This window comes from Clostridium sp. (assembly GCF_047777555.1).
In the GTDB taxonomy this organism is placed as follows: Bacteria; Bacillota; Clostridia; order Clostridiales; family Clostridiaceae; genus Clostridium_H.
Genome location: NZ_JBKEEV010000001.1, coordinates 576,712 through 620,000 on the forward strand (window position 1 = coordinate 576,712; position 43,289 = coordinate 620,000).

At 30.5% G+C, this 43,289-nt stretch carries 39 protein-coding genes and 4 pseudogenes (1 of these 43 running past the window's edge); 10 read left to right on the forward strand and 33 right to left on the reverse strand.

Going from position 1 to position 43,289, the window contains the following annotated elements:
* The 9 genes and pseudogenes from ACFWTK_RS02875 to ACFWTK_RS02915 all read right to left on the reverse strand — a co-directional run.
* Nucleotides 1-1,665 carry the 5' portion of a DNA topoisomerase IV subunit A gene (locus tag ACFWTK_RS02875; protein WP_415874625.1) on the reverse strand. Its footprint begins 1,296 nt before the window's first position, so 1,665 of the gene's 2,961 nt are visible here — the first part of the coding sequence; the start codon lies at nucleotides 1,663-1,665; the stop codon falls past the left edge of the window.
* Nucleotides 1,652-3,607 (reverse strand): DNA gyrase/topoisomerase IV subunit B, encoded by a 1,956-nt coding sequence (locus tag ACFWTK_RS02880; protein WP_061857562.1) that lies wholly within the window; start codon nucleotides 3,605-3,607, stop codon nucleotides 1,652-1,654. The genes ACFWTK_RS02875 and ACFWTK_RS02880 overlap by 14 nt, the downstream gene beginning before the upstream one ends.
* A 240-nt stretch (nucleotides 3,608-3,847) precedes the next feature.
* Entirely contained in the window at nucleotides 3,848-4,249 is a 402-nt protein-coding gene (locus tag ACFWTK_RS02885; protein WP_415874626.1) for a hypothetical protein, read from the reverse strand.
* Nucleotides 4,250-4,388: 139 nt separating this feature from the next.
* Nucleotides 4,389-5,305: pseudogene (locus tag ACFWTK_RS02890) on the reverse strand (tetratricopeptide repeat protein); the annotation flags it as partial.
* A gap of 275 nt (nucleotides 5,306-5,580) precedes the next feature.
* Nucleotides 5,581-6,279, reverse strand: coding sequence for a purine-nucleoside phosphorylase (gene deoD / locus ACFWTK_RS02895; RefSeq protein WP_415874627.1), 699 nt, complete (start codon nucleotides 6,277-6,279; stop codon nucleotides 5,581-5,583).
* 177 nt (nucleotides 6,280-6,456) lie between these two features.
* Nucleotides 6,457-7,062 (reverse strand): 30S ribosomal protein S4, encoded by a 606-nt coding sequence (gene rpsD / locus ACFWTK_RS02900; protein ID WP_415874628.1) that lies wholly within the window; start codon nucleotides 7,060-7,062, stop codon nucleotides 6,457-6,459.
* Nucleotides 7,063-7,264: 202 nt separating this feature from the next.
* Nucleotides 7,265-7,822, reverse strand: coding sequence for an NUDIX hydrolase (locus ACFWTK_RS02905; protein ID WP_415874629.1), 558 nt, complete (start codon nucleotides 7,820-7,822; stop codon nucleotides 7,265-7,267).
* A gap of 643 nt (nucleotides 7,823-8,465) precedes the next feature.
* Nucleotides 8,466-9,863: an MATE family efflux transporter gene (locus tag ACFWTK_RS02910; RefSeq protein ID WP_415874630.1), complete on the reverse strand. Its 1,398-nt coding sequence runs from the start codon at nucleotides 9,861-9,863 to the stop codon at nucleotides 8,466-8,468.
* 142 nt (nucleotides 9,864-10,005) lie between these two features.
* On the reverse strand, nucleotides 10,006-12,096 hold the full coding sequence (locus ACFWTK_RS02915; protein WP_415874631.1) for a helix-turn-helix domain-containing protein: 2,091 nt from the start codon (nucleotides 12,094-12,096) through the stop codon (nucleotides 10,006-10,008).
* Nucleotides 12,097-12,280: 184 nt separating this feature from the next.
* On the opposite strand from ACFWTK_RS02915, the gene ACFWTK_RS02920 reads away from it, so the two are divergent.
* The 3 genes from ACFWTK_RS02920 to ACFWTK_RS02930 all read left to right on the forward strand — a co-directional run bounded on the left by ACFWTK_RS02920 (nucleotide 12,281) and on the right by ACFWTK_RS02930 (nucleotide 14,071).
* The gene (locus ACFWTK_RS02920) at nucleotides 12,281-13,174 is read left to right on the forward strand and encodes a DUF2935 domain-containing protein (protein ID WP_415874632.1); all 894 of its coding nucleotides are present in this window, start codon (nucleotides 12,281-12,283) and stop codon (nucleotides 13,172-13,174) included.
* Nucleotides 13,175-13,307: 133 nt separating this feature from the next.
* Nucleotides 13,308-13,454, forward strand: a complete 147-nt coding sequence (locus ACFWTK_RS02925) for a hypothetical protein (RefSeq protein WP_415874633.1) — start codon at nucleotides 13,308-13,310, stop codon at nucleotides 13,452-13,454.
* Nucleotides 13,455-13,636: 182 nt separating this feature from the next.
* Nucleotides 13,637-14,071 (forward strand): Dps family protein, encoded by a 435-nt coding sequence (locus ACFWTK_RS02930; RefSeq protein WP_415874634.1) that lies wholly within the window; start codon nucleotides 13,637-13,639, stop codon nucleotides 14,069-14,071.
* A 101-nt stretch (nucleotides 14,072-14,172) separates the two neighbouring features.
* Here ACFWTK_RS02930 and ACFWTK_RS02935 read toward each other — a convergent pair whose 3' ends face one another.
* A complete protein-coding gene (locus tag ACFWTK_RS02935; protein ID WP_415874635.1) occupies nucleotides 14,173-15,057 on the reverse strand; it encodes a LysR family transcriptional regulator in 885 nt (294 codons plus the stop codon).
* 131 nt (nucleotides 15,058-15,188) lie between these two features.
* Here ACFWTK_RS02935 and ACFWTK_RS02940 point away from each other — a divergent pair, with 131 nt between their 5' ends.
* Entirely contained in the window at nucleotides 15,189-16,379 is a 1,191-nt protein-coding gene (locus tag ACFWTK_RS02940; RefSeq protein WP_415874636.1) for a coenzyme F420-0:L-glutamate ligase, read from the forward strand.
* 209 nt (nucleotides 16,380-16,588) lie between these two features.
* A pseudogene (locus ACFWTK_RS02945) lies at nucleotides 16,589-17,826 on the forward strand (DUF4317 domain-containing protein).
* Between the two features lie 163 nt (nucleotides 17,827-17,989).
* Here the strand turns inward: ACFWTK_RS02945 and ACFWTK_RS02950 are convergent.
* Both ACFWTK_RS02950 and ACFWTK_RS02955 read right to left on the reverse strand, forming a co-directional pair.
* Nucleotides 17,990-19,087 (reverse strand): glycerol dehydrogenase, encoded by a 1,098-nt coding sequence (locus ACFWTK_RS02950; RefSeq protein WP_415874637.1) that lies wholly within the window; start codon nucleotides 19,085-19,087, stop codon nucleotides 17,990-17,992.
* Nucleotides 19,088-19,319: 232 nt separating this feature from the next.
* Nucleotides 19,320-20,693, reverse strand: a complete 1,374-nt coding sequence (locus tag ACFWTK_RS02955; RefSeq protein ID WP_106023997.1) for a transglutaminase domain-containing protein — start codon at nucleotides 20,691-20,693, stop codon at nucleotides 19,320-19,322.
* 159 nt (nucleotides 20,694-20,852) lie between these two features.
* Here ACFWTK_RS02955 and ACFWTK_RS02960 point away from each other — a divergent pair.
* Nucleotides 20,853-22,230, forward strand: a pseudogene (locus ACFWTK_RS02960) (IS1380 family transposase).
* A gap of 194 nt (nucleotides 22,231-22,424) precedes the next feature.
* Here the strand turns inward: ACFWTK_RS02960 and ACFWTK_RS02965 are convergent.
* The 5 genes from ACFWTK_RS02965 to ACFWTK_RS02985 all read right to left on the reverse strand — a co-directional run bounded on the left by ACFWTK_RS02965 (nucleotide 22,425) and on the right by ACFWTK_RS02985 (nucleotide 26,077).
* On the reverse strand, nucleotides 22,425-23,594 hold the full coding sequence (locus ACFWTK_RS02965; RefSeq protein WP_415874638.1) for a glycosyltransferase family 4 protein: 1,170 nt from the start codon (nucleotides 23,592-23,594) through the stop codon (nucleotides 22,425-22,427).
* A 75-nt stretch (nucleotides 23,595-23,669) separates the two neighbouring features.
* Nucleotides 23,670-24,251 (reverse strand): phosphatase PAP2 family protein, encoded by a 582-nt coding sequence (locus ACFWTK_RS02970; protein WP_415874639.1) that lies wholly within the window; start codon nucleotides 24,249-24,251, stop codon nucleotides 23,670-23,672.
* A gap of 13 nt (nucleotides 24,252-24,264) precedes the next feature.
* On the reverse strand, nucleotides 24,265-24,840 hold the full coding sequence (locus tag ACFWTK_RS02975) for a phosphatase PAP2 family protein (protein WP_415874640.1): 576 nt from the start codon (nucleotides 24,838-24,840) through the stop codon (nucleotides 24,265-24,267).
* 21 nt (nucleotides 24,841-24,861) lie between these two features.
* A complete protein-coding gene (locus tag ACFWTK_RS02980) occupies nucleotides 24,862-25,425 on the reverse strand; it encodes a phosphatase PAP2 family protein (RefSeq protein ID WP_415874641.1) in 564 nt (187 codons plus the stop codon).
* Nucleotides 25,397-26,077, reverse strand: a complete 681-nt coding sequence (locus tag ACFWTK_RS02985) for a DedA family protein (protein WP_415874642.1) — start codon at nucleotides 26,075-26,077, stop codon at nucleotides 25,397-25,399. The genes ACFWTK_RS02980 and ACFWTK_RS02985 overlap by 29 nt, the downstream gene beginning before the upstream one ends.
* A 296-nt stretch (nucleotides 26,078-26,373) precedes the next feature.
* On the opposite strand from ACFWTK_RS02985, the gene ACFWTK_RS02990 reads away from it, so the two are divergent.
* The gene (locus tag ACFWTK_RS02990) at nucleotides 26,374-27,237 is read left to right on the forward strand and encodes an EamA family transporter (protein ID WP_415874643.1); all 864 of its coding nucleotides are present in this window, start codon (nucleotides 26,374-26,376) and stop codon (nucleotides 27,235-27,237) included.
* A gap of 145 nt (nucleotides 27,238-27,382) precedes the next feature.
* Here the strand turns inward: ACFWTK_RS02990 and ACFWTK_RS02995 are convergent, their stop codons facing one another.
* The 8 genes from ACFWTK_RS02995 to ACFWTK_RS03030 form a co-directional block, all read right to left on the reverse strand.
* Nucleotides 27,383-28,165, reverse strand: coding sequence for a hypothetical protein (locus tag ACFWTK_RS02995; RefSeq protein ID WP_415874644.1), 783 nt, complete (start codon nucleotides 28,163-28,165; stop codon nucleotides 27,383-27,385).
* A 10-nt stretch (nucleotides 28,166-28,175) separates the two neighbouring features.
* A complete protein-coding gene (locus ACFWTK_RS03000; protein WP_415874645.1) occupies nucleotides 28,176-28,850 on the reverse strand; it encodes a LysE family translocator in 675 nt (224 codons plus the stop codon).
* 2 nt (nucleotides 28,851-28,852) lie between these two features.
* The gene (locus ACFWTK_RS03005) at nucleotides 28,853-30,229 is read right to left on the reverse strand and encodes a sensor histidine kinase (RefSeq protein WP_415874646.1); all 1,377 of its coding nucleotides are present in this window, start codon (nucleotides 30,227-30,229) and stop codon (nucleotides 28,853-28,855) included.
* A gap of 2 nt (nucleotides 30,230-30,231) precedes the next feature.
* Nucleotides 30,232-30,912, reverse strand: coding sequence for a response regulator transcription factor (locus tag ACFWTK_RS03010; RefSeq protein ID WP_415874647.1), 681 nt, complete (start codon nucleotides 30,910-30,912; stop codon nucleotides 30,232-30,234).
* 67 nt (nucleotides 30,913-30,979) lie between these two features.
* The gene (locus tag ACFWTK_RS03015) at nucleotides 30,980-31,381 is read right to left on the reverse strand and encodes a PepSY domain-containing protein (protein ID WP_128213586.1); all 402 of its coding nucleotides are present in this window, start codon (nucleotides 31,379-31,381) and stop codon (nucleotides 30,980-30,982) included.
* A 44-nt stretch (nucleotides 31,382-31,425) separates the two neighbouring features.
* Nucleotides 31,426-31,971 (reverse strand): hypothetical protein, encoded by a 546-nt coding sequence (locus ACFWTK_RS03020; RefSeq protein ID WP_415874648.1) that lies wholly within the window; start codon nucleotides 31,969-31,971, stop codon nucleotides 31,426-31,428.
* 1 nt (nucleotide 31,972) lies between these two features.
* On the reverse strand, nucleotides 31,973-32,731 hold the full coding sequence (locus tag ACFWTK_RS03025) for an ABC transporter permease subunit (protein ID WP_415874649.1): 759 nt from the start codon (nucleotides 32,729-32,731) through the stop codon (nucleotides 31,973-31,975).
* 1 nt (nucleotide 32,732) lies between these two features.
* On the reverse strand, nucleotides 32,733-33,683 hold the full coding sequence (locus ACFWTK_RS03030; RefSeq protein ID WP_415874650.1) for an ABC transporter ATP-binding protein: 951 nt from the start codon (nucleotides 33,681-33,683) through the stop codon (nucleotides 32,733-32,735).
* A 265-nt stretch (nucleotides 33,684-33,948) separates the two neighbouring features.
* Between ACFWTK_RS03030 and ACFWTK_RS03035 the strand changes: the two genes are divergently transcribed.
* Nucleotides 33,949-35,328 (forward strand): IS1380 family transposase, encoded by a 1,380-nt coding sequence (locus ACFWTK_RS03035; RefSeq protein ID WP_415874651.1) that lies wholly within the window; start codon nucleotides 33,949-33,951, stop codon nucleotides 35,326-35,328.
* A 245-nt stretch (nucleotides 35,329-35,573) separates the two neighbouring features.
* Here the strand turns inward: ACFWTK_RS03035 and ACFWTK_RS03040 are convergent, their stop codons facing one another.
* From ACFWTK_RS03040 to ACFWTK_RS03075, 8 genes and pseudogenes are all read right to left on the reverse strand, one after another.
* Entirely contained in the window at nucleotides 35,574-35,798 is a 225-nt protein-coding gene (locus ACFWTK_RS03040; protein WP_242862601.1) for a hypothetical protein, read from the reverse strand.
* Nucleotides 35,799-36,049: 251 nt separating this feature from the next.
* Entirely contained in the window at nucleotides 36,050-36,451 is a 402-nt protein-coding gene (locus ACFWTK_RS03045) for an arsenate reductase ArsC (protein WP_061857589.1), read from the reverse strand.
* A gap of 9 nt (nucleotides 36,452-36,460) precedes the next feature.
* Nucleotides 36,461-37,519, reverse strand: coding sequence for an ACR3 family arsenite efflux transporter (gene arsB / locus ACFWTK_RS03050; RefSeq protein WP_014097260.1), 1,059 nt, complete (start codon nucleotides 37,517-37,519; stop codon nucleotides 36,461-36,463).
* A 6-nt stretch (nucleotides 37,520-37,525) separates the two neighbouring features.
* Complete coding sequence (locus tag ACFWTK_RS03055; protein WP_415874685.1) at nucleotides 37,526-38,044, reverse strand: DUF2703 domain-containing protein; 519 nt, start codon at nucleotides 38,042-38,044, stop codon at nucleotides 37,526-37,528.
* 5 nt (nucleotides 38,045-38,049) lie between these two features.
* Nucleotides 38,050-39,822: an arsenical pump-driving ATPase gene (gene arsA / locus ACFWTK_RS03060; protein ID WP_415874652.1), complete on the reverse strand. Its 1,773-nt coding sequence runs from the start codon at nucleotides 39,820-39,822 to the stop codon at nucleotides 38,050-38,052.
* A gap of 1 nt (nucleotide 39,823) precedes the next feature.
* Complete coding sequence (arsD, locus tag ACFWTK_RS03065) at nucleotides 39,824-40,183, reverse strand: arsenite efflux transporter metallochaperone ArsD (RefSeq protein WP_014097257.1); 360 nt, start codon at nucleotides 40,181-40,183, stop codon at nucleotides 39,824-39,826.
* Nucleotides 40,184-40,196: 13 nt separating this feature from the next.
* Nucleotides 40,197-40,532: an ArsR/SmtB family transcription factor gene (locus ACFWTK_RS03070; protein WP_014097256.1), complete on the reverse strand. Its 336-nt coding sequence runs from the start codon at nucleotides 40,530-40,532 to the stop codon at nucleotides 40,197-40,199.
* A gap of 169 nt (nucleotides 40,533-40,701) precedes the next feature.
* A pseudogene (locus ACFWTK_RS03075) lies at nucleotides 40,702-41,841 on the reverse strand (recombinase family protein); the annotation flags it as partial.
* A 74-nt stretch (nucleotides 41,842-41,915) separates the two neighbouring features.
* Between ACFWTK_RS03075 and ACFWTK_RS03080 the strand changes: the two are divergent.
* On the forward strand, nucleotides 41,916-42,245 hold the full coding sequence (locus tag ACFWTK_RS03080; RefSeq protein ID WP_242976316.1) for a transposase: 330 nt from the start codon (nucleotides 41,916-41,918) through the stop codon (nucleotides 42,243-42,245).
* Nucleotides 42,246-42,298: 53 nt separating this feature from the next.
* Nucleotides 42,299-43,171, forward strand: a complete 873-nt coding sequence (locus tag ACFWTK_RS03085; RefSeq protein ID WP_242976315.1) for an IS3 family transposase — start codon at nucleotides 42,299-42,301, stop codon at nucleotides 43,169-43,171.
* The last annotated feature ends 118 nt before the right edge of the window (nucleotides 43,172-43,289 follow it).

Here is a 43,289-nt window from a genome sequence, read left to right on the forward strand (position 1 = left end):
CCTCTTATAATATTTATCTGATACCCTTTTTGCATATCCATCGTTAGAAATAGTAATCACAATATCTTCGTCTAAAATAATGTCTTCTACTTCAATTTTTGCTTCCTCATCATTATGTATTATCTGGGTTCTTCTATCATCTCCGTATTTTTCTTTTATTTCAATAAGCTCTTTTTTAACTATCTTAAGTAATTCCTTTTCACTTGCTAATATTTTTTCTAGAGCTTTAATTTGTTTTTGTAAAGTTTTATATTCTTTTTCAAGAACTTTAATCTCAAGACCAGATAATTTATAGAGCATAAGCTCTACAATAGCTTCAGCTTGAGGTTCTGTAAAACCAAATTTATTTATTATATTTTGTTCTGAATCCTTTTTTGACTTAGAGGCTCTTATAGTTGCTATTATTTCATCTATTATATCTATAGCCCTTATGAATCCTTCTACAATATGAAATCTATTTTTAGCTATTTCTAATTCTCTTTTAGTTCTTCTAGTTATAATATCCTTCTGATGTTTTATATAGTGCTCTAATATCTTCTTTAAACCCAAAGTTTCTGGTTTACCATTAGCTATAGCTACCATGTTAAAACTTATGTTACATTGAAGTTCTGTTTTTTTGAATAAATATTTTAATACCTTCTCTACAACATCCCTATCTGCACTCTTTTTAAATTCTATAACTGCTCTTATTCCATTTCTATCAGACTCATCTCTAATATCTGTTATAGCCTCTAATGCTTTTGAATGTTTTTTATCAGCAGTCATCTCAGATATAGACTGTAATATCTTTGCCTTATTTTTTCTATATGGAAATTCGCTTATAACTATACCGTATCTATCATTTTCAAGTTTTTCTATACTAGTCTTAGCTCTTAAAGTGACCTTCCCTTCTCCTGTTTCATAGGCAGAAAGTAGTGCTTTTTCTCCTATAATTATTCCACCTGTAGGTAAATCAGGTCCTTTTATATAATTCATAATCTCTTTTGTTGTTATATCACTTTTATCTATACATGCTATAGTAGCATCAATGGTTTCTCGTAAGTTATGAGGCGGTATATTAGTTGCAAGACCTACAGCTATACCAAAAGCTCCATTTACAAGAAGGTTAGGAAATCTAGCAGGAAGCACTTTTGGTTCTAGTTCTGTATCAGAATAATTGTTTACCATATCCACTACATTTTTATCTATGTCTTTTAACATTTCCATAGCTGCATTAGTAAGTCTAGCCTCTGTATAACGCATAGCAGCTGCACTGTCTCCATCTATACTTCCCCAGTTACCATGTCCATCAATAAGTGGTACTCTAGTTGTAAAATCTTGTGCCAAAATAACCATAGCATCATATACAGAAGTATCTCCATGAGGATGGTATTTTCCTAATATATCTCCAACAATTCTAGCAGATTTATAATAAGGCTTATCTGGAGTTGCCTTTAGCTTATACGCTCCATATAAAATTCTTCTATGGACAGGCTTTAGTCCATCCCTTACATCAGGAAGAGCTCTTTCCTTTGCAACTTCCACAGCATATGGAAGATAATTATCCGGCATAACTTCTGATAATGGAGCCTTTATTATATTATTATCTACTGGAATTTCTATGCTTTTTTTTCGCCATATTAATTCAATCCTTTCCGTAGCCTTAAGTACATTAAAATTCTGCATACTTATACATGTAATTTCTCCTAGGCTCTACCACATCTCCCATAAGTAAAGATATCATTTTTTCTGCTTTTGCAGCGTCATCAATAGTTATTTGCTGCAATGTTCTAGTTTCAGGATTTAAGGTAGTCTCCCAAAGTTGATCAGGGTTCATCTCCCCAAGTCCCTTATACCTTTGAATTAATGCTCCTTTACCTATTTCCTTTTTAACAGCCTCTAATTCCTCATCACTGTAGGCATATTTTTTTATTTCTCCTTTTTTGCCATTTTTATATACCTTATATAAAGGTGGAAGTGCCATATATAAATGTCCATTTGTTATAAGTTGTCTCATGTACCTATAGATATATGTAATCCATAGGGTACGAATGTGATACCCATCCACATCTGCGTCACTTAAAATTATTATTTTATTATATTTTAGATCTTCTTCCCTATAATTTTCTAAGACTCCTGTACCTATAGCTGCATTAAAAAGTTTTAGTTCTTCACTAGCTAATACATTTTCCAACTTCTGCTTTTCAGTATTCATAATTTTTCCTTTAGAAGGCATAATGGTTTGAAATCTTCTATCCCTTGCCTGCTTTGCACTTCCTCCAGCAGAATCTCCCTCTACCACTATAAATTCACATAATTCTGGTTTTCTCAAAGTGCACACAGCTATTTTCCCAGCTAAAGGAGCTGTTCCTTTACCTATTTTTTTCTTTTCTGCTTCATTTATTTTCTTTATTTTTTCTCTTCTAGCTGCAGCGTACACTGCATTATTTATTATCTGAGTTGCTATCTCCTTGTTGTCTTCAATCCATTCACTTATTTTTGCATAACTTATTTCATTCATAACGGTATAAGCTTCATTATTACAAAGCTTAGTCTTGGTTTGGCCTTCAAATATAGGATTGCTTATTTTTACTCTTAAAATAGCAGTCATTCCCTCTCTTAAGTCGTCTCCTTCAAATCCTTTATCCTTTTCCTTTATAATATTTAGCTTTTTTGCCCAATCCTTGAATGCTCTTGTCATACCTGTCTTAAAACCGGTCTCATGAGTCCCTGCTTCTGTGGTTGGTATATTGTTTACATAACTCGCTACATTTTCTGTAGTAGAATCTGTAAATTGAATACAAACTTCACCATAAACTCTAATATCTCCGATTTGCCTTTCTCCTTCAAATATTATAGGGTTCTTATGTATAGGTATTTTACTTTCATTTAGATACTCAATGAAATCTAAAAGTCCTCTCTCTGAGTGATACTTCTTTTCTATTACCTCTTCTTTTCTCTCATCCCTTAACATTAAAGTTATACCTTTGTTTTGGAATGCTAATTCTTGAAGTCTCTCATCTATAATGTCGAATTTAAAATCTGTAGTGCTAAAAACCTCTTTGCTAGGTTTAAAAGTTACTTTTGTTCCTGTCTTCTCTGTATGTGCTACTATCTCTAAAGGTGTAACTGGAGTTCCGGGCATTTTCTTTTTTAAATCTTTGTCCTCTGCATATTCAAACCTTTGACGATACACATTACCCTTTTGATAAACTTCAACTTCAAGCCATTCTGACAAAGCGTTTACAACAGCAGCACCTACTCCATGAAGTCCTCCAGATGTTTTATAATTACTGTTATTAAACTTACCTCCTGTATGAAGTTCCGTAAATACCATTTCTACTCCAGACTTTTTCTTTATAGGATGTATACCCGTAGGGATACCTCTTCCATCATCTATTACTGTAACACTTTTATCTTTATTTAAAATTACAATCACTTTACTTCCATATCCGTTGGCTACTTCATCTATAGAATTATCTAATATTTCCCATATGCAATGATGTAATCCCTTTGTACCAGTGGAACCTATATACATTCCTGGTCTTACCCTTACTGGCTCTAACTTTTCTAGGGAGGTTAAATCTGTAACATCATAAGAATTATTTTTTTTGTCATTTAATTGCATAATATTCCTCCATATATAGATTTTCATAAGTAAGCAAATATAGAAACATATGTTCTTATTAATAACTATATTATATTGTATCTTCTTTCCTAACTCATTACAAGGAAATTTTGTTTTTACTCTTTTAAATGATTATTTTGAAACTATAATTTCATTTATACAAACTAACATTTTATTTGATATATCATCATTAAAATAAAGGTATACAATAAATGTATACCTTAAAATTTATATAATATTTTACTCTTCCTTGTCAATATTTTCATTTTTGTGTGTTGGAGGCATTATACTAGCACATAACCTTATGATATACCTTAATGATTCGTCATCTACTTCATTTTGAAAATATAAATCATCTATTGCTTCTCTAAGTAAAACTAAAGCTTTTTCCTCTTTTATATCATTTGTTTCATCTTTATAAACTGCCTCTACGTAGCTAACTATTTTTGATGCAGTTCTTAGTATTTTCTTTACATTTTCTGGAGTAGCTTCCTCATTAGTTAAAAAGTTTAATACTGTATATGTTATTCCATAATAGTCTTCTTTTAGGCTTATTCCTTTATCTTTAAGCAAATATACAAAATAAGTTAATCCAAGAATTAAAAGAATAACTAAAACGTATTGTATAATTATTTCTGTCATGTCTCAGCCCCCCTTTAATAAACACTTATCTACTAATGATATATGATAAATGCTTTTAAAAGGGACATGTTATTTTATTATTTTTATTGATAAAAGTAGACACATATGGCTTTAATATTATATAGGTGTCTACTATTGACTTTATTAACTTTTTATATTCTTCAAGTTTTACTACTTCCTTTAGTTCATCATCTTTTTCTATATATTCTATGAACTTAGGATACAGTCTTATTGCTTCCTCGTAAATCTTCTAAAGCCTTTGATAATTCATTAATTTTTACATAACAACAAGCTCTATTATAGTATAAAAATTCCGCATCTAAATTGTTTTTAATTCCTTCACTTATAATGTCAAATGGCCTTTTTATAATCTCCTTTTTCTATATGAATAACTCCTAAATTTAGATAAGAATAAGGATAATTTGGATTTTCCTCTATAGATGCCTTATAATATTTTATTCCTTCTTCAACTTTTCCCATCTTAACCAGAACAACAGCCTTATTAAAAAGAGCTTTATAATGATAGGGATCAATTTTTAGACTCTCTTCGAACATTTGAAGTGCTAATTCATATCTTCCTAATTCTTCGTATATAGCACCTAGATTATTGTATGCCCAAAAGTCCTTATCATTCATTGATATTACTTTTTTATAATTGTATATGGCTTTATCTTTATCTCCAATCTCGTCATAAGCCCCTGCTAGAAAAAAATAAGCTCTGTTATAATCAGGGTTTATTTCTATAGCCTTTTCATAATATTTTATAGCTTTACGATACTCCTGTTTGTTATCATATGTAATAGCCAATCCATAATAAGCTCTCTCATCTTTAGGGTCTACTTCTAGTATTTCCCTATACTTTTCTTTAGCTCAATCATATTTTTCAAGCTCATCGTATATAAGTGCCATATCTAAAAGTAACTCCGTATCTTTTTTTCCTTCTTTCGTATTGTAAGCCTTATTATAGTATTCCAGAGCTTTGTCTATTTTTCTTTCTCTGTAAAACATCCCACCGATAACTTTAAAGTTATCTATTTTATACTTTTGGTTAAGCATTGTATCACCACCTTTTAAGAAAAATGCACAGCATTTTTCTTATATGGAACATTTATAGAACATTACATATGGGATTTACATTTAGGAAAGCTTCACTCGCAAAGAAGCTCTAATATTTCTAGATTTAAAGCCCGTAAATCTTCTAAACTCGCTGTCGTTCAAAGAATAGAAGGTTCTTATGGTGTTTTAAATACAGAAATAAAGAGCTTCTAAAGATTGTTCAATGCTTTAGTTCAAATTCCATATGTAATGTTGAATATCTTATCTAAATCTTTTTAGGCAAGTTCTAATGCGATTTCCATCATTGTTGTGAAAGTACTTTGTCTTTCTTCTGCTGATGTTTCCTCTCCAGTTACCAAACTGTCGCTTACTGTTAATATTGTAAGTGCATTAACTCCATACTTAGCTGCAAGAGTATATAGGCCTGCTGCTTCCATTTCTATTCCTAGTACTCCATACTTTGCCCATAGCTTCCATGCTTCTAAATCATCATTATAAAACAAATCAGAGCTTAAAACATTTCCTACCTTAGGCTCAATTCCTTTATTTTTAGCAATATCATAAGCCTTTCTTAAGAGTTCAAAACTAGCTATAGGAGAAAAATCCATTCCTTTAAAGCGCATTTTATTAACTGAAGAGTTAGTTGATGCTCCAGATGCTAGTATAATATCCCTTATCTTAACATTTTCTTGTATAGAACCGCAAGTTCCTACTCTTATTAAATTTTTAACCCCATAGCTTTCAATTAGCTCATTAGCATAGATAGATATTGATGGTATACCCATACCTGTACCTTGAACTGAAACCCTCTTTCCTTTATATGAACCTGTATACCCATACATTCCACGAACTTCATTATAACAAATTGGATTTTCTAAGAAAGTCTCTGCTATGAATTTTGCTCTTAATGGGTCTCCTGGCAATAATACTGTTTCTGCTATTTGATCTTCTTTTGCTCCTATATGTACGCTCATATAATCCCTCCATAAAAATATTATCATAATCATGGTATAATGCAAAATATTCCATAATAAATTATTATACCTTATTTTCATTATATACACAAAAGGAAATATTATTAGTTTATAATAATTTATTTTTCTTTATAAAGATTGTCAATAAAAAGAGCACCCTTAGGCGCTCCTTTTCTGCTATTTTGAGTAAAACTCAATTATTAATTGTTCATTTATTTCTATAGGTAACTCTTCTCTTTTAGGCATTCTAACCAATTTTGAAGTAAACTCATCTAAGCTCTTTTCAATATAAGGTAAATTACTTACTTCAGTACCTTGAAAATTGTCTTTAAAAGTTTCTATCTTTCTTGAACTTTCCTTTAAAGCAATTTTATCTCCTACCTTAACAGCATAAGAAGGTATGTTTACTTTCACGCCATTTACAGTAAAGTGTCCATGGCTTACCATTTGTCTTGCTTGACGAATAGAATTAGCAAATCCACTTCTATATACTAAATTATCCAATCTGCACTCTAGAGTTTTCAATAGATATTCTCCTGGAATTTCATTATTTCTCTTAGCTTCTTTCATAGATCTATCTACATACTTTTCAAACTGCTTTTCTAAAATTCCATAGTAAGCCCTTAGTCTTTGCTTTTCTAGTAATTGTACTCCATAATCAGATAATTTTTTGTCTGCTCTGCTTGTACCTTTTTCTGCACGTTTCATTGCTTTAGGATGTCCTATAACATTTAAACCTAATCTTCTAGCAAGCTTAAAACGTGGTCCCATCATTTTTGCCATATTAATCATTAACCTCCGTATAATATATTTGCCGCGGTAAGTTAATCTTTTAACTGTTATATTGTATCACAAATAATTTCAATTGAAAATTATTATCATCATAGTGTAATACATTTTTATTTGAATTTATTCTTTTAATTCTTTATAAAGTGGAGTTTTTCTAAATAAAGCTCTCTTTTTTACTATAAATATAGATTTCTTTTTAATAATCATTCATTTTACGTACTATCTTTTCATATACTTTTTTCATATGCTCTTCATTGCAGCATATGTTTATCTCATCTATAGGAATCCATTTAACCCCACTATTTTCATCAGCTTTAACTATTAGTTCCTCCTTTTCATCTCCTTCAACTAGGTAGGCAACTGACAAGTGTAGATGTGGTGATACATATTCTCCCCTTTTTACATGGCCTATTACTGGCAATACATCTAATGAAAAAATTTTTTCACTTATAGGAATAAGATTTTTTACACATGTCTCTTCCTGAACTTCTCTAAGAGCAACAGCTAATAAATCTTTTTCTCCATCTGCATGTCCGCCTGTCCAAGACCATGAATTATATATGTTATGATATACCATCAAAGCTTTCTCTCTTGTTTTGTTTACCACAAATGCAGAACTTGTTATATGTGCTACCTTACTATCTCTAGTCAAAACATTACAAAACTTATCTATACATTCTACAATTATTTCTTTGTCTTTCTTTTCTTGCTCATTATAAGGATTATAATTTTTTATTGACTCAATCCAATTCATTTTTAATCCACCTTTACTATAAAATTTTTCTTATATTTAACTGTAATCTTAAGCTTTCTAAATCTACTAAATGTAGATTACTTTCTTCCATAATTATATACCAATTCTATTATAGATGGTATATATTCTCAGTAGGCTTCACCTAAAGTTAAAAAGGGATCTTTTAAAATATCCTTTTTAAATATTTCTTGATTATTAATATAAAAACAAAAAGGTCACCAGCAATTTACTTGCTAGCAACCTAAAAATATTTTTCTTATATTTTTAATTATAAATCCGAAATACCGCTGCTCTGATTTTGACACCTATCTCTCCGATAGGTGGGTGCTCTCACAAATGCTTCTTAGTACTTGCCTAAAATTGGTCTTATAGTTCTTATTCACATTTAGATATTGAACTCCCTTTGCTGTAATCGATAGGTGGGTGTCTCACAAATGCTTCTTAGTACTTGCCTAAAATTGGTCTCCACATTTAATATTGAACTCCCTTTGCTGTAATGTAGGTTCAAAATAAGAGCTCCACAAATATTCCAGAAATTTAATTCTGTTCTCAAAATGTTATTTACCTCTTCCGTAAATTATTATATCAAATATTAAGAAAAATGCAATAAAAAACTTCTTAATAAAACAGTTGACAAAACATACTATGCTGTAATTGCTCTTCTTTTTACATTTGCCTTCTCCTCTACTATGTCCTCTACTTGATAGCACTTAATATAGATTAGCGAAATTCCAAAGGATATAATATCAGAAATAGGGTATGAAATCCATGCTCCTAATACTCCAAGTTCTAGCCAGTATACCATAATGTAAACTAGAGGTATGAAAATTATGATTTGTCTAAATATAGAAAGAAGCAGTGATAGTTTTGCCATACCCATAGCTTGATAATAATATATAGTTACATAATATACTCCTATGAATGGAAATACCGAAATCACTATTCTAAATGCTCTTACAGTGTATTTTATTATTTCAGCATCATTCACAAAAATACCAATCATATGTTTTGTAAATATCATAGCAATTGCCCATAGTATTATTGAACTTATAGTAACTGTTTTAATTGAACATTTAACTATTTTATTAACCCTATCATTTCTTCCAGCTCCATAATTATAAGCTGCTATAGGCTGCATAGCAGAACTTATTCCTATTACGGTTACGAATAGAAACATAGAAACTCTAGTTGTAAGCCCTAAAGCAACAATAGCACCATCTCCACCGATTTCTAAAAGGATCTTATTTAAAAATACCGAAACCACTGCATCTGATACTTCAACAATAAAGGTTGAAAAACCAACATATATAATTTCCTTATATATATTCTTATCTATTTCCACTTCAAACTTTAAATCCATTTCTTTTTTAATCTTCAAAAACTTCATTAATGTATATATAAAAGCAACTATTTGTGATATAGCTGTTGCAATTGCAGCTCCGCCAACTCCAAAGTTAAATATCACCACCAATAAATAGTCTATGATAAAATTAAACACTGCACCAATGGATGTGTTAACTAAAATTACCTTAGCTTCTCCAAATGAGGTTAGTATATATGACATTAAAATGCTTAAGCCCTGAAATACTACTCCTAGCAGTATTATGTTTATATAAGTTTTAGCATAAGGAAATATAGTCTCACTAGAGCCCAGCTTCATAATTACATCATAATTAAAGATTAATATGGTTAATATAAAAAATACAATTATGGCTATAAGAACTATAATTGCATTCGGAACTATCTTTCTAACTTTTGAATAATCATTTTCTCCAAGACTCCTTGATATTGCCGTGGATGCTCCTATAGCAACTAACATAGCCAGGGATGAAAATAATCTTTGTACTGGAAAAGCTATGGTCAATGCTCCTAGTCCTTTTGCTCCTACAACTTGCCCTACAAATAAGGAGTCTATCATATTATACATTTCAGTTACTAACATAGAAAGTATAACTGGTATTGCAAATCTAAGTAATAATTTTCCTATATTCTCTTCTAAAAATTCTTTATTCTCTTTAGCCGTACTTTTATCAGTCAACATAATTTCTCACCTCAAAACTTATTCTTCCTATATTCATTATAGGATTTGTAAAAAGGCTTCGCATTCACTGCTTTGCTGAACAAAAAGTACAAATTTGCACAATTTAATAAGTTGTAATTTTATAAAATAGCAAAAAAACACCCTAAAAAAGGTGTTTTTGTACTTTTTGAAGGATAATCAGTACCGCTCCATATCCTTCTATCTTAGATATTATGTTAGAAATTGGTTTCTTTTTTGCAAAACCTAAAGATATTCTTGGTTGAGAAATACTATATAAAACTTTCATCTCTTCATAAGTAAGTCTTCTTGGCCTACCCATGGAAATCCAATTATTAAAGGATGAACCTATTTTTTCTCCAATTTCATATATGGTTATCTTATAATCATGCTGCAAATTTTTTAAAGATAGAGATATTTCTCTTTCCTTTGCACTTTTTTCTACTCTTTTCTTAGTTAAATATTCTGTATCTATAAGCTTATTTAGATCTTCACTGAAGCTATAGAGAAGAATTTGATAGCTATCCTCGCTAGAAGTTACAATATATCCATCACCTTTTTTTATCAACACATCTCCTAGTTTTGATAAAAAGTAATAAGCATAATAAGAAGCCTTTCTAATTCCATGTAAAGTGATCATTCCTTGGGAACCGAAGAATAGCTCATTATTCATCACTGAATTTTCTTCAACAGTATCGTATGCTTTTAAAAACAGCATATCACTTTTTTCATTTATAAAATTATGAATGATAAAGGGTACCATATACGCAGTATCAAAAATAGAATTTACTCTATTGTCATCTTCAAAAGGTTCTTCTATTATATCTTCTAATTCATACTTATTGAATACATCTTGAATGGATTTAATATATTCCTTAGGAAGATTCTTTGCTATTCTAAACTTCCAAGTTCGAACTTCATTGGTACCATATAAGTCAGAAAAATACAATATAAAACTTTCTAGAAGTTTCAAGATCATATCTATTTCATCAAACACCTTATCTAAGATTATTATAGGAATAAGTTGAATATCTACTAAAAATTCCATAAGTTTTTCTACTTCATTCCAATTAAGAAAATCTACATTTTCATTAAAATAAATTTTCATATCTTTATGAAATAAATATTGTACTATTCCATATTTAAATCCTATATTTCTCTGAATATTTTCAACGAAACTCTGCTCTTTATCCTTTAATAGTTCTATAGCGTCTCCAAGATTTATAACTTCTTTCCAATAGCTGTTCAGCTTGCCTAAATTCTCTGATACATCAACCTCAATTTTAATTATCTCCTTTTGATAATTAAATCTATCATAATCTTCAAGATATGGAGCAATATATTCAATGGCCTCATTCATATCTATTTGGGTATATTTTTTAGAAGATTCATATTTTTTCTCTGACAGATAATTTTTCTTTCTATATTGAAGAGGTGTCATTTTATAGTACATTTTAAAATACTTATTATAATAACGGGTATGAGAAAAGCCTACTTCTTCTGAAATTTCGGATATAGTCTTTTCCGTATCTAATAAAAGCTTTACAGATTCATGAACTCTTGTAGAATTCAAAAAATCCTTAAAATTTGTACCTGCCATATTCTTTATTTCATGAGATAGGTAGTAGGAGCTTAAAAACTCCCTTTTAGCTATATCCTGAAGGCTTATTTTATTCATGTAATTATTATATATAAATTTTGATATCCTATGATATCTCTCAAACTGTATTTCATTTTCTTTTAAGTCTTCTTCATCATATATTAAATAATGAAAGTTATTCAATAGATGAAACAGCAGCTTCACCATTTGTTTCTCTATTTCTTCATCATAATCTTCTCCCTGCTGAATAGCCTCGCAGGCAAGGATGGACAAAAACTTTCTAAGGACCTTATACTTTTCTTTTTCTTGTACTCCTTCTCTTGAGGAATCTGTATAAAAGTAAATATCTTTAACATCACTATAATATTTTTCAAAAAAGTCTAAATCCATTTTAAATAAAAGAATTCTATTATCCTTATCTTGAGAATAAATTTTATGAGGTTCATCTGAATTTATTATTTCAATCTCTCTTTCTTTCAGCTCGTAGACTTCAGATTCTATCTGAACAAATACCGTTCCTTTTAAAACAAATATTATTTCAAGACAATTATGCCAATGAAGTGGATAATAACTTATTTCTTGTAAACTGATAGTAAGAGGTAAATTTCCCTGGAAGGATATGTATTCTCTTCTCATAATTCCTCCTTTAGATGCTAAACCACTGTATATTACTACTTATTATATCATATTTTTCTAAACCTAACCTTTTCCTCTTATGTATTACAATTAGCCTATAACTGTAACATATTTTCTAAATTTTAATATTCTATATATTGATGCGATATTTAAAATATCAAGCAAATTTTCAAGGAGGAATAGTGTGTTATCAAGAGAAAATTATATAAGACATTCACTTGAGATAAATCTTTTCTTTTTAAGATTAGTAAAAGAGCATGCTATTTTAGCAGCAGCTTCTTTACCTCCTAGAGATATTAATATAACCTATCAGCTTATTGGCTTGAAAAACAATGTTGAAGTACTCCTAGATAGAGCCGTAAAGCTATCTCACGGTCTAATCAGTGATGAAGTATTATCTTCTGGTGAACTTGTAACCAACCTTACGCTGAACGCTGAATGGAAAACTCAATTTTTAACAGGAATCCCCATAAATATGAATATTACAAAAATGGAGTTAGCATTAAAGCCTAAACATAAAACTATGAAAAGTATTGATCTTTTCCATGAAGTATCTATATTAAATCGTCAAGCATTATCCTTGTTAAATACTACCATTGCATTTAAAGAAAATCTTTTAACTAATATTTTAAATTGCAGAGTTTTTAGCTATATATATCCTTCTATGCTTCACCACATTATTGAAGAAACTAGATTATTCGCTTCCATTCTCATAAAATTAGAAAACAAAGAAGATATGGATAATATAAATGAAAGCTTATTAATGGGTATCAATTGGAATGAAATAATGAAAGAACACTCACAATTTATTAGAGGATATCTAGACCCATCAGAAGTTAAACTTTTTGAAACAGCAGATGCCTTTGCAAAAGAATTTGATAAATTGCCATCTCCAACATCTCCTGAAACAATTAAAAAAGATTTAAATGCTGCTATAAATCTTAAAAACTTTAAAAAACAAGGTACAGAAGGAATACTAGATTGTAAAATAAAATCTCTTATATCGCCTCTTTTAGCTGATCACGTTACAAGAGAAGCTAATCATTATATAAGACTACTTAAATCAGTAAATAAATAAGCTTCCTTTAAAAGCAGCTTAGAAGTTATAACAAAAATAAAATAAATACAATATTAAAGATAAAGCCTCCTATTAGAATTAAAAATTTTTTAGTGCAAACAATATTATAAAGAAAAGAAAGGAGGCTTTTTTTATGAGCAAAAAACTTAAATCTATTACTAATAATGAATGGACATCATTACCTCAGAATGGATTAAAAAATTCTAGTGCTGAAAAAAAGAAAAAGAAGACTGCTACTAACAATCAATGGACAACTACTGCTAAAAATAATTTGGAATAAAAGGCCTAGGTTTTTTGAACAATATATCTAAATTAATATAACTTATGAGCCGCAAAAATATATTTTACGGCTCATAATCATTTCATCCTCATTTTTTAGTTTTTATTGTAAGTACGTTTTTTATTTAATCTTCTGGGAATAATATTATTGTTAAATATTATTTAAAACTAAGGAGGACTTAAATGAAAGATTGTAAAAAATTAAATGAATACTTATCTAATTTAGCTATTTTAAATGCAAAGCTCCACAATTTACATTGGAATGTTAAAGGAATACATTTTATGGAAATTCATCAATTCACAGAGTCCTTATATAACGACTTCTTTGAAAAATACGATGAAGTAGCAGAACTTTTAAAAATGAGAGATGAGAAACCTTTAGTTAAATTATCAGACTATATTCAAAACTCATCTATAAAAGAATTGGATGGAAAGGATTTTTCAAGCGATGAAGTTATTAAGATAGTTCAAGAGGATCTAAATACTATGAAGAATTTAGCAATTGAAATAAGAAATGCAGCAAATGAAGATAATGACTTTGAAGTTGTATCTGCATTTGAAGAACATGTTTCTGGCTATAGTAAAAACTTATGGTTCATTAAATCAATGCTTGCATAATATGATTAAGTATCTACTGCTTATTAAAAGGACTCACTTATAAAATTTAGAAAAGCGAGTCCATTTTTTGTAAGCTTTTATATTAAGAATAAGCGGATAATTTAAAGATTATTTATATTTTCCACAAACTTCTTAGCAGCACGAGATAATAGAACATTCCTTAAATAGCATACACCAATGCTTCTTTTTGGAATCTCTTCTTCTAATACTACCTTATACAAATCTCCTCTTTCTATGTAATCTTGAGAAAACTCTTCTATAACACAAGAAATACCTAGGTTTATTTTTGTAAGTTCTAAAACTAGATCATATGATCCTAGTTCAAATACAGGTGAAAAATGAAAGCCTTTCTTTTTCAAGAAACCTTCTACAAACTTTCGTGAATTTGATTTCTTTTCTAAAAATATTAGAGGCATTTCCATTAAACGCTCTAAACTAATTGGCTTTTCAGTTATTTTTTTATATTTTTCTCCGCAGACAAAAATATCTTGAATCTCCTTGCATGGAATCACTTGAAGTTGTTCATCGTCGATTGGCAAATTACATATTCCCACATCTGCCTTTCCAGATTTAATAAAATCACATATTTCTGTTGTTGTTCCATTTAGTATATTTAATTTAATTCCAGGATACGTTAAATGAAATTTCTCTAGATAAGGCAATAAAAAGTATCTTGCAATAGTATCTCCAACTCCAATACGCAATTGTCCCGTCTTTAATGTTTTAAACTCTAATATTTTATTTTCTCCTACATCAATAATTCCTAAAGCTGAATTTATATGCTCATTCAATATATTTCCCTCACTTGTTAATATCACTCCCTTTGATGTTCGATAAAATAACTGAGTTTCCAATTCTTCCTCAAGTTTGGAAATAGCCTGACTTACAGCAGATTGTGTCATATATAGTTCTTGCGCTGCTTTGGAAAAACTTTTATTTTGACTAACTACGTTAAATATCCGATATAGATCTAATTTTCCAATCATATAAGTTCTCCTTATATTAAATATTATTAATATTAATTTTACTTATATCATAATTATAAGTTATAGTAAAGTAGGGTTTAAATTTAGAACATACTATAAATAAAATATACCTTATTAAAGGAGAGATAAAATTGGAAAGAGTAGTTGGAACAGTAGTACGCGGACTTCGCGCACCAATTATTAACAAAGGCGATAAAATTGATGAAATAGTAGTTAATACTGTGTTAAATGCATCCAAAGTTGAAGGTTTTTCTATTGAAGATCGTGACATTATAACTATAACTGAATCTGTTGTAGCTCGTGCACAAGGAAATTATGCAACTATTGATGATATTGCATCTGATATAAAAACTAAATTTGGTGATGACACAATTGGTGTTATTTTCCCAATTCTTAGCCGTAACAGATTTGCGATCTGTTTAAAAGGAATTGCAAAAGGAGCAAAGAAGATAGTTTTAATGTTAAGCTATCCATCTGATGAAGTTGGTAATCATCTTGTAGATATTGAGGAACTAGATGCTAAAGGTGTAAATCCATGGACAGATGTACTAACAGAATCTGAATTCCGTCAGCATTTCGGTTATAATAAGCATCCTTTCACAGGTGTTGACTATATTGAATATTATAAAAGTTTAATTGAAGCTGAAGGAACATCTTGTGAAGTTATCTTTTCAAACAATGCAAAAACAATTTTAGACTACACGAAGAGTGTATTGGCTTGCGATATTCATACACGTTTCCGTACAAAACGCATCTTAAAAACTAATGGTGCAGAAAAAGTTTACGGCCTAGATGATATTCTTACATCATCAATTAATGGCAGCGGCTTTAATGAAACTTACGGTTTACTTGGATCAAACAAAGCAACTGAGAACAGCATAAAACTTTTCCCAAACAATTGCCAACCAATAGTAGATACTATTCAAGCTAAAATCAAGGAATTAACAGGCAAAACAGTGGAAGTAATGGTTTATGGAGATGGTGCATTCAAAGATCCAGTGGGCAAAATTTGGGAACTTGCAGATCCAGTGGTATCTCCTGCTTACACTAAAGGACTTAGCGGTACACCAAATGAAGTAAAATTAAAATACTTAGCAGATAACAATTTCTCTCATCTTAGTGGAGAAGAGCAAAAGAAAGCTATTTCTGAATATATTAGAAATAAAGAAGAAAACTTAGTTGGTAAGATGGAATCACAAGGTACTACACCTCGTAGACTTACAGACCTTATAGGTTCATTATCCGATTTAACTTCTGGTAGTGGAGATAAAGGTACTCCAATAATCTACATTAAAGGCTATTTTGATAACTATACAAAGTAAATCGCACAAATAGGAGGATGTTTCTATAATAGAAGCATCCTCCTATTTAATATATTTTTAATAAAAAGAGTATTTCTTATTTACAATTTATGCCATGTATCTATATCCTTAGAGATAAAAATCTTTAATTAATACAAAAAAAATACTATACTTAAATAATGATATTAATTAATCTATAAATAGAAATTACTAGATTGAGGGGTTTAGATATGAGAAAAAAAGATATCCTGGAGTTAAAAAGACGTTTAAAAAAAGATCACTGTACCTTCTCTAAAATGTGCGGCTGCTATGTTAATGGAGAAAAGCATATTATTTTAAATTCAGAGAAACTTTTTTAAATTTAGAAGAAGAAGAATACTTTAAATACTTAGAAATCGCTAAAAAGGTTCTATCAGGAACTATTGGAAATAATATCTTAGAACTTACCTTCCCACTTAATGAAGATCTTATAAATGAAAGACAAATTTCTCTTATGCAGCTTAGAAATAGCCAGTTAAAAGACGATGCTGTCCTTGATGCTTTTTATGATTTGATTATAAATAATTATGATTATACTGGCAACTTTATAATACTTCTTTTTCACGATGCTTATGATGTTATTACAAAAACTAAGGATAATCTAAAGATAGATGAATCTGAAGAAGTTTATGAATATATATTATGTGCCATATGCCCTGTTTCACTTTCAGAACCTGGTCTTGGATACTTTGAAGAAGAAAATAAAATAAAAGCACGTATTAGAGATTGGGTTGTTGAGGCGCCAACTAATGGATTTGTATTTCCTGCTTTTATTGATCGTAGTGCAGATGTTAATTCTATTATGTATTATACAAAAAATGCAAAGAATACACATCCTGAATTAATGGAAAATGTTTTAGGCTGCTGTCCAAAGCAAACTGCTACTATACAAAAGGAAACATTTCAATCAATTATTAAAGATTCCTTTATTGATGATGAAGAAAAAGCTGATAAAATTTTTATGAAAGTGCAAGAAAACCTAAATACCATGGTAGAGGAATATACTTCTACGTATGAAGACACATATTGTGAGCCTATAACCTTGACAAGGGACCATATACAAAACCTTTTAATAGAAAGTGGAGTTCCTGAAGAAGTTACTGCTAAGATCGAAAATTCTTATGTAGAAAACTTTGGCGATGATCTTCCTTTAGCTGAAAACTTAATTGATTCAAAGGCACTTAAAGCAAATGAGCAGCTAAAAAAAGAAGAAAATCTTCAAAAACAGATAGAGCTACTTGAAACTAAACTTGAGGAAGTTAAACAAGAAAGCGATGAAGTTACTTCCGAATATGACATTGTGCTTAAAGTAAAGCCTGAAAAAATACCCGAAATAAAATCTCAAATAATTGACGGCAAAAAGTGTATAATAATTCCCATTGATGAGAATGAACAAGCTACCGTTAACGGGTTAGATGATATAGTTTAATATAAGTCCACTAAAAAAACAAACTTTTTGTAGATATTCACTTAGTATTGGCTTAGGTAAGCGAATCCCAAAATATAATTTTCTACAATCTATTTAGAAAACTTTCTAAATAGATTGTAGAATTAGGAAAATCAACGATCCCACTAACTATGGCATCTATTATTTACTTGTTAAAATACTCTCTCCCTAACAAGTCTGCTGTTAGTAGAGCATCATATAATTGATCTGGTGTTACATCTCCTGCCATGTGATGTATTGTTTCACCCTCGATGCATGCCTTTTCAGCAGCAATACAAACTCTTGTTACATCAGTTACTCCAACTTCCTCTAGTGTAATTGGAAGGCCTACACTATAGCAAAAGTCCATTACTTCCTTTATTTCTTCCTTTGGAGCATTTTCTAAAATTAATTGAGCAATAGTACCAAAGGCAACCAATGAACCATGCATAGTAGATTCACATTCTGGTAATGCAGTGAATCCATTGTATATAGAATGAGCTGCTGCTAGTCCACCATTATCAGCACCAACACCACTTAAATATGTGTTAGCTTCTATAATTGCTTCAAGTGCTGGAGTTACTAAATGGTTTTCGCAAGCTAACTTTGCTTGATAGCCACATTTAATTAGTGTTTTATAGCATAGCTCACAAAGGGCCATAGCAGATAATGCTATTCCTCCATTTTCTAAGCTTGGTGAATCAGTTCTTACACAAGCTCTTGCTTCAAAATAAGTACCAAGTGCATCTCCCATTCCAGCAACTAAAAATTTTACTGGGGCATTAGCAATAATCTCAGAATCAACTATAACTGCTTCTGGGTTTCTTGGGTAAAATAAATAAGTATCAAATGTACCGTCATTATTATAAATAACTGAAAGACCAGTACATGGTGCATCAGTTGCACATACAGTAGGTACAATTACTACTGGACAATTTTCATAATATGCAGTTGCTTTAGCAGTATCAATTGCTGAACCGCCGCCAACTCCTACAACAACATCGATTTTATCTTCTTTAACAATTTCTCTCATCTTTTCAATTTCAGAATTAGAACTAATTCCACCAAAAATCTCAAAACGCAGCTTTGCATCTGTTCCCTCAAAACTCTTTTTTATCTTTTCAGAGCAATTTTTGTATCCACTGTTACTGCAAATAAATAAGAAATTATTTCCCAAGTCTTTTGTTTCATCATAAAAATTAAATAAAGCACCTTTTCCTTGTACGTATTTTAATGGAGCACGTAGCATTTTTATAACTGCCATAATATATACCCTCTTTCCATAAATATTGTTAATTCATTAACAATACTATTATACATCTTATGATATAATATTTCAAACTTTTTTCTAGTATAGGAATTTTTTTTATTAAATAAGCTCAATATTTTAATAATATTAAAATAATTGATTTTGTGTAAAAATATACCCCCTAATATAGGGAGGCGTTATAATATCTTATTTTTATGTCAAACTCTCTATAGAGAATATATTCTTTCTAATTGATAATAAAATCTTCAAAATCGTTTTGTTCATATGGTACTAACATCAGATTAACCGTTTTATTTCCTGAACTAACATCTTGTGGAGTCCCACTTGGATAGTCTGTACTCATTGCACCATTTTTATAATATATAATTTCTGGTTCTTGTCCTTCTGGATATGTTATTCCTCCACGTGGATCTGTATTCTCCCTATAGTATGCATATGATTTATACTTATTTTCAACATTTGTTAGTAATCGATACCCTAATATATAACCCATACTAAAATTAGGTACTATTATTGAGTATTCTGCTGAATTACAACCTTTTGATATTATTACTCTTGTTCCTCCTTTATAATAACTTTCATAATCATCAGTTTTCTCTAGTGAATCAGCAATAACTTCTACAGTAATGTCTTTATCAGCTATATCTCCATTAGGAAGTGTAACTATACCACTTATAATTCTACTAGGATTATCCAATGAAATATTATTTTTTTTACAATATAAATAATTATTATAAGTATATTTTACATTATTACATACAGGACTCATAGTTCTATCCCATGAATGATCAAGTTCCATTTCATAATCCGTAAGATTAAAATAACTATGATTTTGTATTAGTCCTGATGAACTCGTAGTATCATCCCAAGTTGCATCTAAATGATACCAACTTCCATCTATCTTAACTAGATTCCATGCATGATTCATCTCGCGCCCTACTATTATAATAGACTCTATTCCTGCTTTATTCAAAAGAAGAGCCATAGCTTCAGAATAACCTTCACATACACCTATACCTTTTATCAATACTCCATATGCAGTATAGCTATCATCAGGTATTGTATTGTTAATATAATTAATAAAATCATATTCAGTATGTGCAACTACATAATCATGTAATGCTAATTCTTTTTCAAAATCAGTCATTCCCGGTTTTATAACACTTGCTATTATTTCATCTGCTTTTTTCATCGTAACATCATCTACAATATTCATATAATATTTTGGCTGATACCCTTCTACATAAAAAGCAAATTCTGTGCCCTTATTCAAGCATTTTCCATTACTTGATTTAATATTTGAATCTACATATAAAGTATATTTTTTACTTGTTTCATAGCCGTTTTTAGGTGGATTTACTATAATACTCTTTTTATCTTGTCCTAAACCTAAAGTAATATCTACATATTGTCCTTTAGAATCTCTTACTTTAATATTTTCTTTTGCTGAATCAAATGAAATTTCTTGATTAAAAGTGATTTTTAATTCTTTGATTGGATATATTTTTTTAATATCAGTTGATTCAGCAGCTTTTGCATCTACATGTACAAACACTATAAATAAAAAAATAATTGAAATTTTTATTAACTTTTTAAGCATATTATTTTTCCTCCATTTTAATTTTAACTTGGATTCGGCAAGTAATGCCGAAAGGCATTGAAATTAAAGGATTTTTTGTTCAAAAAAATTAAAAGAAATCATCCCTTTTAAGTGTTAAAATATAATTGAAAAAAAACAAAACACAAAAGGGTGATTTCTATGAATAGTTTACAACAAAATCAAAAAAATTTAAAGAAGAAAATTAGATTTTTGAACATGAAAGCAAAATTCAATGATACCAAAGTTACTTCTGTAGCAACTTTTTCTTATGTGGAATCCTTTAAACAAATAATAGGATTACCAACTATTTTAGAAAAAGGCGTAACCTATAAGAAGGCCGCTAATTCTACTTTTAATACTGCAGAAATTATAGAATACATGATTGATGCAAATATTCTTGGTTTCTCAAGATTTATGCACATTGAAACATTAAGAAATGATGAAGGATATAAAAAGTTTAAAGGTGTAGATAAATTACCCAGTGAAAAAGTATGTAGAGATCTCTTAAAAGCTTTACCAACAGAAACTTTAGAAGAATTAAGAACTATAAATAAAAAAATACTTGACTTAAAGTCTTCAACTGAAGATGTACGCGAGGTTTGTATTAATATTGATGATACTGTTATAACTATCTTTGGTAATCAAGAAAAATCAGGAATAGGATATAATCCAAGGTACAATGGAAGACCATCATTTAAAGAAAAAGTTGGGTTTATTTCAGGAACTGATGAATTACTTAACGTTACTCTTGAAAATGGTAGACATAACAGTAATTATAAATTTTTAGATTTCTTTAAGATTTGTGTAAACCAGCTTCCTTCAAGATATCTTCTTAAAAGAGTTAGACTTGATAGAGGTTTTTTTGATGAAGAAAACTTTTTATACTTTGAAGATAATGGAATAGAATATGTTGTTAAATGTAAAATGTATTCTACTGTTAAAATGATAATAGATTTTATAAATAATAATTCAAAGGATTATATATGGCACGATATAAGTTCTACTTTATCTGTTACAGAATACAGTTCCATTGCCTAAATGGCAAAGAGCAAGAAGATTTGTGATTATAAGAGAAAAAATTATTCCAAAAAATATGAATCAGTTAATGTTCGAAGAATGTAAATATAAATATCAAGCAATAGTAACAAATATAGATTATTTAACACCTGAAGAAATATTTCAAGATTATAATCAACGATGTGATGTTGAAAATAACATAGATGAAATAAAAGAAGGCTATGCCTTTAGCGAAAATAGTTTAGTAAATCATAAATGCAATGAATTGTACCTTTTAATAAAAATGATAGCATATAACATTCATAACTGGTTTAAACGAGCAATCATGCCTAAGGAAGTACAACATCATGAAATTAGTACATTAAGAAGAATATTTTATAGAGTTTGTGGTAATGTTTGCGGCAGCAAATATTATAGATATTTAAGTTTTTCAAATAATTGCTTATTAGAAAAAATCATTACTCATATTCAAAAACAAATACATGTTTTTAGTAGAAAAATGATAACAGTTTATACTTAATAGTAAAATAAAAACAATAAATTACCTTAAAAATCCAAATGTTATTTGGGTTTATTAAGTATACTCAAAAAAAGACCTAACGGTATAAAATATCATAATAAATGTAAATTTATTCATAAAGAAAACAAAAATGGCAAGTAGAAACTTTTTTTAAATTTACTTGCCGAATTCAAGTTTAATAATTTGTTCAGATTTTATGCGGAATAATGAACCTTTTTATCAATTAGTACATTATTATAAATATTAAAAACCCTTTGTCCAAAGTTTTCTATTGAATACTCATTTACAATATTATTAATATTAACTTTCATAATTTTTTCTAATTCTTTATTAGTCGTTATATTTATAAGAGCATTAACAAACTCTTTCTCATCTTTATAAGTAAAGCCTGTTACTCCATCTATAATTAAATTATCTATGCACCTATCCCATTTACATATAACAGGAAGTCCGCTTGCCAAGGATTCAATGTATGTTATCCCTTGAGTTTCACTAGTTGAAGCAGTTACAAAATAATCGCCAAGTTTATAATATTTATTAATTTCATCACTAGTAATCATATCTGTAAATTTTACATTTGATTCTAGTTTATATTGCATTACCATAGTCTTCAATTTAGATAGACATGGTCCTCCCCCAACTATTAAAAGCTTTGTATTTCCAATATACTCTAACGCCTTATTATAAAAGCTTATTACTTCTTCTATATTTTTTTCTTCCGCTACCCTTCCTACATAAACTAAAATTTTATCTTCACTACTAAATCCATACCTTTTTAATAGCTTGTTTCTCTCATCTACAGATATCTCCTGCTGAAACTTCTTTAGATTTATACCTGTAGGAATTATTTCTATATTAGCAGCCACATTATAGCTTTCCAGTTTTTCTTTAACTTTTTCTGTTGGTGCAATTACTGTATCGAAAGTGTTTAATAGGAATCCTGTAAGCTTTGAAAGGGTTGATTTTCTAATAATTTTACCGCCAAGAAAGTAATGAAGATAATCCTCATACAATGTATGATAAGTGTGTACTTGAGGTATGTTTAATTTTCTCTTTATATATTTAGCTACAATCATTGTGGAAAACTCACTTTGTGAATGTATAATATCCGGTCTCCATTTTATAACTTCACTTATAATTCTGTTTCTCATAGGCTTTATTATTCTTGCATCTGGATAAATATTAATATGATAAGAGCTAAAGTAAAGAACATCTCCTATAATATGTTCTTTACCATCAGAAGATAGAGTTAATATTTTTACTTCATGCCCCAAGTTTTTTAGCTGCATGTACAAATTATCTGTAGATACAACAACTCCATTTGTCATTGGAAAATAAGTATCAGTAGTTAGTAATATTTTCATTTTTATCCTCCAATTTAAATATTTTACAAATCCATTATTTAACAAAATTATGATTGTCATTCCTATATATAAACTCTAATTATACAGTGCCTTAAAGCCTAATTTATAGGCAACCTTTTTCTCTAAAATTTCATATAACTCCTCAACTCTATTTCTGAGTTTCAGATTATAAATATAATTGACTATAAAAACTATTGCATATGCTGAAATAACATCTGCAGGATAATGATGCCCTACATAAACCCTTGAAAATCCCACAATTATAGATAATATACTTAATGTTAAGCTAATTGCCTTATTATATTTTCCAAAGCCAAGTGCAATACTCATCGTCCCTGTGGCATGATCACTTGGAAATGATGCATCCTTTGCATGTGGAAATAAAAAATTCACTTTATTATGAACAAACGGCCTGTCTACATAATAAATGCTTCCAACTATGAAGCTAATAAAAAGATTCATTAGCGTAAAAACAAAAATACTAACCATACTCTTCCTATACTCACTATTTTTCTTGAAAATTCCAAGTAGAAATACTATTGCAATTATCGCCATGAATAGGTATGGAACATACTTTGAAAAAACAATCATAATTACATCTAAAACATTATCTTTATAAGCTAAATTATTTATAAGCCTAAAAAGCTCCATATTCATCTTTAACACCTCTTTACATTATGTTTTGATATAAACTCGCAAATTTTTCTATATAACCTTTTTCAATAATAATGAAAACAATCTCTGAACATATCAAGCCAATAATAATTCCCGCTATTACATCTGTAGGATAGTGTACATGTAGATAAAGTCTTGATAAAGCTATTAAAAGTGCTATTGCCATAAATAATAGCTTGTACTGCACAAAATATACAGATAATACTTTTGCTACTGCAAAGGAAGATAAAGTATGACCTGATGGGAATGAATATGATATTGGCTTTGTTATTAAAAGCTCATTTTTATTATGATTTACACAAGGCCTGACTCTCCTTACCAAATGCTTTATTATGCCTTCACCAATTAATGTGCTTATAATTAGGGTTAGTATTATTATTCCTCCCACGTTGCTAAATGGTGTATCTAATAATAAAAACACCGCTATAAGTATCCAAACAGCTCCTAGATTACCCATGCTAGTAATAAAAGGCATTACTCTATCTAAAAATTTACTTTTTAAATACTTATTAATAGTCAGCAATATATAATTATCAAAGTTTATGATTTTACTTGGTATGTTTAGATACATTTAATCACCTTCTACCAATACCTAAACTGATATTTCTTTGTTGTTATCTTCTCTATAATTTATCATTTTATTAGATGCATGTATTACTAACTTGCTGCACAAAAGACCTAAGATAATTCCTGCTATAACATCTGTTGGATAATGTACATATAAATATAGTCTTGAAAAAGCTATAAGTGACGCCAATCCTAAAATTCCAATAGAGTACTTCTTTAAATATTTTGCCAGAACTCCTGCAACAGCAAATGAAGAGGTAGTATGCCCCGATGGAAAAGAATATGATAAAGGTTTTGCTATTAAAAGATTAACCGCTGGAATATCTGCTGATGGTCGTACACGCTGTACTAAATGTTTTAAAACACCTTCACCTAGAACTGTGGCTAGAATTAAAGCTCCAATAGCCATAAATCCTACATTTCTATATTTTTTATTTATAATTAACAAAGCTGCAATTAAAAGCCATATAACTCCTCCATTACCTAACGAAGTTATTATTATCATGAATTTATCCATAATAATGTTATGCATACTGTTTTTTATAAGAACTAATATAGAGTTATCCAATCTTTGAAGTAACGACATCATCATTATCATCTCCGTCTTTATTTCTCTTCTCCTTTATAATTGCTATAACTGCAGGAAGAATTGATATTATAATAATTGCTATTAATACGTAAGAGAAATGTTTTTCTATAAAAGGTAGATTACCAAAGAAGTACCCCCCACCTAGAAATAAAGTTACCCATAGTCCGCCACCGAGCATATTATACGGTATAAACTTCGTGTAGTTCATTTCTCCTATACCAGCTACAAATGGTGCAAAGGTTCTAATTATCGGAATAAATCTTGCCAAAACAATTGTCATAGAGCCGTGTTTTCCATAAAATGTTTGAGCTTTCTTTAAATACTCTTTATTAATAAATCTAATATCTTCTTTTTCTAAAATTTTGTTTCCTAATTTTTTACCAATATGATAATTTACAGTGTCACCCAGCACTGCAGCAATATAAACTACTATGAGAAGTGTAAATATATTCATAGCCCCCATTGCTGCAATGGCTCCTGCTGCAAACAGCATTGAGTCTCCTGGCAAAAATGGCGTAACAACTAATCCTGTTTCCATAAAAATTATTAAAAAAAGAATTAGATATGTTAACATACCATATTGTTGTACTAGTAAGTTTAGATACTTATCAATGTGCATTATTCCGTTAAAAAGATTAATTAAAATACTCATAATTTTTCTCCTTTCGTTTTAAAACCTCATATCAGTTTCCCCACGTTTTATATTATGTATTTACTAGATTAAAATCAGATTAAAAAGAACTTAGATTTATCTTAAGATTTTTTATGTATTCGTTTAAAATAAGTAAGGTGAGAATAAATTTATATTCACTCACCTTATTAAAACATGTATCTATCTTTTATATTCAATTCATGAAAAATAAGATATATAAGCATGGTATAATATTATTGTTTGAAAGCATATAATCATGCAGGAATAACAAAATAAATTAAAAGAAGGTAATTTTGATGTGGGTATTATTTGCATTTGGTTCAGCATTATTTGCTGGCATTACAGCTATTTTAGCTAAGATTGGAATTAAAAATACAGACTCTAATCTGGCTACGGCAATTAGAACGATTGTTATATTAATTTTCTCATGGCTTATGGTTTTCATTGTTGGTTCTCAAAGTTTAATTCATCAAATAAGCGGACAAACCTTACTCTTCTTAGTGTTATCAGGACTGGCAACAGGTGCTTCCTGGCTCTGTTATTTTAAGGCTTTGCAAATGGGTGATGTGAATAAAGTAACACCTATTGATAAATCCAGCACAGTATTAACTATGATTTTAGCTTTTATCTTTTTAAATGAAAAAATTACTTTTATAAAATTTATTGGTATGTGCGGCATAGGTATAGGTACATACATGATGATAACTAAGAAGGACAGTGAAACCAAGGAAGTCAAGGATACCAGATGGTTATTTTACGCTGTTTTGTCAGCTGTATTTGCTAGTCTTACTTCAATTTTAGGAAAGGTCGGAATAAGTGGAGTTGAGTCAAATTTAGGTACTGCAATCAGAACAATAGTAGTATTGATTATGGCATGGATAATAGTTTTTGTTTCAAAAAAACAAGCTGGAATTAAAAAAATTGATAAAAGTAGCTGGTTATTCCTCTGCCTTTCAGGTATTACAACAGGTGCATCTTGGCTTTGCTATTACAAAGCTCTTCAGCAAGGCCAAGCAAGCATAGTTGTTCCTATAGATAAATTAAGTATCGTTGCTTCAGTCATATTTTCATATTTTATTTTGAAAGAAAAACTCACGAGAAAGTCACTCTTAGGATTGATAATAATCGTCATAGGAACTCTATTGCTTTTGATAAAATAGTTTTGGAAAGTTAAAAATATATCGTTGATTTTATAACGATTTTAGATACTTAAGAATTAAAGGATTGGAGTCTGAAAACAAGAAAGTTTCAGTATCCAATCCTTTATTCAATATGTAAAATTAATTATTATCCACATTTTTAATATTATTTAAATGAATCTCTTAGCCACTTATCTAGACCTACCAAGCTATCTTCAAATTTTTTACTTTCATCCAAATAAATTTTATCAATGTTTTGTTGCTCTAAATTAAAAAGCCTATCCCACTCAGAACCTTGTCCTCCCGTAGCGGATGTAAGTTTTTCATATTTGCTATCGTATTCTTTTTTTACATTTTTAAATAAATTAGTTAAATCATTGTCTTTAGTATTTTTAATCGAGTTTAAACTATTTTCATAAGATCTTTTGATTCTTTGAATAAATAGCTTTCTCTCTTCATACCTTAGCTTTTGATTATAATCACTCTGAGCCTTGTTATTAATTGCTGTATTTAGAGCTTTAGTTTTCTCATCTGCTGTTAAATTTTCGGCGTTTATTTTTTCCACTTCTAAATCGTATGCCTTCTTTATCATATCCAGCTGTTCTTTATTTACTTTATCTAGTTCTGCCATTGCTGCATTTATAACTTCGTTGGCTGTTTTAACCATTTCCTTTTCTTTATCATCAAAAGATATTTTATATTTATCTGAACTCTTAGTATACATTTGGTCTCTTTTACCTACATAATCATTTTTAAGCTTCTGAAGAGTTATTTTATACTCATTATTCAATTTATCTATAGTAGTCTTATCTGTAGTATTGCTAGTAGTACTCGTATTAGTTGAAGTTGACGTTGACGTTACTGTATTTGATGTTTTTAATATTTTTGAACACCCTGAAAATAATATTGATACTGCTATTGTCGCAATTATAATATTCAACTTTTTCATATTTACATTCTCACTTTACTAAAAAATTATACAACTTATATAATCCATTCACCATGAATCCTAACCCAAATAATGTTATGACATAGGAAATTATATTTTCAAGCTTGCCAGAAACCTTAGGAGTAGTAAGCTTTTTACCACGAGAAGCTACATAATTTATAGTCCATAAACTCATAAACATTCCAAATAACATAAAAAGAGCAAATATAAAGTAAGTAAGTTTCCCATAACTTCTCCATATTCTTATTACAGTGCTGCTTAAGGTTAACCAGAAAAAGTGAGTCATCGGATTAGAAAAATTAACAATAAAGCCTGTAAATAAGGCATGTGAATCTAGCTCTTTCTCCTCTAAAATAGGTTCTTCCTTTTCTGCATTATTATCTTTATATTTCCTTAAGGACTTATAACCTATAAAAAAGATTATTACTCCAGAAATTATCCAAAATGAAACTTCTAATAATTTATTTTTCTCAATTAACTCAAGAAGTCCAAAGTTAATAAGTATAACATCAATGGCATCTGCAATCAAAGACCCTGCTGCTACTTTTACACCTTGTTTAAAACCTTTTGAAATAGTCCATCTAACGGATTCAAAACCTGCAGGACCCATAGGTATTGCAATAGCAATTCCAGTCAATAGTCCCGTATAAATTGCTCTTATCATCAATAAATAATTCGTATTCATTACTAAACCCTCTTCAAACTAACAGATATTGTTGTTCCATTTCCTTCTTCACTGTCAACTTCTACATAGCCTTGATGCATCTCAGCAATCCATTTTGCTATAGACAATCCAAGCCCACTTCCCCCTTTATCTTTAGACCTTGACTTATCTACGGTATAAAATCTATCAAATATATTTTTGATATCTTCTTTTGGTATGCCTATACCATTATCTTTGACAGTTATTTTTATATCATTATCCTTAAGCTGTGAACTTATATCTATTTTCCCTTGTTCTGTTGTAAATTTGATGCTATTATCAATAAATATTCTAAGCATTTGTTTTATCATTTTATAATCTGCAAATATTTTTACTGTATCATTATTATTATTTGTTATTGTTTTGTTAGGAGATATTAATTTGCTTTCTGCTACAACTTCATTAATTAGCTCATTAAGCCAAAATTCTTGTTTTTCTAGTTTTTGCTTTCCGCTATCACCTTTAGCAAGGAACAAAAGCCTCTCAACTAGGTTGCCCATGTTATTAGCTTCTAATTTAATTGCATATATGGACTTTTCTAAAGCTTCTTTATCATCCTTACCCCATCTATCAAGTAAATTTGCATAACCTTGTATAACTGCTATAGGAGTTCTAAGTTCATGAGAAGCATCTGATACAAACTGAATTTGCCTATCAAAGGATTCTTGAAGTCTATCTATCATTTTATTAAAGGTATTTCCAAGTCTTTTTAGCTCATCTTCAGGACCTTTCACTGCTATTCTTTCTTTTAGATTGTTAATGCTTATGCTTTCAGCAGTTTTAGTTATATAATTTATTGGTCTCAACATTTTTTTGCTTATGATGTATCCTATAATAATTGAAGCAATTACACCAATAAAATCTGCTATGGCCATGAGTACAAACAAAATTTTCATAAAATCATACTCATTATCCATATCTTTAACTATTTGTAAATATACTGTCTCATAATCCTTACTATCAATCTTAATATTCTCAAATAGTATATGTTTTTCTCCTGCTTCTTTTTTTAGTATTTTCCCATAAGGTTCTTTTATTTCAATCTTATACTTAAACTTATCTGAAGAATTAATGACATTTCCGTCTTGTTGTATTATCCTTATATGAATATTTTCATTTGAAGGAATATCCGCAACTATTTCTTTGTCAGATAAACGGATATGTTCATTTTCATTTGTAATCTTATTCGTTATTATAGTTTTTATATCTTCAAGCTGCTTGTTGCTTTGACTATAAAGATAGTATTTAACTCCATATAAAATTGAAGCATTTAAAATCAGCAGCAATAACGAAAACATAAAGGCATATATTATTGTAAGCTTCACTGAAATTTTAGCATTTTTAATAATCTTTAAGTCCATCATCAATCACCCTTAATTACGTATCCTACTCCTCTTATAGTAGTAATAAGCTTTTCATCAAATCCTTCATCAATTTTTCTTCTTAAATATCTTATAAATACATCCACCACATTAGTGTCCCCTACATAATCATATCCCCATATATTCTCAATAAGCTGTTCCCTTGAAAGAACTATGTTTTTATTCCTGATAAGCATTTCCAAAATATCATATTCTTTTTTTGTAAGTTCTATTTCTTTTCCATTTCTCCATACTTGATGAGTTTTGTTGTCCATAACAATATCTTTCACTTTAAGTTCCTCAGTCTTATTAATTATAGACTTATCTCTTTCATAAACTCTTATTCTAGCTAAAAGCTCCTCTATTGCAAAAGGCTTGGTAAGATAATCATTGGCTCCTACATCCAAACCTATTACTTTATCAGACACATCACTTTTAGCAGTTAACATTATTATAGGTACCATAGAAATTTGCCTTATTCTTTTACAAACTTCTATTCCATTTAGATTAGGAATCATTATGTCTAAAAGTATTAAGTTATATTTATTATTCTCCGCCTTTTTCAGTCCTTCTCTCCCATCATAAGCTGTGTCTACCTTATATCCTTCATGAGTTAATTCCATTTCTATAAACATAGACATCTGTTTTTCATCTTCTACTAATAGAATCTTAAAATCCCTCACTTTAACACCTCCATAAGAAAGTAGTGAGCTGATAGCTCACTACTAAATACTAATATATACTATTTTGCTAGTCTTCGCCACGGTTACCTTCCTCTTTATCGTGACCATTTCTATTTTCACCCTTAGATTTCTCATTGTCTAATTTTAATATTACACCATTTTTAGAATCCACCTTTACTCTCTGAAGCATATTCTCTTTGTCTTTAATATTAAACTCGTATTCATAAACTGCTTCCTCAAAATTCAATTCTTTTTCTACATTTATAACCTCACCAGGCACCTTACCTAAAGCAATTTGCTGTAGCTGATCTTGTGTATATTTTAAGTTGCCTTTTGCCTTAGAATATACTACTCCAGCTATTGATCCCCCCACAATTATTACCGCTGCAATACTGATTGATATAATCTTTATGATCCTTTTTTTATAGTTCCTACAAAATTCCTTTACTTTTATAAAAATATTTTTCATTATATTTTCCTCCTGTCAGATAAACAATATTTTAATTCTTGATTTTATGTTGTCTTAGTGTATTTCTTTTTTAGCATTATAAATACTGTTCCTAATGCTAATAGGATTGGCTCTACATAAGATATTATCAACACCATATTTTTATCAACTTTTGTATTTCCCATAATCTCTATAGGAATAGCATCGCTTGAAATAATTTGATTATATTCTTTAGAAACCGCTGTAGTATACAGATAATAGTTACTGGTATATACAAACCGTATAGGAAGTTCTATAACTTTTGTTTCCCCCGGATTAAGTATATCTACCTTTACAGGTTTATCTGCACTGTAATCTTCTAAGTTAACGGTCATATTCTTTTTTATATCTGCCATAGTTATATAAACAAGTAAATCCTTTATAGGCTTATCCGTGTTATTTTTCACTTCTGCTTTAACTAATTCTTCTTTTCCTGGGTAATCTTTAACCGCAAAAGGAGATGTTATGGAGATACTTAATTTATCTGTATTTAAATCCTTAGCATAAACATTTGTTAATGGATATAAAGCCAGAATCAAAAACATTGTAATTGCTATATATATCCTCCTCATACTATTCTCCTCCTTTGAATGCGATTTTCTTTGTTCCGTAGATTAAAAACATATAGGACAAAACTGCAAATATTAATATTGGAATTATGAACTTAGTCATTCCAGCAAAGCCCTGTTTTTCAATTATTACAGCTTTCATAAGGTTAAATGTATTAGATAATGGACTAATCTTTTCAATCACCGCTCCAAAACCTGCTTTTTTAATTGAAGTTGATAATAAGCTTGGTAATCCAGTCAGTATAAAAAATATTATTGAAGTTATTATAGAGCTCTTAGATGAACCCAATAAAATTGAAAGAGTAATAGAAATATTGGCATAAGAAAAAGATATAATACTACCTATAATGACAATAAATATAACTGCTCTAGCAATAAGTCCTGTTCCATAACTTAATGCTGCTATATATGGAATTGCTATGGCAAAAACAGATATTCCCATCAAAAGCACTCCAATTAGTTTTGCAAAAGCTACCTGCATCTTTGGTACAGGTGTAAGCATCAAACTTTCCAGCGTACTTTCTTCTTTTTCATTTGAAAAAGTTACTGCAGCAAGAACTATTGTTATAAGTAATGCTAATCCTATAACTAATTTACCCATTGTAACTATAACTTCTGTTTGAGCAAGTAGACTTAACTCTTTCACAGATACAAAGCTATAGGACATTATGCTAAATATAATTGCTATAATAATTAACCATAAGTTCCCTTTCATAGCATAAAAGTTTTCTCTAAGTTCCTTTTTAATTATTGAAAGATTCATATTAATTTCTCACCTTCTTATCAGTAAGTTTAAAAAATATATCTTCTATCGTTGTCTCTACTTTGCCTATCTCATGGATATCAATAGAATTTACAAACAACTTTTCGACGATATAATGCTTTGCTTCATTTAATAAATTATTGTTAATGGCTTTATTGACATAAATGTATATATTATCGTCTTTTAACTCCGACCCAGTAAACATCTTATTTTGTTTTAAAAACTGATAAGCCTTCATATTATCAGATGTTTTAAGTTTTATTGTTTCATTTTCAGAATACTTATCCTGAAGTTCCTTAATACTTCCCTGCTCTATAAGTTCTCCATTTTGAACTATTGACACCCTATTACAGAGAACTTCAATATCTTTAAGTAAATGAGATGTGATAAATACTGTTACATTCATTACTTTATTTATTTCAAAAATAAGATTTTGAATATCCTTCTGTCCTATTGGGTCAAGTCCTAAGGTAGGCTCATCAAGAAAAATTATTTTAGGATTATTTATAAGAGATTTCGCAATACCCAGTCGCTGTTTCATTCCCCTTGAATAATGACCTATAGGAACTTTCTTCTTATCGCTTAATCCTACTTTTTCTAGTAAATATTCAATATGCTTTGTATATTTTGATTTATCTTTTCCAAAGAGTTCTGCAAAATAGCTAAGATACTCTATACTAGTCATCCAGTTGTAATAACCATGAGATTCTGGCACAACCCCTATTATTTTCTTAACCTCATTTTCATTTGAAGCAACATCAAGGTCATTAATAAAAACTCTTCCATTACTTGGCTTTAATAATCCCGTTAACATTCTAATAGTTGTGGTTTTTCCTGCCCCATTGGGTCCAAGAAAACCAAAAATATCTCCTTCTGCTACATTTAGATTTAAGTTTTTTACTGCTGTAAATCCATTTTTATATGTCATAGTCAGATTTTCAGTTTTAATCAAAATCTATACCTCCTTTTAGCTTAGTTTCAATATCTCTTAACTTATATTTGTATGTTAAGTTTCCTAAATTAAAAAGGATTAAAAATAAGATTAAAATTAGATTAAAATCCCAATAACAAGTAAATTATTTTAACTTGGATTCGGCAAGTAATGCCGAAAGGCATTGAAATTAAAGGATTTTTTGTTCAAAAAAATTAAAAGAAATCATCCCTTTTAAGTGTTAAAATATAATTGAAAAAAAACAAAACACAAAAGGGTGATTTCTATGAATAGTTTACAACAAAATCAAAAAAATTTAAAGAAGAAAATTAGATTTTTGAACATGAAAGCAAAATTCAATGATACCAAAGTTACTTCTGTAGCAACTTTTTCTTATGTGGAATCCTTTAAACAAATAATAGGATTACCAACTATTTTAGAAAAAGGCGTAACCTATAAGAAGGCCGCTAATTCTACTTTTAATACTGCAGAAATTATAGAATACATGATTGATGCAAATATTCTTGGTTTCTCAAGATTTATGCACATTGAAACATTAAGAAATGATGAAGGATATAAAAAGTTTAAAGGTGTAGATAAATTACCCAGTGAAAAAGTATGTAGAGATCTCTTAAAAGCTTTACCAACAGAAACTTTAGAAGAATTAAGAACTATAAATAAAAAAATACTTGACTTAAAGTCTTCAACTGAAGATGTACGCGAGGTTTGTATTAATATTGATGATACTGTTATAACTATCTTTGGTAATCAAGAAAAATCAGGAATAGGATATAATCCAAGGTACAATGGAAGACCATCATTTAAAGAAAAAGTTGGGTTTATTTCAGGAACTGATGAATTACTTAACATTACTCTTGAAAATGGTAGACACCATAGTAATTATAAATTTTTAGATTTCTTTAAGAGTTGTATAAACCAGCTTCCTTCAAGATATCTTCTTAAAAGAGTTAGACTTGATAGAGGTTTTTTTGATGAAGAAAACTTTTTATACTTTGAAGATAATGGAATAGAATATGTTGTTAAATGTAAAATGTATTCTACTGTTAAAATGATAATAGATTTTATAAATAATAATTCAAAGGATTATATATGGCACGATATAAGTTCTACTTTATCTGTTACAGAAATTACAGTTCCATTGCCTAAATGGCAAAGAGCAAGAAGATTTGTGATTATAAGAGAAAAAATTATTCCAAAAAATATGAATCAGTTAATGTTCGAAGAATGTAAATATAAATATCAAGCAATAGTAACAAATATAGATTATTTAACACCTGAAGAAATATTTCAAGATTATAATCAACGATGTGATGTTGAAAATAACATAGATGAAATAAAAGAAGGCTATGCCTTTAGCGAAAATAGTTTAGTAAATCATAAATGCAATGAATTGTACCTTTTAATAAAAATGATAGCATATAACATTCATAACTGGTTTAAACAGGCAATCATGCCTAAGGAAATACAACATCATGAAATTAGTACATTAAGGAGAATATTTTATAGAGTTTGTGGTAATGTTTGTGGTAGCAAATATTATAGATATTTAAGTTTTTCAAACAACTGCTTATTAGAAAAAATCATTACTTATATTCAAAAGCAAATAAATGTTTTTAGTAGAAAGATGATAGCAGTATACACTTAATAGTAAAATAAAAACAATAAATTACCTTAAAAATCCAAATGTTATTTGGGTTTATTAAGTATACTCAAAAAAAGACCTAACGGTATAAAATATCATAATAAATGTAAATTTATTCATAAAGAAAACAAAAATGGCAAGTAGAAACTTTTTTTAAATTTACTTGCCGAATTCAAGTTCAAATTATTTTTGAAATATAATCAAATTCTACTATAAAACATACTAAATGTCCAATTTCTATCTTTAAATTAACCTGCTAATAATCTTGATTTACCACAATCAAAATCAATTTCCTCAATTTCTAAGTTTTTGATGTTATGATAAGCTGGTGGAGCTATTTTGTCCTTCGCGGGAAGGTTAAGCCAGAACTGCACGCCCAAAAGTCTGTCGGCCGCCGGAAGTTTTTCTTCTAACTTGTTCACTAATTTTTCATTCCATATAGCTAGCCTTCTTATTTTAAACTTACAGAACATATGTTGCTCTTTTTTAGCAGCAAAATACGTCTTTTTAAGTATATTAAAAGTCAAATAGGTTTTCGAACCTTACTTTTTAGAAATCAGGCATACCGCCTCAACATGCAACGAGCGGGGTGGATTGATGTCTTTTACATTGTCGGTAGTCGGAAACAAGTCAAAGGCACTTTTTGCACTATCGGTAGGCGGGAACATATCGACATATATAATTATAACGCCAACTACTAGATTTGTAATTGGCGTTATAATTATTATGACTTTAGTTTTGCTTTTAACTCTTTTATTTTTGTTTCTATAGTTGATATTACTTTTTTAAATTCCTCATCACTCTTACCTGTAGGATCATCCAACCCCCAATCTTCCCTGTGTTTACATGGAAGGTAAGGGCATTCCACATTACACCCCATTGTAATAACAATATCTACTGGAGGTATTTCATCAAGCAACTTTGAATGTTGAATTTTCTCCATATCTATATCATAAAGCTCTTTCATTAGACGCACAGCATCCTGGTTAATTTGAGGTTTTGTTTCTGTGCCAGCAGAGTAGCTTTCAAATATATCTCCTGCAAAGTGCTTACCAAGTGCCTCGGCTATTTGGCTTCGACATGAATTATGAACACATATAAATGCAACCTTTAGTTTATTACTCATTGGCCATACCTACTTTCTTGATTTTTCTGGAAACCAGTGTCTTGTATTATTCGCTATCTTTACTAATATCAACATAACAGGCACTTCTGTTAGAACTCCTACAATGGTAGCAAGTGCAGCTGGGCTTTGAGTTCCAAACAATGCAATCGCAACGGCAACTGCCAGTTCAAAAAAGTTAGAGGCGCCAATCATGCCAGCAGGCGCTGCTATCTCATGAGGAAGTTTTATAGCCTTGCTTGCTAGATATGCAATGAAAAAGATTAGGAAAGTCTGAATAATTAATGGTATAGCAATTAAAACAATATGCAGTGGATTATTCAGAATTACATCGCCCTGGAATGAAAAGATTATTATTAATGTTAGCAATAGACCTATGGTGGTGACATTCCCAAACTTCGGTATAAAGCTATTCTCAAAGTAATCGAGTCCTCGCCTTTTTGTGATGTAATTACGGGTAATTATGCCACCAGCTAGCGGGATAACAACAAACAATACTACAGATAAAATAAGAGTGTCCCAGGGTATGGTTACGCCGCCCACACCTAGAAGAAACGCAACTATAGGCGTGAAAGCTATGAGAATTATAAGATCATTTGTTGCCACTTGCACGACGGTATAAGCTGCGTTGCCTTTGGTCAAATAACTCCATACAAATACCATCGCTGTACACGGTGCTGCTCCAAGAAGTATTGCTCCCGCAAGATAGTCTTGTGCCAATTCTGCCGGAATTAGAGATTTAAAAATTACAAAGAAAAACAGCCATGCAATGCCGAACATAGTAAATGGCTTTATCAACCAGTTGGTTATCCATGTAACAAAAAGTCCCTTGGGATTTTTGCCTACATTTCTAATACTTTGAAAATCTACTTTTAGCATCATTGGATATATCATAAGCCAGATTAAAATCGCCATTGGTATTGATACATTTGCATATTCAAAACGTCCTAAAAACGCTGGTATTCCAGGTAAAAACTTTCCAATCAATACCCCTGCAAACATACATAAAATAACCCATACGGTTAAGTACTTTTCAAAAAATCCAATTCCACTATTTTGTTCCTTACTCATGTTAAATCAATACTCCTTTCTTTCCAAGCTATCAAAAAATGTAATTAAGTTTTGTGGGATTTCATATTTCTCATTTGTCAAGGGGATTGAACTATGGCCATCATAAACTTCTTTCAAAATTGCGTTAATAATCATGGATTTTGGTGGTTCCGTATACTCTATACCATCCTGCACCCAAACTCTGCAATCCACAGAGTCGCCACATAGATCTCCACATTCCTTGCAGGAAGATTCCTTAACCTCAAGAGCAATATCCCTGCCATTTACACGAATGGTTGGAGAACTTAAAAAATGGTGTTCAATGGCTAACTCCCTTGAATTTATATTAATCTTATTCAATACTATATCAAACCCTGCCGCTCTTAATACCGTTGATACTTCATTAACTGCATCCTCAAGATTAGTTTCAGTTACTTGACACCTCTTACATACACTCAGATCAAGATAAAGAAAATCTATTATAATCTGCCTTTTTTTTCTGTTCTTGTCCGCAGCAGCCACTGCCACAAGAGCAACAGCCAGCATCACTTTTATTCATCACTTTTACTACCTCCAGAAAAGTTCACTATATTTTCAATTGATGCATCCTGAAACCAGGGGATTGCAACAAAGTTATCAGAACTTATTTGCTTAACTTTTTCCAGCCATTGCTTTTCAGCATCAGCGCGAGCTATTAACATACTATTTTTAGTATTCGTCAATGAAAGGCACTGATTAACCACCCACCATTTATTATTAATTCCCGCTCTATTTAGGTCATCACCCAATCTCTGAGCTTCAAATACCGGTGTTGCTTCAGGCAATGTAACAATAATAACCTCTGTTTGTTTCTCATCCCGAAGTCTTGGAAGTAATCTTTGAACAGATATTGGCGTTTCACCTTTTGTTCTCTGAACCTCTTTATGATAACTCTGTGTAGAATCGAGCAACAGAAGCGTGTGACCCGTTGGTGCAGTATCAATTATTACAACTTCGTTTTCAGCCTTGTCAACAATCTCAGCAAAAGCTCTAAATACGGCAATCTCCTGTGTGCATGGAGAGCGTAAATCCTCTTCAACATAAGCAACATCATCTTCGCTCATTGTTTCACGAGCCTTACTTAATACCTCATTTTGATATCTCAATAGTTCCTGCTTTTCATCTATTTTACTTAGCTTAATATTTTCAGTATCTTCAACCACATATTTGAGATGATTAGCTGGGTCTGTAGATGTTAAATGTACCTTAACACCCTTTCTAGCAAGAGCCACAGCAATGGTTGCAGCAATAGTTGTTTTCCCAACACCGCCTTTGCCCATTGTAAATATCACTTTTTTACCTGCCCTATAAATATCTTCAATCAGAACATCTAGGTGTCTTAAATTTAAGGATTTGCTATAAATATTATTTTTTGTGTATTCGTCACTATATAAAAATGTTCTAATATTATCAATACCTACAACGTTATAGGAACGAAGTGGTATAGTGAAAATCTTAAACTTTTTTAAACCCTGTGGCATATTTTCCAAAGCCTTTTGCTGCTTATCTAACATTTTAATCGAAACATCGTCAGTTGCTTCACTCAGTATACCATTGATAACTAAAACCTGATTGTTTATCCCTAGCTCACTAAGCTCATGGCTTGAACGTTCAGCTTCAATCAAAGGAGTTTCCTCCGGCCTTGATACCAATATCAAAGTTGTTTTATCTTTATCTGCAAGGTTTTCAACCGCATTCTTATACATATCCTTTTTATCTTGAAGTCCAGCGAGCTGACCTAAACATGACGCCCCATGTGTACTTTCACTGATAAAATTACTCCACGCTGATGGTAATTGCAGCATACGAAGTGTGTGCCCTGTCGGAGCAGTATCAAAAATAATATAATCGTATTTATTCTCTGTGGATTTATCAGTGATGAAGTTCGAAAACTGGTCAAAAGCGGCAATTTCAACTGTACATGAACCTGAGAGTTGTTCCTCCATATTTACAATTACACTATCCGGCAACTTCCCCCTATATGGAGCAATAACCGATTCCCTATACTCTCTGGCAGCTTCCTCTGGGTCAAGATTCGCCACAACTAAACCCGGCACTCCATCAATCGGCACACCTTTGCCATCAAGCTCAGTATTAAAAACATCCTGTAAATTGGATGCAGGATCAGTGCTTATAAGGAGAACACTTTTTCCATTATCAGCTAAATTTACTGCCACAGCACAAGCGGTTGAAGTTTTACCTACACCACCCTTTCCTGTGAAAAACATATACTTAGTCAGATTTATCCCATCTAAACTAAATGGCTCATAATTATTCTTTAACATCTTAACAGCACCCCTTTGGTCCGCAGCAGCCACTCTTCTTTTGAGGTTTTGTGCTTATTTCCACCCCTAACCATTCTGAAAACTCTTCGTTTGTTGGGTAGCTTTTGGTTTTTACAATTTCACCATCTGCCAGTGTTACAGGAAGAATATCTGCTCCTTCCTTTTGTAGAATTTCACTTATAACTTTATTGGAGATAAAATCCTGGGGTTCACTAGACAAACCATGCCTTTTTATAATAATCCCTTTTTCTTTAAGCGAATTAATTACAGTTGCTACTCTTAACAGCTCCGGATCAATAGATGGACCACAAACTCCTGTTGAGCAACACATTGCTGGGTCAAAAATCTCAATATTTTTCATTACTAAATCCTCCTTAACAACATTGATTATCAGATTTTTTATTTTTGCTCTTTTTACAAATACAATCTTCTTTGTCATTTGTTATGCATGTAAAGAAAGCTATTACCTCATCCGTTTTTTTCTTGTTTAATGTATATCTCATCCATGCCCCATCACGTACTGCATTTACAAGACCACTTTCAGATAATATCTTCATATGATAACTAAGAGTGGATTGAGAAATACTGAATTCTTCTAATATATCGCATGCGCACATTTCTCCACACGATAGCATATCAATAATCTTTAACCGTGTTTCATCTGACATAGCCTTAATTGCAGGAACATAATCTGCATATGAATGTTTCATGAAATTACCTCCTATATATTCATATGTATCAATGACATCGAATGTTCTCGATATCTTATAATAAGAATATCAGGCATATCGATAGTTGTCAATATGGTTTTATAATAAGTTAACGACAAAAAGCGCCGACTAAGATGCCACTGCACCTCAATCGGCGGTCAAATTCGTTTTATTTTTCTATATCAATTTCTACACCAGATTTAAATTCAATAGTTAGTTTATCATCATAGACCGTTATTTTCTCTATAAGTCTCCTTACTAGTTGCTCATCATACTCCTCGAGGAGGGTGGATTGTTCATTAAGGAATTTTTCCATATCTTCTAGCCTTTGCTTGGAGCCTTTTTTGCCGGCTTCTTCTGCTAAAGCCTTATGCCTTTCCTCTCTGAGCCTGTAAATCTCATCGGCTATATCGTTATAATCTTCTTTGGAATTGGCCAGTTTCAAAAGGTCTTTTTGTAATTCCTCTAGCTTTTTATCTATATTGGAAACAATATTATTGTCCGTTTCACTTATCACTGTTTCTATATTTTCCTTTAAGATAGTTAAAAAGCCATCCTTTTGCCCTATTAGTTTATTAATTGCCTCCACCGTAGCAATACCTATCATATCCTCCAGCACGGTTCGGGAATGACAAGTTAACCCTGTATTCTCAAGTCTACTGACGCATCTCCAAACAATCGATTTTTTACCTCGGTTATTCCAATGAACTCTACGGTATATTTCGCCACACTCACCACAGAAGATAATTTGCGAAAATACATGATTTGAACTAAAGTTTCTTTTCTTTCCACTAGTACTTATATGTCCTCTACTTCTACGAACTAACTCTTCTTGTACCTGCATGAAAATTTCACGCGGGATAATGGCTTCATGGTTATTCTCTACATAATACTGAGGTACGATTCCGTTATTCACAACCCTCTTTTTTGTAAGAAAATCTACCGTATAAGTTTTTTGGAGCAATGCATCACCAATGTATTTTTCATTGCTTAATATTTTCCTTATAGTACTGGTATGCCACCTTTTTTTCCCCGCTCCCGTAAGTATGCCATCAGCTTCAAGTCCTTTTTTGATTTTATCCATACTGGAGCCTTCAAGATACTCTCGGTAAATCCTTTTAACTATTTCAGCTTCCTCCGGCACAATTACTAATCGCTTATTTTCATCTTTGGTATATCCTAAAAACCTAGAACAATTGACCATTACCTCTCCCTGTTGGTATCGGTATTGATAGCCAAGCTTTACATTCTGGCTTAATGACTGGCTCTCTTGTTGCGCTAAGGATGCCATAATGGTAAGCATAATTTCTCATAAGCCCCTAAATTGATTTGGACAATTGCCTATACATTTATTATAATGTAGAAAGTGATTGGAGGTAAGCCATGAGAGGAAGAACTTATACAAAAGAATTGAAGGAAGAAATATTAAGAGAAGTTAAAGAAGTAGGAAATGTTTCATTAGTCTCAAGAAGACATGGAATATCAAAATCAACAATATTTACTTGGATTAAGGAATCTAAGAATAAAGATGAGATTAAGATTAAGCCAGGAAGAAAGGCTTTAGTTGAGGGAGATAAAGAGCTAGAGAGTGAATTGACAGAAGTAACAAAGGAGAATGATCAGCTAAAGAAGCTTCTAGGTGAGAAAGACCTTGAGATAGCAATACTTAAAGACTTAATAAAAAAATCAAACCCTCAATTAAAGATAAAGTAGAAATAGCTAAAAAATATATAGAACAAGGATATAACGCAGTTTTTGTACTAAAGGTGGTCAAACTTAGCAAATCAACATATTACTATAATTTGAATGTAGAAGGTAAGGAAAAGGCAAAGCCTAAAGGCGGTAAGCCTAGGGGATACAGCATAGACCAGGAAGAAAAGAAGGTATGCGATGAGCAGATCAAAGAGTTTATTATGGAATCAATTGATGGAGATGCAGCTGACTACGGCTATAGAAAAATAACCTACCATCTAAGAAAACACTATAAACTCACAATTAACCATAAGAAGGTTTATAGGCTGTGCAAGGAGCTTGGAATACTAAAAGACCAAAGAGTTATTAAGCCTAAAGTAAAGAGAACTATCGCTGTAAACAGGACTATAACAGGCTCAAATCAACTTTGGGAGATGGATATTAAGTATGGCTATATCCATGGCGAGGATAAATTTTTCTATCTTCTAAACCTTATTGATGTCTTTGATAGAAGCATCATTGATTACCACATGGGATTCCACTGCGAAGCTAAAGATGCGGCAGCATTACTGAGAAAATGTCTAATGCAAAGAAATCTATTTGCAGAAGGAGCCTTAAAGCCTGTAATAAGAACAGATAATGGGCCACAGTTTGTAAGCTATAAATTCAGCGAATGCTGCGAAGAAATTGCAATAGAACACGAGAGAATACCTGTTAAAACACCAAATAAGAATGCACATGTAGAATCATTTCATAGAATACTTGAGGATGATTGCTTGAAAAAATATGAGTTTCAAAGTTATGCAGAAGCATACGAAGTAGTAAACGAATTCATGGAATTTTATAACAAAAGGAGAATTCACTCAAGTTTAAAGTTTATGTCACCGAATGAATTTTATAACCTTCATTTTGGAGAAAGTCTAACTAATATTGAAATAAGGGTGTAATTCTGACAAAACTAAAGAATTTATTAGGTTTTGTCCAAAACGAAGGGGTTAATCCGAATAAGCCACAGTCATCGGTTAACGATATGATCAAGCGTATGAGAACAATTCTACAACAACA

Coding starts and splice junctions, on each gene's coding strand:
- ACFWTK_RS03035 (WP_415874651.1), top strand. CDS start 33,949: ATGAATAGTTTACAACAAAATCAAAAAAATTTAAAGAAGAAAATTAGA.
- ACFWTK_RS03015 (WP_128213586.1), bottom strand. CDS start 31,381: ATGAAAAATATTTTTATAAAAGTAAAGGAATTTTGTAGGAACTATAAA.
- ACFWTK_RS03020 (WP_415874648.1), bottom strand. CDS start 31,971: ATGAGGAGGATATATATAGCAATTACAATGTTTTTGATTCTGGCTTTA.
- arsA (WP_415874652.1), bottom strand. CDS start 39,822: ATGTTAAAGAATAATTATGAGCCATTTAGTTTAGATGGGATAAATCTG.
- ACFWTK_RS02995 (WP_415874644.1), bottom strand. CDS start 28,165: ATGAAAAAGTTGAATATTATAATTGCGACAATAGCAGTATCAATATTA.
- ACFWTK_RS02955 (WP_106023997.1), bottom strand. CDS start 20,693: ATGCTTAAAAAGTTAATAAAAATTTCAATTATTTTTTTATTTATAGTG.
- ACFWTK_RS03045 (WP_061857589.1), bottom strand. CDS start 36,451: ATGAGTAATAAACTAAAGGTTGCATTTATATGTGTTCATAATTCATGT.
- ACFWTK_RS03055 (WP_415874685.1), bottom strand. CDS start 38,044: ATGCTGGCTGTTGCTCTTGTGGCAGTGGCTGCTGCGGACAAGAACAGA.
- ACFWTK_RS02965 (WP_415874638.1), bottom strand. CDS start 23,594: ATGAAAATATTACTAACTACTGATACTTATTTTCCAATGACAAATGGA.
- ACFWTK_RS02950 (WP_415874637.1), bottom strand. CDS start 19,087: ATGGCAGTTATAAAAATGCTACGTGCTCCATTAAAATACGTACAAGGA.
- ACFWTK_RS02990 (WP_415874643.1), top strand. CDS start 26,374: ATGTGGGTATTATTTGCATTTGGTTCAGCATTATTTGCTGGCATTACA.
- ACFWTK_RS02880 (WP_061857562.1), bottom strand. CDS start 3,607: ATGCAATTAAATGACAAAAAAAATAATTCTTATGATGTTACAGATTTA.
- ACFWTK_RS03070 (WP_014097256.1), bottom strand. CDS start 40,532: ATGAAACATTCATATGCAGATTATGTTCCTGCAATTAAGGCTATGTCA.
- ACFWTK_RS03005 (WP_415874646.1), bottom strand. CDS start 30,229: ATGGACTTAAAGATTATTAAAAATGCTAAAATTTCAGTGAAGCTTACA.
- ACFWTK_RS02915 (WP_415874631.1), bottom strand. CDS start 12,096: ATGAGAAGAGAATACATATCCTTCCAGGGAAATTTACCTCTTACTATC.
- ACFWTK_RS03040 (WP_242862601.1), bottom strand. CDS start 35,798: ATGTTCTGTAAGTTTAAAATAAGAAGGCTAGCTATATGGAATGAAAAA.
- ACFWTK_RS02975 (WP_415874640.1), bottom strand. CDS start 24,840: ATGTATCTAAACATACCAAGTAAAATCATAAACTTTGATAATTATATA.
- ACFWTK_RS03025 (WP_415874649.1), bottom strand. CDS start 32,731: ATGAATCTTTCAATAATTAAAAAGGAACTTAGAGAAAACTTTTATGCT.
- rpsD (WP_415874628.1), bottom strand. CDS start 7,062: ATGGCAAAAATGATGGGACCACGTTTTAAGCTTGCTAGAAGATTAGGT.
- ACFWTK_RS02930 (WP_415874634.1), top strand. CDS start 13,637: ATGAAAGATTGTAAAAAATTAAATGAATACTTATCTAATTTAGCTATT.
- ACFWTK_RS03080 (WP_242976316.1), top strand. CDS start 41,916: ATGAGAGGAAGAACTTATACAAAAGAATTGAAGGAAGAAATATTAAGA.
- ACFWTK_RS02885 (WP_415874626.1), bottom strand. CDS start 4,249: ATGACAGAAATAATTATACAATACGTTTTAGTTATTCTTTTAATTCTT.
- ACFWTK_RS02980 (WP_415874641.1), bottom strand. CDS start 25,425: ATGATGTCGTTACTTCAAAGATTGGATAACTCTATATTAGTTCTTATA.
- ACFWTK_RS03000 (WP_415874645.1), bottom strand. CDS start 28,850: ATGAATACGAATTATTTATTGATGATAAGAGCAATTTATACGGGACTA.
- arsD (WP_014097257.1), bottom strand. CDS start 40,183: ATGAAAAATATTGAGATTTTTGACCCAGCAATGTGTTGCTCAACAGGA.
- ACFWTK_RS02910 (WP_415874630.1), bottom strand. CDS start 9,863: ATGTTGACTGATAAAAGTACGGCTAAAGAGAATAAAGAATTTTTAGAA.
- ACFWTK_RS02905 (WP_415874629.1), bottom strand. CDS start 7,822: ATGAATTGGATTGAGTCAATAAAAAATTATAATCCTTATAATGAGCAA.
- ACFWTK_RS02985 (WP_415874642.1), bottom strand. CDS start 26,077: ATGAGTATTTTAATTAATCTTTTTAACGGAATAATGCACATTGATAAG.
- arsB (WP_014097260.1), bottom strand. CDS start 37,519: ATGAGTAAGGAACAAAATAGTGGAATTGGATTTTTTGAAAAGTACTTA.
- ACFWTK_RS02970 (WP_415874639.1), bottom strand. CDS start 24,251: ATGAATATGGAGCTTTTTAGGCTTATAAATAATTTAGCTTATAAAGAT.
- deoD (WP_415874627.1), bottom strand. CDS start 6,279: ATGAGCGTACATATAGGAGCAAAAGAAGATCAAATAGCAGAAACAGTA.
- ACFWTK_RS02935 (WP_415874635.1), bottom strand. CDS start 15,057: ATGATTGGAAAATTAGATCTATATCGGATATTTAACGTAGTTAGTCAA.
- ACFWTK_RS02925 (WP_415874633.1), top strand. CDS start 13,308: ATGAGCAAAAAACTTAAATCTATTACTAATAATGAATGGACATCATTA.